The 50601-nt window shown below is 50.5% G+C and carries 44 protein-coding genes, 1 other RNA gene and 1 pseudogene; 24 read left to right on the forward strand and 22 right to left on the reverse strand.

The annotated features are described in order from the left end of the window. Positions 1-326: 326 nt before the first annotated feature. Positions 327-608: a hypothetical protein gene (locus IQ256_RS12375; protein ID WP_193855857.1), complete on the forward strand. Its 282-nt coding sequence runs from the start codon at positions 327-329 to the stop codon at positions 606-608. Between the two features lie 256 nt (positions 609-864). On the opposite strand, the gene menB is transcribed toward IQ256_RS12375, so the two are convergent. Continuing rightward, on the reverse strand, positions 865-1734 hold the full coding sequence (gene menB, locus IQ256_RS12380; protein WP_193855858.1) for a 1,4-dihydroxy-2-naphthoyl-CoA synthase: 870 nt from the start codon (positions 1732-1734) through the stop codon (positions 865-867). A gap of 180 nt (positions 1735-1914) precedes the next feature. Here menB and hemJ point away from each other — a divergent pair, with 180 nt between their 5' ends. Next, the gene (gene hemJ / locus IQ256_RS12385; RefSeq protein ID WP_193855859.1) at positions 1915-2496 is read left to right on the forward strand and encodes a protoporphyrinogen oxidase HemJ; all 582 of its coding nucleotides are present in this window, start codon (positions 1915-1917) and stop codon (positions 2494-2496) included. A gap of 260 nt (positions 2497-2756) precedes the next feature. After that, positions 2757-2915, forward strand: a complete 159-nt coding sequence (locus IQ256_RS12390; protein WP_006454757.1) for a chlorophyll a/b-binding protein — start codon at positions 2757-2759, stop codon at positions 2913-2915. A 141-nt stretch (positions 2916-3056) separates the two neighbouring features. On the opposite strand, the gene IQ256_RS12395 is transcribed toward IQ256_RS12390, so the two are convergent. Beyond that, a complete protein-coding gene (locus IQ256_RS12395; protein WP_193855860.1) occupies positions 3057-3416 on the reverse strand; it encodes a hypothetical protein in 360 nt (119 codons plus the stop codon). A 187-nt stretch (positions 3417-3603) separates the two neighbouring features. On the opposite strand from IQ256_RS12395, the gene IQ256_RS12400 reads away from it, so the two are divergent. From IQ256_RS12400 to IQ256_RS12410, 3 genes are all read left to right on the forward strand, one after another. Continuing rightward, positions 3604-4458, forward strand: coding sequence for an ABC transporter ATP-binding protein (locus IQ256_RS12400; protein ID WP_193855861.1), 855 nt, complete (start codon positions 3604-3606; stop codon positions 4456-4458). Positions 4459-4503: 45 nt separating this feature from the next. Continuing rightward, positions 4504-5250 (forward strand): SMC-Scp complex subunit ScpB, encoded by a 747-nt coding sequence (gene scpB / locus IQ256_RS12405; protein ID WP_193855862.1) that lies wholly within the window; start codon positions 4504-4506, stop codon positions 5248-5250. Between the two features lie 167 nt (positions 5251-5417). Then, on the forward strand, positions 5418-5798 hold the full coding sequence (locus IQ256_RS12410) for a DUF760 domain-containing protein (protein ID WP_193855863.1): 381 nt from the start codon (positions 5418-5420) through the stop codon (positions 5796-5798). An 18-nt stretch (positions 5799-5816) separates the two neighbouring features. On the opposite strand, the gene IQ256_RS12415 is transcribed toward IQ256_RS12410, so the two are convergent. Then, positions 5817-7076, reverse strand: a complete 1260-nt coding sequence (locus IQ256_RS12415; protein ID WP_193855864.1) for an HhoA/HhoB/HtrA family serine endopeptidase — start codon at positions 7074-7076, stop codon at positions 5817-5819. 294 nt (positions 7077-7370) lie between these two features. Here IQ256_RS12415 and IQ256_RS12420 point away from each other — a divergent pair, with 294 nt between their 5' ends. Then, positions 7371-8243, forward strand: a complete 873-nt coding sequence (locus IQ256_RS12420; RefSeq protein WP_193855865.1) for a M23 family metallopeptidase — start codon at positions 7371-7373, stop codon at positions 8241-8243. A 197-nt stretch (positions 8244-8440) separates the two neighbouring features. Beyond that, the gene (locus tag IQ256_RS12425) at positions 8441-9604 is read left to right on the forward strand and encodes a hypothetical protein (RefSeq protein ID WP_193855866.1); all 1164 of its coding nucleotides are present in this window, start codon (positions 8441-8443) and stop codon (positions 9602-9604) included. Between the two features lie 40 nt (positions 9605-9644). On the opposite strand, the gene IQ256_RS12430 is transcribed toward IQ256_RS12425, so the two are convergent. Then, positions 9645-10916 carry a CCA tRNA nucleotidyltransferase gene (locus tag IQ256_RS12430; RefSeq protein ID WP_193855867.1) on the reverse strand — a complete coding sequence of 424 codons (1272 nt, stop codon included), beginning with the start codon at positions 10914-10916 and terminating at the stop codon, positions 9645-9647. 194 nt (positions 10917-11110) lie between these two features. Between IQ256_RS12430 and IQ256_RS12435 the strand changes: the two genes are divergently transcribed. Genes IQ256_RS12435 through IQ256_RS12445 form a run of 3 tightly spaced genes read left to right on the forward strand, consistent with a single transcriptional unit; the run spans position 11111 to position 13750 of the window. After that, positions 11111-11392: a Ycf34 family protein gene (locus tag IQ256_RS12435; RefSeq protein WP_193855868.1), complete on the forward strand. Its 282-nt coding sequence runs from the start codon at positions 11111-11113 to the stop codon at positions 11390-11392. Next, the gene (locus IQ256_RS12440; RefSeq protein WP_193855869.1) at positions 11373-13481 is read left to right on the forward strand and encodes a serine/threonine-protein kinase; all 2109 of its coding nucleotides are present in this window, start codon (positions 11373-11375) and stop codon (positions 13479-13481) included. Before IQ256_RS12435 ends, IQ256_RS12440 begins: the two co-directional genes overlap by 20 nt. 56 nt (positions 13482-13537) lie before the next feature. Then, the gene (locus IQ256_RS12445) at positions 13538-13750 is read left to right on the forward strand and encodes a hypothetical protein (protein ID WP_193855870.1); all 213 of its coding nucleotides are present in this window, start codon (positions 13538-13540) and stop codon (positions 13748-13750) included. Between the two features lie 5 nt (positions 13751-13755). Here the strand turns inward: IQ256_RS12445 and murJ are convergent, their stop codons facing one another. The 4 genes from murJ to IQ256_RS12465 all read right to left on the reverse strand — a co-directional run bounded on the left by murJ (position 13756) and on the right by IQ256_RS12465 (position 19133). After that, a complete protein-coding gene (murJ, locus tag IQ256_RS12450; protein ID WP_193855871.1) occupies positions 13756-15354 on the reverse strand; it encodes a murein biosynthesis integral membrane protein MurJ in 1599 nt (532 codons plus the stop codon). A gap of 151 nt (positions 15355-15505) precedes the next feature. Further along, a complete protein-coding gene (locus tag IQ256_RS12455) occupies positions 15506-17278 on the reverse strand; it encodes an ABC transporter permease (protein WP_228024827.1) in 1773 nt (590 codons plus the stop codon). Between the two features lie 10 nt (positions 17279-17288). Continuing rightward, a complete protein-coding gene (locus tag IQ256_RS12460; RefSeq protein WP_193855872.1) occupies positions 17289-18113 on the reverse strand; it encodes a phosphonate ABC transporter ATP-binding protein in 825 nt (274 codons plus the stop codon). 45 nt (positions 18114-18158) lie between these two features. Beyond that, positions 18159-19133, reverse strand: coding sequence for a putative selenate ABC transporter substrate-binding protein (locus IQ256_RS12465; RefSeq protein WP_193855873.1), 975 nt, complete (start codon positions 19131-19133; stop codon positions 18159-18161). Positions 19134-19814: 681 nt separating this feature from the next. On the opposite strand from IQ256_RS12465, the gene IQ256_RS12470 reads away from it, so the two are divergent. Both IQ256_RS12470 and IQ256_RS12475 read left to right on the forward strand, forming a co-directional pair. Continuing rightward, positions 19815-20021 carry a DUF2811 domain-containing protein gene (locus IQ256_RS12470; RefSeq protein ID WP_193855874.1) on the forward strand — a complete coding sequence of 69 codons (207 nt, stop codon included), beginning with the start codon at positions 19815-19817 and terminating at the stop codon, positions 20019-20021. A gap of 118 nt (positions 20022-20139) precedes the next feature. Continuing rightward, positions 20140-20889, forward strand: a complete 750-nt coding sequence (locus IQ256_RS12475; RefSeq protein ID WP_193855875.1) for a PHP domain-containing protein — start codon at positions 20140-20142, stop codon at positions 20887-20889. A gap of 126 nt (positions 20890-21015) precedes the next feature. Here the strand turns inward: IQ256_RS12475 and IQ256_RS12480 are convergent, their stop codons facing one another. The 5 genes from IQ256_RS12480 to IQ256_RS12500 form a co-directional block, all read right to left on the reverse strand. Continuing rightward, positions 21016-22281, reverse strand: a complete 1266-nt coding sequence (locus tag IQ256_RS12480; protein ID WP_193855876.1) for an energy transducer TonB — start codon at positions 22279-22281, stop codon at positions 21016-21018. A 233-nt stretch (positions 22282-22514) separates the two neighbouring features. Further along, positions 22515-23273, reverse strand: coding sequence for a precorrin-2 C(20)-methyltransferase (locus IQ256_RS12485; RefSeq protein WP_193855877.1), 759 nt, complete (start codon positions 23271-23273; stop codon positions 22515-22517). Between the two features lie 2 nt (positions 23274-23275). After that, positions 23276-25324 carry a sodium:proton antiporter gene (locus IQ256_RS12490; RefSeq protein ID WP_193855878.1) on the reverse strand — a complete coding sequence of 683 codons (2049 nt, stop codon included), beginning with the start codon at positions 25322-25324 and terminating at the stop codon, positions 23276-23278. A gap of 82 nt (positions 25325-25406) precedes the next feature. Next, positions 25407-26285 (reverse strand): PD-(D/E)XK nuclease family protein, encoded by an 879-nt coding sequence (locus tag IQ256_RS12495; RefSeq protein ID WP_193855879.1) that lies wholly within the window; start codon positions 26283-26285, stop codon positions 25407-25409. An 11-nt stretch (positions 26286-26296) separates the two neighbouring features. Then, a complete protein-coding gene (locus IQ256_RS12500) occupies positions 26297-26998 on the reverse strand; it encodes a PAP/fibrillin family protein (protein ID WP_193855880.1) in 702 nt (233 codons plus the stop codon). Between the two features lie 370 nt (positions 26999-27368). Between IQ256_RS12500 and IQ256_RS12505 the strand changes: the two genes are divergently transcribed. Continuing rightward, positions 27369-27623, forward strand: coding sequence for a DUF3134 domain-containing protein (locus IQ256_RS12505; RefSeq protein ID WP_193855881.1), 255 nt, complete (start codon positions 27369-27371; stop codon positions 27621-27623). Between the two features lie 634 nt (positions 27624-28257). Next, positions 28258-29286 carry a phospho-N-acetylmuramoyl-pentapeptide-transferase gene (mraY, locus tag IQ256_RS12510; protein ID WP_228024828.1) on the forward strand — a complete coding sequence of 343 codons (1029 nt, stop codon included), beginning with the start codon at positions 28258-28260 and terminating at the stop codon, positions 29284-29286. Positions 29287-29395: 109 nt separating this feature from the next. Here mraY and ssrA read toward each other — a convergent pair. Next, positions 29396-29790: a transfer-messenger RNA gene (gene ssrA / locus IQ256_RS12515) on the reverse strand. Positions 29791-30046: 256 nt separating this feature from the next. On the opposite strand from ssrA, the gene IQ256_RS12520 reads away from it, so the two are divergent. From IQ256_RS12520 to IQ256_RS12530, 3 genes are all read left to right on the forward strand, one after another. Then, the gene (locus IQ256_RS12520; protein ID WP_193855883.1) at positions 30047-30475 is read left to right on the forward strand and encodes a hypothetical protein; all 429 of its coding nucleotides are present in this window, start codon (positions 30047-30049) and stop codon (positions 30473-30475) included. 201 nt (positions 30476-30676) lie between these two features. Next, positions 30677-31444 (forward strand): tetratricopeptide repeat protein, encoded by a 768-nt coding sequence (locus tag IQ256_RS12525; RefSeq protein WP_193855884.1) that lies wholly within the window; start codon positions 30677-30679, stop codon positions 31442-31444. A gap of 33 nt (positions 31445-31477) precedes the next feature. Further along, complete coding sequence (locus tag IQ256_RS12530) at positions 31478-32092, forward strand: Uma2 family endonuclease (RefSeq protein WP_193855885.1); 615 nt, start codon at positions 31478-31480, stop codon at positions 32090-32092. Positions 32093-32197: 105 nt separating this feature from the next. Here IQ256_RS12530 and cimA read toward each other — a convergent pair whose 3' ends face one another. The 8 genes and pseudogenes from cimA to IQ256_RS12570 form a co-directional block, all read right to left on the reverse strand. Further along, positions 32198-33853: a citramalate synthase gene (gene cimA, locus IQ256_RS12535; protein WP_193855886.1), complete on the reverse strand. Its 1656-nt coding sequence runs from the start codon at positions 33851-33853 to the stop codon at positions 32198-32200. A gap of 149 nt (positions 33854-34002) precedes the next feature. Continuing rightward, positions 34003-35079 (reverse strand): AI-2E family transporter, encoded by a 1077-nt coding sequence (locus tag IQ256_RS12540; RefSeq protein WP_193855887.1) that lies wholly within the window; start codon positions 35077-35079, stop codon positions 34003-34005. Between the two features lie 9 nt (positions 35080-35088). Further along, complete coding sequence (locus IQ256_RS12545) at positions 35089-35445, reverse strand: DUF2288 domain-containing protein (protein WP_193855888.1); 357 nt, start codon at positions 35443-35445, stop codon at positions 35089-35091. 134 nt (positions 35446-35579) lie between these two features. Continuing rightward, positions 35580-36218: a 1-acyl-sn-glycerol-3-phosphate acyltransferase gene (locus tag IQ256_RS12550; protein ID WP_193855889.1), complete on the reverse strand. Its 639-nt coding sequence runs from the start codon at positions 36216-36218 to the stop codon at positions 35580-35582. Positions 36219-36319: 101 nt separating this feature from the next. Further along, positions 36320-36859 (reverse strand): GNAT family N-acetyltransferase, encoded by a 540-nt coding sequence (locus tag IQ256_RS12555; RefSeq protein WP_228024829.1) that lies wholly within the window; start codon positions 36857-36859, stop codon positions 36320-36322. Positions 36860-36979: 120 nt separating this feature from the next. Continuing rightward, a pseudogene (locus tag IQ256_RS12560) lies at positions 36980-38629 on the reverse strand (DNA repair helicase XPB); the annotation flags it as partial. Between the two features lie 10 nt (positions 38630-38639). Continuing rightward, positions 38640-39011, reverse strand: a complete 372-nt coding sequence (locus IQ256_RS12565; RefSeq protein WP_193855892.1) for a hypothetical protein — start codon at positions 39009-39011, stop codon at positions 38640-38642. A 71-nt stretch (positions 39012-39082) separates the two neighbouring features. Then, a complete protein-coding gene (locus IQ256_RS12570; protein ID WP_193855893.1) occupies positions 39083-40921 on the reverse strand; it encodes an N-6 DNA methylase in 1839 nt (612 codons plus the stop codon). A gap of 496 nt (positions 40922-41417) precedes the next feature. Here IQ256_RS12570 and IQ256_RS12575 point away from each other — a divergent pair, with 496 nt between their 5' ends. From IQ256_RS12575 to pglX, 6 genes are all read left to right on the forward strand, one after another. After that, on the forward strand, positions 41418-42062 hold the full coding sequence (locus tag IQ256_RS12575) for a DUF1819 family protein (protein WP_228024832.1): 645 nt from the start codon (positions 41418-41420) through the stop codon (positions 42060-42062). Then, positions 42062-42673, forward strand: coding sequence for a DUF1788 domain-containing protein (locus IQ256_RS12580; protein WP_228024830.1), 612 nt, complete (start codon positions 42062-42064; stop codon positions 42671-42673). Before IQ256_RS12575 ends, IQ256_RS12580 begins: the two co-directional genes overlap by 1 nt. A 27-nt stretch (positions 42674-42700) precedes the next feature. After that, positions 42701-46258 (forward strand): BREX system P-loop protein BrxC, encoded by a 3558-nt coding sequence (gene brxC, locus IQ256_RS12585; RefSeq protein ID WP_193855895.1) that lies wholly within the window; start codon positions 42701-42703, stop codon positions 46256-46258. Beyond that, positions 46255-47340 carry an ATP/GTP-binding protein gene (locus IQ256_RS12590; protein WP_193855896.1) on the forward strand — a complete coding sequence of 362 codons (1086 nt, stop codon included), beginning with the start codon at positions 46255-46257 and terminating at the stop codon, positions 47338-47340. Before brxC ends, IQ256_RS12590 begins: the two co-directional genes overlap by 4 nt. Further along, positions 47340-47861, forward strand: coding sequence for a hypothetical protein (locus tag IQ256_RS12595; protein ID WP_193855897.1), 522 nt, complete (start codon positions 47340-47342; stop codon positions 47859-47861). The genes IQ256_RS12590 and IQ256_RS12595 overlap by 1 nt, the downstream gene beginning before the upstream one ends. Positions 47862-47864: 3 nt before the next feature. Next, a partial coding sequence (pglX, locus tag IQ256_RS12600; RefSeq protein WP_193855898.1) for a BREX-1 system adenine-specific DNA-methyltransferase PglX occupies positions 47865-50601 on the forward strand: 2737 nt, incomplete at its 3' end.

Below are 50601 nucleotides of genomic sequence, written 5' to 3' on the forward strand. Positions count from 1 at the left end.
GTGTATCTTCCACAAATTCTAAGAATAGAGGTTCTCCTATTAAGAAAGACTACAGTTCTTCTTATTAACGTGCTGTCTCTCTCACAAATGGTGACCATAAACAGATGATCCCCAAAGAGCAACCGTCCTTTGAAACGGCTGTAATCCGCATAGGCAAACATGTTTCACTTCTTAATCGAAATCTGAAGAAAATGTAAACATGAGATAAGCACTTTTCTGATTGATTCACTTTTACTGGCAACAGATTCGGGTTCTTTAATGTTAGAAAACTGCTTATTCAACTGGGTCATTATGAAGTTCTAGAATATAACTTAAGAAACTCAATTATGGCTGCTTCAAACTGTGAGATAAGTCGTTGCGGGCTGTGTCGGTTCTATGCCCATGAGGGTAGGCGCGGTGGACATTGTAGTCAGCTTAGCGTCCCTGTGAATGCGCGCTGGACCGCTTGCTGCTTCTCGGATGCACCCTTCACAGACAGCTCCCAGTCTTCATCGGGGATCGCGAAATGGATAGCGACGACTAAACGGATGAGTCAAGATCAAGTTAGCCCAGTGGTGATACCTACTAATGATTCTGAAAAGATTGCCTGCTCAGTAATTGCTAACTAGTTTAGTTAGGTGATCCCAATGCCCAGTTCTGGCCGCTTAACCTATTAGGGATCGCAACATAAAAAATTAAGCTGCTTTGAGGATTAGGATGAAACACCTATGCCTCAATAGACGGCATAGGTGTTTTTATAGCAATTCTCTTAGGGGTGCCGGGACAATATCCCCGTGGTGCCGAACATATTCTCTCGGTGTCGGATACACCCTTATATTGGCTGAGCTAGATAATGGCCGAGCTAGCTTCGATAGCAGCAGCTATTTACGGCAGCCAAGGATACTTCTTGAAATCTGGCTGTCTTTTTTCTAAGAAGGCTTGCTTTCCTTCAGCGCCTTCTTCACTAAGGTAATAGAGCAGTGTCGCATTTCCGGCCAGCTCTTGTAGACCTGCTTGGCCATCACAATCGGCGTTGAATGCCGATTTTAGGCACCGAATAGCAATTGGGCTCTTTTGAAGAATTTCTTGGGCCCATTGAATGCCTTCTTTCTCTAGCTGGTCAACTGGCACCACGGTGTTGACTAAGCCCATGTCTAAAGCCTGCTGTGCGTCGTACTGGCGACAAAGAAACCAGATTTCACGCGCCTTTTTTTGACCGACAACTCTGGCTAAATAGCTAGCACCAAATCCGCCATCAAAACTGCCAACCTTTGGACCGGTTTGGCCGAAGATGGCATTATCCGCTGCAATGCTAAGGTCGCAGATCAGATGCAGCACGTGTCCGCCACCGATGGCATACCCTGAAACCAGCGCAATGACAACCTTAGGCATAGAGCGAATCAGCCTTTGCAGATCGAGAACATTGAGCCTAGGAATGCCATCTTCTCCGACGTAGCCCGCCGCTCTACGGACGCTCTGATCGCCACCAGAACAGAAGGCGTATTTACCGTCTGTGTGTGGCCCCATACCCGTCAACAAAACGACGCCAATGGTCGTATCCTCTCTAGCGTCGCAAAAGGCATCGTACATTTCAAAAACTGTTTTAGGGCGAAAGGCATTGCGTTTGTGAGGGCGATTAATGGTGATTTTGGCTATGCCATCAGCTTTGTGATAGAGGATGTCTTCGTATGCATTGATAGGTTGCCAGTTAATAGAGTGTGAGGTTGAGGTGGGGTGGGGCGTGGATTCAGGCATAGGGCAGCGTCCGAATAAAGAGCAACGTTAAGAACCTATGAGCTAGGCGATCAAAATATAAGCTGCTAGCGGAAAATAAAGGGCACGGTACCGAAGAAAGTTTGACAGCCAGATTAAAGGGGCTATGTCTTCGTCGGTCCTTTTAATCGCGACTCTTCATAAAACAGGCAGAGATATTTGATGGCTTATTACTGGTTCAAAGCGTTTCATATCGTGGGTGTGGTGGTCTGGTTTGCGGGCTTGTTTTACCTAGTGCGCCTGTTTATCTACCATGTGGAGGCAGAAGCAGAGCCAGAACCTGCTCGTAGCATTCTAAAAAAGCAGTATGCAATCATGGAGACCCGACTGCTGAAAATTATTACGACGCCAGGTATGCTGCTGACGCTAGCAATGGCAGGCGGATTGCTGTGGCAGCGTCCAGATGTACTGCATGAGGGCTGGATGCACGCTAAACTAGGCTTTGTAGTGCTCTTGGTCGCTTACCATATGTACTGTGCGAAGCTGCGTAAACAGCTAGCGGCTGGCGAATGTAGCTGGGGACCCAAGCAGCTAAGAGCACTTAATGAAGCACCGACGCTATTGCTAGTGACCATAGTAATGCTGGTTATCTTTCAAAATAGCTTTCCGACGAACGCAACTACCTGGCTAATAGCGGGTCTGGTGCTATCGTTTGTGATCTCGATCCAGCTATATGCTCGCAAGCGCCGTCTGGACAAAGAGCGCGAAGTATCCGACCTAGCTATTTCTGAGCAGATGTCTTAAGAACACCAAAGAAAACGTCAGAAGGGGAACAGCGGTAGGGGAACATGGGAAATTTAGGAATCTTCCGAAGATAAACTTAGGGTTTCCAGCTTTTGGCACTCTTGATCTTGAAGATGTTCGCAGAAATTTCTCAAACTATATCGAAAGATACAGTCAAGATTTGTAAGGTTCGTTAACATATGTTCATGTTGCTTAAAGGTGTAGAGGTCATTGCTCTACATCTTGAGGCGGAAAAATAGCCAATTGAGGAAACTGCAATAATGGAAAATTCACCTACTACTAACGAACCCGCTAAGCTAGGCTTTACAGAGTTTGCTGAGACCTGGAACGGTCGACTAGCCATGATTGGATTCGTCTCTGCGATCGCAGTCGAATTCGCAACTGGTAAAGGCATCCTTAGCCAGCTTGGCTTGATGTAGATAGTCAGTTCATTGCATCCGAGCTGCAGTGAAGCACATATTTGATAAGAATAAGCTTAGTTTTTCTAGGTTTAGAAAAACAATAGGGGCTCGTCATTTTTGGCGAGTCCCTTTTCTATTGCCTTTTCTATTGGCAGAGACTCATGATTGGTCGTAAGGCCAAGGCAATTCTTCGGCGGCTTCTGGTTCTTCTGCATAGGCATCGGGATCTAGCCAGGTTGACATCGTTCTTAGCTCAGCAGGAATCTCGTCATCAGGCTCAAACTCTAGCTGAGTTTCTCGAAGACCTAAATAGCCGGATTCTGCAAAAGAGGTCAGCATCCGAGTCAAGGCGATCCACACCCGCTCTTCAAACTCCCATTCCTTTTGAAACGGCGCTCGATCGGCTATAGACTTGAGCGCCCAAAAGTAGCTATTTCGGACAATTGACCCTTTCTTTTTGTAAGCTGGAACGTCTTCGTTGCGTAGAAAGAGAACGCCGTTGTCTATTCTGGCTCGCATGAGGCGGTAAGTATGTAGTGAGAAAATGGAAGGTAGAGCAAGTATAGGAATCTCTTAGGATTTAGCTTTATGGTGCTTAGCTTTATAGCATTTAGCTTCATAGGGCAGAGATTGTAGCTGCCGGTGATGGTGCCGGCTCAGTGCGGATTGATATAGGCTGAAGATAAATTGATTGGATCTCAAACCGATGGTTGCGGCAGTGTCTCTGCAAAACGTTCACAAAGTCTATAACAACATATGCGTAGTCAACGATTTGTCTTTGGCGATTGAGCCAGGCGAGATCTTTGGACTTTTGGGACCCAACGGCGCGGGCAAATCAACGACCATTCGAATGTTAACAACCCTAGCGCAGCAGACTCAGGGCGATATTGTGGTAGCAGGCTACGATATCAGCCGCCAGCCCGCCCAGGTTCGTCGGCAAATTGGTGTGGTGCTGCAGCAGGTTAGCATCGATGCGGATATGACCGTTTGGGAAAATATGGAATTCCACGGGCGGATGCATCATATTCCAGCAACAAGGCGGCAGGATGAGATTCGCCGCTGGCTAGCGTATGTGGGCCTGAGCGATCGCACCAATGACAGAGCTAAAACGCTCTCTGGCGGCATGAAGCGCCGTTTACAGATTGCCAGGGCGTTGCTGCATCAGCCCAGCATCTTATTTTTAGACGAGCCGACAGTAGGATTAGATCCACAGACCAGACGACGGCTGTGGGAAATTATCCTAGAGCTAAATCGGGAGCATAAGATGACGATGCTGCTGACGACACACTATATGGAAGAGGTGGAATACTTGTGCGATCGCATCGGCATTATGGATAAAGGCGCACTGATTGAGAGCGGCACCCTAGCCGAGCTACGCCAAAAACATGGCGAAGGCATCGTCATGAAACAAACGGGGGATAGATGGGAGTACTTATTCTTTCCGACGTTGGCCGCAGCCAACCACTATCTCGATCAGCAGTCAGACAAAACAGGCATGATGACAAGGCCCGCCAACCTAGAAGACATTTTTGTAGAGCTGACCGGACGGAATCTAGACTGACCCTAATGAGTCAGCGTCAGCGCTTTAAGAGCAAAGAGGTAATTAATGTCTCAGCTAGCCAATACAATTGAGGCGATTCTGTATTTGAAGGCGCAGCCCCTAAAGATTAGCCAGATCGCAGAATTTGCTCATTGCGATCGCGAGACGGCAGAAGAAGGACTCATTGCGCTCATGAGTGAGTACGCTCATCGTGAAGGTGCCTTAGAAATTGCAGAAACTGAAGATGGCTACGCGCTACAGCTACGAGAAGTGTACAAACCTTTGGTAGATACGATTGTCCCTCTAGACATCGGTCTAGGAGCACTGCGAACCCTCTGTGCGATCGCGCTACGCGGCCCCATCGCCCAGAGTGAGCTAGTCGAGGTGCGCGGCTCGGGCGTCTATCAGCATGTCCCTGATTTGGTCGACCAAGGCTTCATCAAAAAAAGACGTCAGGCAGATGGCCGATCTTCCTGGCTGCAGGTAACTGAAAAGTTCTACCAGCACTTTGAAATTGATAAGCTGCCCCAAATTTCTACGCTGAGGCTGCCAAAGCAAAAGCCCAACCAGGAGCCCCGCCAAGCACCCCCTCAAGCGTCCCATCAAGAGGCCAGTGAAAATACCGATCAGAGCCCCAGTGAAGAAATTGGTGAGGAGATTAGTAAAGAGGCGGTTGAAAAGACCGGTGAAGACAGCGATCGCCAGGATAGTGAAAGTATCAGTCGCTCGACTTCAGAAGAACTCATAGAAGCCGGTACAGAAGAAGTCGTGGTAGAAGAGAGTGCGGTAGAAGAGGTTGTCTCAGAAACCTAAGAAGCTGTCGATGCACAGTGTTATCCGCTAAGCTATGTGTGGTCAGCCGACAAGCATAGATTTCCTTGATTCGCAGAAAGTTTTACACGTGCTGCATTTGTGGGGGAACCTACCAGTTCTAAGAGCGGTTCCTACGGCTAAGCTAAGGTCAGTTATTCCTTATCCATATGGTTTTCAATCCTGAAAGCGCGGACTTCACCAATCTCAACTCAGAAGAGGGCATGACGAATGAGCTGTTGGACTACCTCCAGCACCAGCCCCCCGAGGTCCTTAGCAGAGTGGCACAGTCTGTCAGCGGCGAAATCCGACAGATCATTTCTCACAACGTTCAAGGATTAGTCGGCGTGCTGCCCGCAGATGGGTTTAGTGTGCAAGTTAGCACCGATAGAGAAAATTTAGCGGGCCTGCTAGCCTCAGCCATGATGACAGGATATTTCCTACGCCAGATGGAGCAGCGAATGGAGCTAGAAACCAATCTGTCTAGTTCCCTAAGCTCAGATTTGGACTCAGATTTGAACCCAATAGATAAAAGCAAGGCTGAAGAGTAATTCAAGGCCGAACGGAAACTACGGCAAAATGTCAGGAAGAGCAGTTGGCTTGATACTGATATTTCGAGGCTGTCCAGCGCGAATAATGCTGACTTCTAGCTCCTTACCGATGTCGCCCTTGTCGACTTGAGATTGAACGTCGGTAATGTTCTCTACGGCATTGCCCCCAACCTTGGTAATCAAATCGCCCCGCTTTAGGCCGGCAGCTTCAGCTGGCGTGCCGGGCATGACTCGAACAATCACCACACCTTGATCGGCGCTGATAGTCACATCTATATCTTCGTTCTGGTTGATGCGATCGCGCATTTCCTCATTCAAATCCTCCATTTGAATCCCTAGATAAGGATGCTGCACCTTACCCGTTTCAAATAGCTGATCTGAGATCCGCTTAGCCGTTTCGATCGGGATCGCAAAACCTAGTCCCTGAGCGTTCGCTCGAATTGCCGTATTCATGCCAATGACTTCGCCGCTGGCATTGAGCAGCGGCCCACCAGAGTTTCCTGGATTAATCGCTGCGTCAGTTTGAATGAACTGAACTCGCTTGTTAGTAATACCGACCTGAGTACTGGAGCGATCTAAAGCGCTAATGATGCCAGCGGTGACCGTATTGTCTAAGCCGAGCGGATTACCAATTGCGATCGCCCACTGCCCTGGAGATAGATCATCTGTTGTGCCCAAAGGTGCGCTTGGTAGGTCATTTGCATCGATCTTGATCACGGCGACATCTGTCACTTGGTCAGCACCGACGACTTCTCCTGTGAATGTACGACCGTCCTTGAGCGTCACCTCTACCTTGTCAGCGCCTTCAATCACATGGGCATTGGTCATCAGCTTGCCATCAGCACTCAAAATGAAACCAGATCCAGTGCCCTGCTCCAATCGTTCTGGAAGCTGTGGATTGAGCGGGCGCTGAGATTCACCATCTTCTCCAAAAAACCGCTCAAACAGGCGGCGTTCAAAAGGGTCATTGAGGCTGCTGAGCGACCTAGAGGCGTCAATTCGCACTACGCTAGGACCGACTCTATCTACCGCGCTAGCAATGAAGTTGGCTTCGATTGGTAGCGCACTAGCAGGCAGCGTCGTGACATTTTCTTGAGCAGTTTGAATAGCAGTAGGGCTCTGCAACTGAGCGCTCTGTAGTGGATCGTTCTGCACTTGCCCGCTATTGCCGAAAACAAAATCTGCCTGTTGAATATAGGTATGCCCAGTCCAGCCTACGCCTACGCCCACCAATACCAGGATTCCGCCCAGCCCTAACTGTTTAGGAGAAATCCTCATGCTTACTGCCTTGAAACGATAGTTAATGCCAGAAATATAGAGGCATTTCCACTACTTTAGCGAGTTCTGTTGCCTTTGGGCATGACTGTGAGGCCAACGTTTTTGGTTTGTGTGTCCTGATAGAGGCGATCGCTCACTGAAAGATCAAGCCAGGCGCATTTTCCTGCAATTCCTATGCTAGGTCGTCATTGGCCTGAGCTAAGCACGGGGAACTAGAGCGGTCAGCGACTAGTCATTAGCTACCATCAGAAGAAATTGCCTGTGTTCGTTATTAATCCTTGACCGAAAATGTTTATGCGGCGTCTCCCTACTCTCTCTTTGGTTGCGATCGCGCAGCTATCTATTCTAACGTTGACTTTGCCGTTAGCCAGTGCTGCTGTGGCCGCTAGCTGTCCGGCAGCACTCTCACAGCTACAGCAGCACCAGGCCACCGCTGGCGAAACCTTAGAAACCATAGCGGCTCGCTACAACCTACGACCCGCTACGCTAGCTCGGTTTAACGGAGACTTGAACCTGTCCTCAGGCGCTGCTGTCCGCGTCGGACAGGAGATAGTCATTCCCCCCTTCGATGGTCAAGTAGTTGCTGTGACGGCTGGCAGTAGCTGGCAGACTTTAGCTGAACAATACAACAGCCGGGCAGATCTACTGTTTGAAATCAACGGCTGCGTTAGCCAAGTTCCTAGCCGAGTCTTTATCCCCGGTGCCAATAGAGGGATCAGCAGAACGGTGACGGCGGCCAACCGCGACGCGATCGCACCACAGCTACCCGGCTATCCTTTATCACAGCCTGCGGCTATTCAACTGAGCTATGGCTGGCAGCCACACCCTAGCCAAGACGAAGTTGTGTTCAATAGCGGTCTCGCGTTTGGGGTGCCTGTTCCCACTGAAGTAAAAGCGGTGGGCGCTGGGACCGTCGCTTTTGCCGGGGAAAGAGAAGGCTACGGTCAATTGCTAGTCATCAACCATGAGCAGGGTTTGCAGACGAGGTACGCCAATCTAAATGAAATTTCCGTCAGTGTAGGACAGTCTGTGTCAACAGGGACTACGGTAGGAGCAGTAGGAGCAGACCAGCCCACCTATCTGTATTTCGAGGTTCGTCGCAACTCACCTTCAGGATGGATTGCTCAAGATCCGGGTGAGTATCTGCCAGCGCTAGAACTCCGTTAACTTTGAACGCCATCAACTTCGAACTCCATTAATTTCACGGAACGGTTTTAAAGAGTTTTGATGTTATTCCAAAGAAAACTGAGGTTAAAACTAGCCAACCGTTCAATATGCCTCTACAATTCCGGTAACTTTTAGGAAAGAGGCTCTCTATAGAAACTCTTTACACGATGCCCTAGCAGCCAGAGAGATTGACAAGTATGAAGCTTCCCATAGCCAGCCTCAATAAAGTGAAGCTTCAGAGCCTCAAACCCTTTCAGGCAATTGCTGAAAAGCTCTCTTCTAGCAAGGCCCGTCTAGCTGGCACTCATCAGCTCACCCGCGCCCAGACCGAAGAAAGCGCGAAAGCAGGAAGTACAAAGGAGGGGCAGTCAGCAAAGGGCCATTCAAAGGAAAAGAACGCTTATCAAATAGCCCTAACGCTGCTGTTGGTTCGCCCCTGGGTGCTAGTGCTGGGCTTTTGGATATTCTCGATGGGGATTGGCACTCTGGCGCTCGGTGGCATGTTGAGTCCTAGAAGATTGACCAGGGCGCTACCAGAACCCACGACTAATACACCAGTAGCTAGCTCTAATCGGTCTGCTGATACTCTGAATTCAGACTCGGCTGCTCTAGCTGAAGCTGGCGATGCTGCGGCTGTAGAGAATACAGGTTCGACTGACACTAACGCAGCAAATGGTAGTCAGTTGCCTTTGGCGCTGCCGCTCGTTTTACTAGTCAGTGCCTGTGCGGTAGGCTGCTTCGTAATTTCGAGGCGGCGGGCAATGAAAATGGCCGCTGCTAGAGCGCGAGTTCGAAAAGGGTCTGGCAGTTTGAAAATTAGTACAGCCACAAGTAGTGCTAGCCCTAGCAGAGCAGGCGCTGGTAAGACCAACAGGAATAAAGCGGAGGGGAGAGTCGGTATTACAGCGGCTTCCGTGCGTCCGGTTAGAAAGGCATCCATACGCACGCTCACCAAAGCTATCCCGACCGTTAAGACAGCGGCTAAAGCGGCTAAAACATCAGCCAAAAAGCCAGCTAGTATCTCTTTCCCGAAGTTTAGTAATCTTTCTGCTACCTCTCCTTCGCAGCGGCGATCGCGTTCCAAAACTGGCCGGGCTGCTCGAGCGGCAGTTAGGTCGGCGGGGAAGAACAATCAGGTCTTAGCATCTCGGGCGACGGCGGTGCGCTCTAGCGCTCGCTCTCAACAGGCCCACTCTCAACAGGCTCGGACTCTACTGAGAAAAAATACGATCCGAGCGGCCAGTCGGCGGCAACAGCCCATGGTGAGTGTTGTACCAGCTAGCGAGTCTCATACTTTGGACTGGCGCGAGGCTAGTCTGGCGCATCAGATGGATGTACGTCCTCACCGCTCAGCGATGTGATTTTGACAGTCTGAATTTTGGGATTCTAAATTTCGGCGCTCTAAATTTTGGGATTCTGAATTTCAATCCCGTGGTTGTGCTGCTTGATCCAGGCGATCGCATCCGCTTGGGTGCTGATTTTACCTTCTGCCTGGGCCTGTTCGACGGCGGCTAGCAGCTTGCCAATCTGAGGACCAGGGGCAATGGCTAGCTGTCGCATCAGCAGCTTTCCACTGAGCAAAGGCTGAGCGTGGGCGATCGCATCTTCTGGGTCTAGAAACCGATCGATCATCGGCTTTAGCACTGACAGCTCCACACCCTGGGCCAGAGCAAGTAGCGCCACCGATAAAAAAGCATCTCCTACCCGCTTGAATAGGAAGAACTGCCCAGCTCTATCCATCGAGCCGCTACGGAGTTGTTCAATGGCAGGTGCCGCTTGAATTAGCTTTAGAACAATCTTCGCTTCAGCGCGGCTGTATTTGAGCTGAGCGAGCTCTTGCGCTGCAGAGTCAACATCTGAGCTAAGCAGACAGCTAAGCTTAGCCGCTTTGATCCAGCTACGATAGCAGCCAGGTGGAGCGGGCTGACGCCAGCCGTTTAGCCGTTTGGCATCAGCGGGATAGGCCGTTTGGAGCTGGGCGATCGCATCGTCAATCGCCCCGATCAGCTCAATGCTCTTGCAATCAAACTGGGGTAGACAAAACGCTAGCAGCCGATTGCGCCAAATAGAACTAAGCCAGGCGCTACCGGCTGAGCTGCTGAGCAAGGCATCAAGCTCGCTACGAACCCGCTCCATCGATATTTGCTGAAGCTTGGGCGCGAGCTGTCTGATAGCAGCTTGAGTATCACTTTCTAGCGTGAAACCTAGCTGCGCGGCTTGACGATAGGCTCTCATTAATCGCAAAGGGTCATCGGCTAGATTTTGGTAGCTGACCATGCGTAAGGTTTTGGCATCGAGATCGGCCTGGCCACCCAGCGGGTCAATGACGGTTTTGCTGTGTGGATGGAAGGCGATCGCATTAACCGTAAAATCGCGCCGCTGCAAGTCATCTTCGATGCGATCGCCCTGCTGCTGGGCGAAATCGACCGTCATTTGGCCGAACACGACCCTAGCGATCTGTCTGGCCTCATCCAAAACGACAAATCCTGCACCATACTGCTGCGCCAAGGCTGAAGCGGTTTCTATCGCATGATGCGGCAGCACCAAATCCAAATCCAGGTAATCAGACCGCCGCTGTAAAAGCTGGTCGCGAACGCTACCACCGACTAGATAGCTAGCATCGGGCAGCGCCTCAATAGAAAAAGGCCAGGTTTCAGGAACAAAAGGGGACATGCAAATGGACGGTAACCGCAGCGCTTGGGTGTTTGCTGATAAGTTGCTCGCTGAATATCAGCAACAAAATGGCAATCACAACAGTCCGTCATTCTATCGCCAATATCACTCCAAACCGAGAATCAGAATATCTCTAACGATCAGCTCTAAAAATCTTACGCTACAGTAAAACAAAGCGACCAGAGGGCTGGCCTATGTGTATTTGCGTTAACTGTCAGTACGTTGATAGCTGCATCACTTACCACGCGGTGGAGACCAATCACCAGCAGCCACATCTGACTGAGCTGCCCAGCTTTGAGCCGACTAATCCGACGATCAACGCCAATATCATGCTGCCAAAGGTAGAGGTAAAAGGCGAGAAGATTGTTCAAGAAAGTGAGTTTGGCTTTGAATATGACGTAGTCGGGTGTGAGAGCTTTTCTAAAGATATGGGGAAATGGGCTAGGCTACGCCCCGGTGAAGCGATTCCTACCTAGTGTTCAGACTCGTGCTCAGGCCAGTGCCCAGAGAATGATGATGGTCTACTGTCCTAATCCTGTCTGTCCAAAGCCAGAGAATCCTAGCACCGCAAATTTTTGTCAGGCATGCGGCAGTGCCTTAACGGTGAGCGATCGCTATCGTCTCAAATCGCTCTTGGGTAAGGGTGGATTTGGTCGAACTTTTTTGGCGACGCAACTGACGACCGAATCTGCTGGCGAGGGCGAGGGCCGATCACCCGATCGCCCTCCTTTATGTGTTGTCAAACAGATCTATCTTGGGGTTTCTAGCCTAGAGTCGAAGTTTGGCGCAGAGGCCCAGCGGCTACGACGGCTAGGAGAGCATCCCCAAATTCCTCGGCTGATAGAGGCGATCGCATCTACGCAAGGCTATTTTCTAGTCCAGGAATATGCGCCCGGTCAGAACTTGCAGCAGAAGATAGAAACCAAAGGGGCATGGACAGAAGATCGGGTGCGATCGCTTCTAGAATCGCTGGTGAACGTTCTGCAATACGTTCATAGCTTTCAGATTATTCATCGCGATATCAAACCCGCCAATATTGTCAGCCCTAGTATTACGAGCGATCGGAAAGTAACGCTGCCGATACTAGTCGATTTTGGGGCGGCGAGATCTATTCGCCACAGCGAGGCTAAGACTATCATCGGCAGTGCTGGCTATGCAGCGCCGGAGCAGTCGATGGGACAGGCAACCTTCGCTAGCGACGTGTATAGTTTGGGACTGACCTGCCTCTATCTGCTGACAGGACTACACCCCTTTGATCTGTACTCGGCTGTAGAAGATCGGTGGGTTTGGCAAGACTACCTACCAACGCCCGTTGAAGATCGATTCGCACAGGTGCTGAACCAGATGGTGGCGCGTTCTTTGCAGCAGCGCTACGAAAGTATGGAACAAGTTGCCCTCGACTTGCAATCTTCTCAGAACCTGCTAGTTGAGGGCTCTCAAAAAATTATTACCCACGCTAAGCGATCTGTTCCAGGACTCAAAAGCGCACTGGGTTCAGCTAGCAGCACAGCGCTCAATCGGCTGTGGTCTGCGGGCCAACAACAACTTTATAAGATAGCTACTGCAAAGACGGCCACCTCATCTACCGTGATTACTCGCGAGCAAACCTGGCGGCGGCGGCATCGGCTAGCACCAGACATTGGGCTGGTGCGATCGCTTTCTATCAGCTCAGATGGCCGAATTTTTGCCAGCGGTGGCATTGATGGTGCTGTGCGGCTATGGAAACTGCCCAGCGGCAAGCTGATACATTCTTTTACTCGTCGCTTGCTAGTCAGAACAGGCCATGCAGCGGCAGTCACAGCCCTAACCTTTCATCCCGATGGCAAGGCGCTCTACAGTGCTAGCGAAGATGGCACGATCAAAGAATGGGACAGGGCAGGGCAGTGTTTGCTCAACACAGTGCCGACTGCTGGTTGGACACCCAATGACTTGCTAGTAAGCCCGGACGGGACTCAGCTAGTCAGTTCTAACAGCGATGGCCAAATCGTAGTTTGGGATATTGAGACGCTGCTACCGGCTGAACGGTTGACTCAGCATCAAAAGCGAGTGACAGCGGTAGCGATATCCTATCGAGGTGAGCTGCTAGTGAGCGCTAGCGATGATGGCACCGTGAAGCTGTGGAAACGCCAGCAAATAGAAGGAAAATGGCAGCTTCGACTGGCTAAGAGTCTGACCGTAGTCCCGCAAAAAGAAGGGGGCGTGAGGGGGGCGATCGCGCTTGCTCTACAGACGTGTGATCAAGTATCTGGCTATCGACTGATCGTGGCAGCTTCTACCGAAGTTCTTCGGTATGACGTTAACGAGCATCTAGAAATTTCTGCGCCGATTACGCTTTATCGATCTACTTATGAAATCAAGGCGATCGCGCTGAGCCCAGATGGACATCTAGCAGTCGGCGGCGAAGAGCGTAGCTTGACCCTGTGGAATATTGAACGTGGCGACTGTGCGGCAAAGCTGGCGCATGACTGGGGCATAGAGGCGATCGCCTTTTCTCCCGATAGCCAGACACTAGTTACGGCCAGTACAGACGAAGTCATTTCTATCTGGCAGCGTAACCACAGCTAAATATGCTTTCAGGTTGCTGGGCATGCTGAGAACGTAGCTCACAGTTTGAAAGACCTATGAACAGGCTGATTACAGTTCTTGGAACGCTCGCCCTGATAGTTATCTGTTTATACGCTGGACTAGCACTGCTAGATGTTGGATTAGATATTAGTAGAGGTCTCTGGTATTGGATGCGTTACGACCTTTTGCCGGGTCTAGTTTGGGCGATTGGGCTTGGCGCTATCATCTGGGTTATCTGGGGTTTAGTCAGCCGCAACAATCGTATCTAAAAGCGTTAGCGGCCCAGCTTCTGTCGAATGCGCTGCGCTAGCAAATCGGCTTCAGGTATCTTGAGCACGATAGTCAGCAGGGCAAAGGTCACTAGCCCGACGCTGCCTGCTATACACATTTGAATCACATTTGCCAAAAAGCCTTCTGAACCAACGATGCTTGCTAACCCTCCTCGGGTAAACCAGCAGGAGACACCGCTCAGGAAACTTGCAGCCGTGATGACCGCAATGCTGCGAGCCCAGTCCGCTACTGGCAATCCATCAATTTTGCGTGCTAGCAGCACCGTCATTGCAATTAGCGAAACAATATTCACGCCGATGGTGGCCACGACCAGCCCCGGCGGTCCCATTAGATTAAACAGCACATAGTCTAAAGCTGCATTCGTCACAATATTAACCAGGCTGATATTAAACGGCGTTTGGCCATCGCCTAGTGCGTAAAACACCCGCACCATCACGTCCCGAGCCAGATAGACAAACATGCCAGCGCCATAGGCAATTAGCATTACACTCACCAGGGCAACCGCATCTTCATCAAAGGCACCGCGCTCATAAACCACGCTGACAATCGGCCTCGCCAGCGTGACAATCAGCGCACTGAGCGGCAGCATGGTCAACGCGACTAAGATCAGACTCTGACGAATACGCTGCTTGAGTTCGGGCCACTGATCAGGCAGGGTGAGACGGGAGAAGATCGGTAGAAAAGGAACTAAGACAATATTAGAAATGATGCCAAGCGGCGCTTGGATCAGTAGGTTGGCAAAGTTCAAGGAGGCTAAGGTACCTGGGACTCTAGCGGCAAAGTACAGATCGGTATAGACGTTAATTTGCAAGCTGCCAGAAGAAAAGGTCGCCGGTGCCAGCACCTTGAGCACATCGCGAACGCCTGGATCTTTAAGTTTAAATCCTAGCTTCGGTCGGCCTAGTCCAGACTTCCATAGGGCTGGAACTTGAACCAGCCATTGCAAGATAGCGCCGATCAGTGAACCTAAAGCCAGGACCATGCCGCCAATCATCAGATTGCTAGGATTGCTAATATCGCCGCCGAGAACCAGCCACAGAACGCCGAGACTGACCATCACCGCTGAACTAGAGAGCAGCGGACTAATAGACGGTAGCCAGTACTGATCGGCGGCATTGAGAGTACCAAAACCAATACCAATGAAGCCCGCAAACAGCGTAATCGGAGCCATGATCCGTAGCTGCATGACTGCGATCGCCCGGCTCTCTAACCCAATTTCTGTCGCACTAAAGCCCTGTCCGATGAAGCCGATAATCGGATCGGCGAACACAATTAGCAGCACGGTTACAGCCGTTAGCACAATCGCGATCATCGTCGTAACCGTTTCGACTAGCGGCGCAATCTCTTCTTTTTTGCGTTTGGCGACGACGCTGACAATGGCACTGTGAAACGGCCCGTTGATCCCACCGAGCAAAATCAGCAAAAACCCAGGAATCACATACGAAATGCTGTAGGCATCGGTCACTGGCCCCGTACCAAACGCAGCGGCGATCACGGTCTCTCTTAGCAGGCCAAACACCTTACTTAGCAGCGTCGCGGCGGCTACAATTCCGGCAATTCCTGCTAGCGATCGCTTACCCAAAATAATTCCTCACAAAAGCCCGTTCTAGAAGCTGCCTACTAGGACACATCCACAGCAGATCGTATTATTCCGAAAATTCTTGGACTAACCCTAAACCCGATCAGTCACATTTAATCATCGCAGGACTAGAGCAAACTCGACGAATACAAGATCAGCGCACCGCTGATCTCATCTGGGCGCTAATCGTGTCAACGATGATGGTTAAGCCGATAAAAACCAGCAGCGTCGCGGCTAGGCCGCTATAGTCAAAGCTGCTGAGCTGTTCTGTCATCAGCCTACCCAGTCCACCAACGCCCACAAGTCCGACAATCACGGTTTCGCGTAGACAGACCTCCCAACGATAGAGAATATAGGCTAGGAACCGAGCGAAATTAGCGGGCAAGATCCCATAGAATACGATGCCGCTGCCAGAAGCGCCGAGCGATCGCAGTGCCCGTAGTGGCCTATCTGGGAGATTCTCATTCACCTCTGCCATTAGCCGACCCAGAATCCCAAAGTTGTGAATCGCCAGCGCCAGCGCCCCTGGCCAAACCCCTGGATACATTCCAAAAACAATAATCAGTGCCAGTATCGGCGCAGGAATCGCCCTGGCCGCGAGCAAGATCAGCCGCGAGAGCAAAAGAACCAGATGACCACCGCCCCAGCGACTAGCCGTCCCAACACTCTGCAACAAGCCACCCGGCAAAAAGAAGTTTTGAGCTGCCGGAAAGGAAAAGAGAACGCCGCCGATTCCCGCTAGGTTAATCGCTAAAACAGACATGGCAACGGTCTGGAGCGCCAGCGGCACCAAAGAAAAAGAGAGCGCCGATAAAACCCGATCTGGTGTGACTTGGCTAGCTAAGTCGATCAAAAAGGGAGGTGATCGGCCTATTCGCGCCCAGCCGAGATCAAGGTAGGCAAAACATAAGGGAATAGAAAGCGCGATCGCCAGCCAAGAACCCCAGATAAAGAAACGATTTCGCTCGGTGGCAGCCCTTCTCTTCTGCGCGTTTGTTCTTCTCGCAATATCCATGCGACTGACAAAGCCCATCTGCCGCCTGAGTTTCGCACTCCATGTATCGACCAAGCCATTGAGTAATATCAGCGCGTAAAAGCCCGTCCAAACCTCTGCATACTGCAAAGACTGCCAGCTCAGGAAGATCTGCTCGCCCAGTCCGCCCGCGCCAATAATGCCGAGCACTGCCGCCGCCCGCAGCGAACATTCAAACCGATAGAACCCGTAAGAAATTAGATTTGGTAGCGCCTGTGGCAACTGCGCGTAGAAAAAAGCAGTCACTGGATAAACGCCGCTGTTGACCAAAGCATTCAAAGGCTCAGCCGGCGTCTCGTCGATAATTTCGGAAAAGACTTTGGCAGTGATCGCACCAAAAGGAATGGCGATCGCACACACGCCCACAATCGGGTCTAGTCCCAATACATTTAGCAGCAGCAATCCCCAGATCAGCTCATGAATTGCCCTGGGCACCGCCAAGCCGCCGCGCAGCACCATCCATATGCCTTGACCCACCGTGCCCGGCAAAAATATCCTCCACCAAAGCCGAGAGCAAGCAACCCCAAAAATCAGTCCAATGACTAAGCTGAGCGTCGTGCCACAGACCGCAAAGGCAAACGTTGCTAGCGCTGCTTTTGCCATCACCCAGAGGAAAGCAGGAGATAGCTCAGGGCGAAAGCTAGCGGATAGAAACTGATAGATCGAAGCGCATCCGCCCCAGTTCAGCTCGGGCGTGCCCGATACTCGTAACGCCCAGAGCGTGAACAAAAACCATAGGAAAAGAACAAACAGCCTTTTGAAATTGGCTTTGCTAGTAAATGGCTGGGGCGATCGCTCACCAGATGGTTTATTGCCGGACAGTTCATTACCGGGCAGTTCATTACCAAGCGGCTCACCAGAAACCTTAGAAACGTCAGTAGAAAAGTTCTTCAAGGGGGGATCGCTACACTGCGCTGTTCTCTAGGTCACTAGGCTTTAGATCAGCTTCTAGGTCATTACCTTCTAGGTTACTGGCTTCTAGGTCACTGGCTTCTAGATCATACAAAGCCGTTAGCTGCTCAGCACTTACCTGGGCACTGGGTAAGTCGAACAAAATGCGTCCCTGACGTAGACCGATAATGCGATCACAATAAGTCTGCGCTAGTACCACGTCATGCAGGCTCACCACCAGCGTTCTGTTCTTTCCTAAATGCGATAGCAGCGCCATCATATCGTGCGATCGCGCTGGATCGACGCTTGCCACCGGCTCATCAGCTAACACAATTTTGGGATCTTGTACCAGCACCCGCGCCAGAGCTACCCGCTGCTGCTGTCCGCCCGAAAGCCGATCGGTCCGTGCGTAGAGCTTATCGGCGATCCCTAGCTGAGCCAGCGCCTGTCTAGCTGCGTTCACCTGCTGAGGCCAAACCAAAGACCACAGCGCTTTCCACAGCGGCCATCGTCCCAAATGTCCAGCGTTGACGTTATGAATCACTGATAAATTCTCGATTAGCTGGTGCTGCTGATAGACGGTGCCAACCTGCCTCTGTAGCTTTCTGCGCCGAGAACCCTGTAGCTGGTTAATCGCTTTGCCAAGCACCTGCACAGAGCCCTGGCTAGGACTCATCGATCCGTTAAGCAAGCTGAGCAATGTGCTTTTGCCCGCGCCGCTCGGCCCTACAAGAGCGACTTTTTCACCGGGTGCGATCGCCAGACTCACCGCCTGCAACGCCACCACCGACCCAAACTGACAGCTAACCGATTCCAATCTCAGCGCGGCTCTAGTCATAGGCTACTGGTCATTAGCGACTAATCACTGTCTGCTGGTCATGGGCTATTGAATCTTGCCAATCTCGCGACCGACCGCTTCGATTTGTGCGTAGTTTTCGTTCTCAGTTTCGATAAACTTATCGGCTCCAAACAGATCCAAAATAGCTGCTTGGTCAGGGTCATTTTTATCCAACTTCAGCAGCGCGCTCTGAATTTCCTGGGTGAAACCCTCGCCAAATTTCTCATTAACCGCTTCACTGTTGACTACCCAGTGATAGTTGTAATAGGCCGGTGTCTCCCAAATCGCCTGAACCTTGCTCTCGTCTACTGCACCTGCAGCTAAACGATCCAACCACACCTGCTCATTGATCGCGCCTATGTCATAGGTCCCCGCTTCAACCAGCTTGATAGTGGCATCATGAGAGCCCGAGAACCCCGGTTCGCGATCAAAGTCAGACAGCTCCACACCTGATTCTGCCAAGAAGTACTGAGGCATCAGTCGGCCAGAGGTAGAGGATTCGGAGCCAAATGTGATGGTTTTACCCTTCAGTTCGACTAGCTCGGTGGGATCGGTAATCGGGGCAATGTTGCTAGTGGTGCTAGCGATGAAGATAGAATGAAATTCGGCGTCGATGTCTCTTTGGGCGATCGCCTCTGCATCCGGCACCTGAATCCTAGCTTGCACGCCTGTTAGCGCCCCAAACCAAACGAGATCGAGATCTCCCACTTTGAAAGCGGTAACGGCGGCTGCGTAGTCTGTCACGGGCTGATAGGTAACCGATACTCCTAGCTCTTCGCTCAAGTATTCAGACAAAATTCCATATAGCCGCTGCAGCTTTTCGGGGTCTTGGTCGGGGATAGCACCAACAGTCAAAGTTTGGGTCGACGCCGTGGCATCTGCCGCCTGCTCCTGCGGGCTCTGCGCTTGTGTGCCCTGCTCTTGAGTAACGCCACAGCTCCAGCCGATAGATGATAAGAGGGCGAAACTGCAAAAGGACAGCAGCAGCGAACGTCTGCGGTAGCGTCGAGAATGTGTCATCTAGCTGAAATTACCCAGTTTAGTCAGGGTAATGAGGATAGCAAGTTTTGATAGGTGCAGGCAATGAGTTTTCCCCAGGCGCGATCGCAATTCCGGGCTACAGCGGTTCTAGAAAAACTCTAAGAACCAAAGAGGGAAATTCTGCTCTGTCCATACTTCAGAACAAGCTAAGCTTCCTGATATTCATATAGTCTGATGATTTTTGAGCACAAATATACTAGCCGCAAAGCACCGCTATGTATAGGATCTGAGCGCGACAGTGTAAAGGCACTTGCCCATTCGTGCAATAGCTCAAGGCGCGAAAATTAATTAGTCAACAATTCCTGAGCGAGCGTTAGTTTTTATCTTTGCATAGAGTCTTGCGGCAGTTTTCCACCGATTTGCCAAAAGTTTTCCACAGTCTAGAGAAAGTTTTCCACAGGTTTTTACACAAAATCAGCAGGTTCAAGGTCTTCTTGGGATTACGCTCAACTTGAAGCTTTAAAATGAGAAAATACGTGAATACTATGAATTTATATAAACTAAAATGGTTGAAAGTACTGATCTCTCGTTCAGAGATAATCTTTACGAGAGACGACTGCTAATATTTTTATCATTGACAAAGCTTGATTTAGTCAGCAGAATACTTCGACAGCCTGCTTATGAAAGTGGGCAAACAACAGGCGCTACGCAGAGGTTTCTATGCAGCTAAATGTCAGTGTTTTAGCAGAAATTCCTGAGGATCTTCACAACGCTTTAAGAAGCTTTCTAGAAACTCATCCGACTTGGGATCAAGACAGAATGTACGCTGCGGCGCTGTCTTTGTTCTTGCTACAAAACGGGCAAAAGGAAGGCGATCGCACCCCTTCGAGAATTTACTTAGATACTTTGTTCGACTACGCTCGCTGAGTAAGTCAATCGACCGCAACGAGAACGACCTAAGCCAGCAGAGGGGACTGCTGGACTTCCCCATCTTTTGACAATTTGGGTATAGTAGGTTAAGCCGTATCGCAAGTGTTAGACAGCCATGTCTGCAAGTCCTGCTGATCGGGCGACTGCTAGTCAAGTAGCCCATCGGACAGCGACGCAGGATTCTTTGCTACTCAGAGAAGTATTACAGAGTATTAGTGCGCGGAGCTGCCCGAAAACATACAACTTTCATATGCATACCTACTGCTCTGACGGAAAGCTAGCGCCCGCAGAGCTCATGGAGCAGGCTCTTAAGCTCGGTCTGCGAGGTATTGCCATCACCGATCACCATACGCTCAAAGGCTATCGTCAGGCCGAAGCCTGGATGGAAGACTGGCGCTGGCACAATCCTTCTAACTGGCGAAAGCGTTCTAAGCCGGGCGTTAAGACCTTACCTAAAGTTTGGACAGGTATCGAAATTACCTCTCTTCTAGCCGACACTGACGTTCATATCCTCGGCTACGCCTTCAAACCCACAGACGAAGCGATTCGACCCTACAGCAAAGGGGCCGCACCTAAAGGCAAAGACCGTGAAGCGAGCAACGTTATCCGCGCTATTCAGTCGGCTGGTGGAATTGCTGTACTGGCTCATCCTGTGCGCTATCGCACCAACGAAGAGATTTTGATTCGCGCTGCGTTTGAGTTAGGGATCGATGGGGTCGAAACCTATTATGCTTACGATAATCCCAAGGTTTGGCGGCCTAGTCCCGGTAAAACTGAACGGGTGGCCGCGCTTGCCAAAGAATTAGATCTACTCAGCAGTTGTGGCACTGATACACATGGCAAAGTTATTACTAGACGTCTTTGAACCGCGTCTTTGAAAACCGCGTGAAAGCCGAATCTTTCTAGCTTCACCCTACTCACCTCAGCTCAACTGCTCTTGTTTGTTCGGTGTAGTAAGCAAAGTGGGGGGAGCTATAGCTGCCGTCAAAGCCTACCCATCGATATCTTCGGCTGCGTCTGGCAGTTCTTCTACGCAGCCACTTGGCTGATAGAGCACCTCTACGCTCACCTGATACTGAGTCGGCATTGCTAGCTGGCCAAAGTCACTACGCTCAACCGCATCTAGAGCCTGACGATTGAGTAAGTCATAGCCGATGCTTTTGAGGACTTTGGTCTCTTCTTGACTGCCATCAGGGTTGACGACTACGCCGATTAAGCCGTCCGCTGGTGGGTTGTCTTTGCACACTTTGAAATTAGAGTCGATGGTGATCTCAGCCTGCTGGGTGTCTATTTCGCTTTTGTTTTCAGCAGTTTCTGTCAGCCATGCCTGCAAGTTAGCATCGGCTTCTGCTTGTGATACGTCTGTCGGATCGTAAATAAACCCGGCTAGTAGACGACTAGAATCCCCCTGAGCTGGTGCCACATCGATCGAATCTGATGGCAAAACAGTAATATCTGCCGATTCAGTTAGCGTCTCATCTGGCGTCTCTGTGCCTTCGGACGCTGCAGGCGAGTCTGTGCCTTCTAATAGAGCAGCGCCCTCCGTAGACGCCTGGTTTTCGGTTGCTGCTAAGGCATCTTCGATAGAGCGGGGTGTTGTCTGTAAATCCGATGCAGAAGGCGTTCCTTCATCTGTAGACGAGTCTGGCATAGATAAGTTTGGCAGGGTTGGCTCTGCCGAGTTGCCGTCGCCGCCTGGCACAATTGATAGGTTGCCGGCTGTCACATTGGGAAGTGAGGTCGCAGGCGGTGGCAAAACAGAAACGGCGGGCCTTTGTCTGACAGATGGCGAAGGTAGGGTTCTAAACGCAGATGGATTAACAGGGGTTCTAGGCACTCTAAAAGTACGATTTGCAGTGGGTCTGCGGGTCTGCAACGTCGGCGATGGCAGCCGCCTAGCGGGTGTAGGCTTGCGCTGCAGACGACTGCGATTGGAGGTAGAAAGATCAAGGGGTAGGCCCAATCCACCGCTGAGTCCAGTAGGGCTAGGGGGCAAAACACGAGGCTGAGCAAAGGCAGGCAGACGGCTGCGCTCCGCCGGGGTGAGCTGTACGAGCGGGACAATAGTCTCTTCGGCTTCTTCTTGTTGCGCCGCTTCACTGAGGGCAGCAAAGGAAAAACTGGTCCGAGGGCCAAAGGCAAAGAAGAGAGCATGAACGCCTAGCGAAAGCAAAACGCCAGCAGCGGTGGGACTAACAAATTTCGCTGTCTGGTAGAAAGGACGAACAGCTGATTTTAGTCGAGAGGAAAAGGCCATGACTTTCGGACAGTAATTAATGTTTATCGACGGCGCGTGTTTATAAGAGGCGCGTATGTCTATAGGTGTGTTTTAGAGTGGGTCTGGTGTGTGACTACTGCATCTAGCGTAGGCGATTTGAGTAAAAAGCTGATCTTGGGTGTATGCCAATTTCGAGGAGAAAACCGCTTTTGTTGTAACTCGCTGTCGTTTGATAGCAAAGAACATCTAGATCATAGGTCAACCACACGAGGTCACTCGTTTCGCACAATCATGATCGAGAAGTAGGGAAGCTCTAGATTTGGATGGCGCTGTAAGTCAGTGTAAATAACCTGGTCGGTTTTGGTGGCATTTTGGACGACATGGCTACTCGCTAATAGCTGACGCCTAGCCAGTATTTCCCAAACCTGAGCGTAGACACTGCTGACCTTCATCAAGACAACGACTTCTGCTGAGTCTAGTGCAGTTTCTAGCTGCTGAGCATCGTAGAGCGCAGGCAAGACGGTCAATCTTTGATGTTGATAGGTGAGGGGAATGCCAAGGGCAGCAGCGGCAGCCATAGGGGAAGAGATGCCTGCGATCGCCCTTACCCTAGCGGCAGGGTGCTGCTGCTGCAAGCTCTGCGCCAAATAAGTAAACGTACTATAAAAGCTAATATCACCTTCGCAGGCAAAGGCAACATCCCCCTTTTGTAAATAGGGCCAGACCTCCTCAGCAGCCTGCTGCCAGGCAGCGCTTAGCTGTTCTAGATCTTGCACATAGGGAAAGTGCAGGGGTAGCTGCGTTTGTGCTGGAGATAGCCACGGGGCAATAATTCGCTCGGCAACCCCAGGCCGACCGCGTAGTCCGGCTGGGAATGCAACCACAGGGACCGAACGCAAACAGCTAAGTGCCTTCACTGTAATTAACTCTGGATCGCCAGGGCCAACGCCTAGTCCATAAAGTGTGCCTAATGGCGGGTCTGTAGGCGATCTTTTCGAGGGCACTGGCGGCTGACTGAGCGGGCTCCCCATCGCTAGGGTTCCTCGATCATCTTGCCAGGTTTGACCACCTTAGTGGTTTTCGGTTTGGAAGTGTCTTTAGGTTTGGATGGCGCTGGCTGAGGTCGACCAGATTTGGGCTCCTGGCTGTCTTGGCTACGGTCTAAGGCTTTTTGGTCGGCTGAGTTATCTGCTGACTTTTCAGCCCCTGCCTTCGAGTCTTCTGGGACCGGTTTAATAATCTGTCGGGAGGGTTTGCGAGCGCCGGACAGCCGCTTGAGCAGTTGAGGGGTAGGATCGTGAATCAGATAGGTGAGCTGACTGCCGACAGGCCACTCAGTTTGGCCCAGGGCGACTTCTAGCTTTTCGGCTTGTTCTATTACCAGCGGGATAACGTCACCGTCTTCGATCAGGTTATTGACCTGTTCTCTTTGGGGGGCGATCGCATCTCCAGTAAAGTCATACGTTCCCATCTGGACCGCATCGTCAGTGATGTATGTATTCCATTTCTTCACAGGCAGCCGGGGCGTTTTGACCTCTCCTCTGGTCTTATTGTTTTTAGTTTCGACAGCGCCTGCTTGAGATCGAGGCAGTACGGCAAACACTCTAGGCGGCTGAAACTCTTCTTGCGCCCGCTCTGCAATCACAGAGTTCACTTCTCCGTTGTTTGTCACCGCTAAGAAAGTACCGATAGAGCTGAGGCCAGCCTCTTCTAAAATTTCCCCATTCATCGCCGAGCCCACAAACACATCAAAGCCTTCTTCATGAGCTTTGTCACAAGCAGCTTTGTCAGTATCGATAATCACAACTGATTCGCCTCTGCCTTTGAACAAACGCCCGATCTTGAGCCCTAGCGGATTGCAGCCAACAATCACCACCCCTGTGGCGCTGCTAGAAGTTACCCCGAGCGCCTGGGCCAGACCACGCGCTGTCAGCCCCTGAGCAAAGACGGTCATGATGATTGTCAAAAACACCAGTGCCTTAATCGAATCGCCCCCATTGATGCCTCGCTCTGTCAGCAAAATGGCAAACAGAGAAGCGACAGAAGCCGAAACAATTCCGCGTGGCGAAATCCAGCTCATAAAAGCCTTCTGTCGCCAGTTGAGATCGCTGTTGAGCGTACAGGCCCAAATGTTGATCGGTCGGACAACAAACATCAGAACCAGCACCGTCAGCACCGCGCCCGACCCTAGCTCAAATACGCTGGCAATCGAGAGGTCTGCTGCCAACAAAATAAATAATACCGACACCGAAAAGATCGTTAGCTGCCCTTTGAAGCGTCTCAGCAGCCGCTCTTCTGGAATTGAAATCGCCCGAACCACGATGCCCGCTGCGACCGCTGCCATTAGCCCTGACTCGTCTTGCGCGCTTTGCGCTAGGCCATACAGCCCCCAGATCCCAGCTAGCACCACCAGATTGCGAAGCTCCTCTGAGAGGAAATCAGCCTTACGTAAGAACAGCGCCATCAGAGCACCGCCCCCACCGCCGATGATAGTACCGATGCCGAGTCGAGCTAACAGACCGCCAATCACAAACACCGGGTCAGTATCGCCGTTAAGGATAATATCTAGAACGACGACCGCCAGAATTGCGCCCACCGGATCAATCAAGACACCTTCACCCTCTAGCAGTGTGGCGATCTTGCGTTCTGCGCCGACCTGCTTCAGCAGGGGGGTGACGACGGTCGGCCCAGTCACAACGACTAGCGAAGCATACAGAAAGGCAATCGACCAAGGAAATTCTGCTAGCCAATGGGCAGCCATTCCACCACCGACTAACGTGATGAACGTACCAATCGTGATTAGATTTCGCAGACTGCCCGAAACCTTGCCAATTTCTTTGAGCTCTAGGCTCAGCCCACCTTCAAAAAGAATCAGCGCCACGCACAGGGAGACAATGACTTCTAGGCCCACGCCTAGCGTCTGCGGCGCAATCCAGCTCAGACCATCGGTTCCCAATGCGATCCCGAAGATCAGCAGCAAGATGATGCTAGGAACCTTTAAGTAGGCTGCAATGACCTGAGCAGCAATGCCTGCTAGGACGGTCAAAACGATTTGCAGCGTGATTTCGAAGGGTGCTTCCATTATCGGGATACTGCCAGATCATCAAGCATAGCGCCTTAAGTGAACCTCTGCGAGTGTATACGGTTTTGCTATATACGACACTCTACAGGGGAACTTCTGTCACGCTCTCGGCGGTAAGTTGACTGGCCGTATGGAGGAGCTGTTGGGTGGTTTGGGCTTGGGTGGCAGCCGCAAGCGGCAGGCGATCGCACCTCAGCGCAAAAGGGCAGCGATCGCACAACCCTTTAGCAATATCTACTTTCAAAAAGTTTTCTGTCAGCCGCATTTCTGTCAGCCGATCGGTCAGCAGCAGCAGATCTTGGCGCGTTTGATCGTGCTGTACGAGGTCATAGTCAAATTGATAGGAGCTTGGCTGTGTGAGTGCGGGCGCTGTGGGCACGGCCCCTGCCGAAATAGACGTGGCAACAGGCTCAGACTGACTGGGTCGAACAAACCAATAGGTCATAGAGATCTGATCGGGGGACAGGTCACTCGTTTCACACAGTACGAATTGATACAGTCTCGTTTGCCAGTCTGCCTCTAGTCGGGCCTTTGGCAGCGGCTTCTGGTGCGTTTTCCAGTCAAAAATATGTCCTTTTAGCTGGTCTTCTGACTGGCCAGAAAACACGACCAGGTCATAAACCACCGTCAGCAAATAGTTGTTGAACGCGAGCGTACGACGGTGTTCGCTCTGGCTAAACTCACTGGGCGATTGCGCTGCTGATAGAGGGTCAAAGACCTCGGGCGCTGCTTTGACTAGAGCCTCTAAGCTAGCCGCCATTTGAGTATCTGCTTGAGAAACGGCTTGAATAGGAAGATTCAGCGCCTTTTGCTGCATCAGTAAGTGAAACTGGCTACCCCACTGAGTTTGCGCTTGCTGCTCGTAGGTAGAAGGCGCAGCAAGCGCGTCGAAGAAGACATGCTGATATTTTCTCGGGCAGCTTTCAAACAGCGTCAGATGGCTTTGAGAAAGAGGAAGCATAAAGGTAGCGTCTAGGCGTCCTTAGTGAGTACGAACAGACTGCCTTGGTTGCCTCGCCCAATCCGCATATCTTTGTCTAGATAGGTGATTTCTAACCAGCCCTGCTGCCTGTCTGCGTTAATCGCGAAATCTATGCCCTTCAGGAAGCTAAATTTTTCCGTGGATTGAATCTGATCGATGTATTGAGCAGGCGATTGATAACCCAGTGTTCGCTGCAATCCAAAAATGGCCCGATTGAATTTGACATTGACACGGCGCTGAGACAGCGTCTCGATATCGGTTTTGACATCGGTTTTGACATTAGTGGCTACGGCCACCTCGGCGGCAGAGTCAGCAGAGGCGGTATCTAGAATAGACTCTTCTGCTGGCGCTGGGGCAAAATCGGCAACGACTGAAACCAGTCCTTCGCAAAAAGGCAAGCTGTTGACTTCGGCAATGTTGTAGATCCGCGAGACCTCTGGCCGAACGCACTGGTAGATATTACCTAGATCGGCAAAGGGAATGCGATCGATGCCTAGCAGCTCTTGGCTAGTGGTGTAGAGCAATCGCCAGTCACCGGCTAGCAGATCGGGGGCTGAAAGGGGATTGGGCGTTGGATTGAGGTCTTCTACGCGGGCGATAATGCTGGCAATTACCTGGCGGTCATTAGCGTTTGCCAAAATGCCTCGGTTGGTTTTTGCGATCGCATTTTTCAAATCAGTTTTGTTCAGCATGGGTTTGTCTGACCTATTTTGTCTGATCTATATCATTAGCCGGCATCTATAGTTTTCCGCACTTTGCTGACTACACCTCGAAAGGCTACAGCCCTTGTCATACAGCGCAAAGTGCCATAGCAAAGTGCGTAGGCTCTGCCTTCTCGAAGAGTATGCATCCGCGCTTTGCTATACGAAGAAATATACTTCAGTGATTGACACTATTCACCATTAGATGTAATTAATGCGGTGGTAAAGTAATTAAGCGTCTCCATACAGTCAGCTTTTACCTTTTCGATTGACCGCACTCGGCCTTTGAAAAGTCAGTAGCTGAGCTGCTATAGGCGACCCCCTTATTTATGTACTAGTCCGTTTTAGTTGACGCCGCTTAATGAGCAATTACAATCCGTCCGTTCGTCAGATCCCTCGTAAAGACACCGCTGAAGTGATCCCACTTCAAAGAGATTCCTCCATTCTAAATTGGTTGGAAGGAACCGGGCGTCTAATCCCGCGTGAGCCAGTTGACAGCATAGGCGACGAGCCTGAGCCCGAAGAGCTAGCGGATCTTATGGGTAATGAGGACAAAGACGATGACGACGATGACATCGATGACGACGAGGATGAAATGTCACTAGATGACGACTAGTCTTTCGCTCATATAGCGCTTGAATCGAGCCGTCTTTGAATGAAAACTCTTTGAATGGAAACTCTTTGAATTGAAACTAAGAGGGTTTAGAAAAAGGAAGGTTTAGAAAAAGGAAGGTTTAGAAAAAGAGCGTGTGGCCTGGGAAAAGAGGGTGGTTTTTAGTGCAATAGTCTGACTTTTTTGTGTAATGGTCTGATTTTTGCGTGTTTACCACACTAGGTTTCTAACGGACGAGCCGAGCTAATCGCTGTAGATTGTCAAGTGTCTCTTGTCTATTCCGCTTGAGGGTGTGTAGCTCCATCGGGGCTGTGCATTGGATTGGTGTAGGCTACAGGTCTTTACACAACGTAATGATACGGAGTAACGATACGAAGGTGAGCGCTCTCAACTCACCTTTGAGCAGCTTGAGCAGCTTAGGAAGCTGAACAAGAAGTCGAGCAAAAACTGAAATAGCAACGATCTATCGTGTTGGTGATAAGGCAGAGCGCAACGTCACCAACAGAGCGTCGAATTTTGGTAGGAACTGGGAAAGGTGTGTGGTAAGTGAAGGGATAGTGTTGTGGATGCAAGGTTTTCGTCGAAGTCTGTAGGGTTATCTGGGGTAAAGCTTTCGATTCTGTTAGCGGCGTGTCTTTTGGTTGCAGCGGTTGGGTTAGACCTAGCAGCGGGGCGAATAGCTGGAATAGACGCTGGGCAAGCTCAACTAACGGGGCCTTTGGTAACGGGGACAATACTCTCGGCCCTAGCTGGAGGGATCGCTCTGCCCATTTTGAAACGGCTAAAAGCGGCGCAGTTTATTAGAGAGGATGGGCCGAGCGCTCATTTAAAAAAGGCAGGCACGCCTACCATGGGCGGTATCTTTTTTATCCCGGTCGCTGTTTTGGTGGCACTGGTATGGACTGGATTTTCGCCTTTGACTGTAGCCGTTAGCCTAGTAACGCTGGCCTACGGCCTAATCGGCTGGGTCGATGACTGGCAGGTGATGCAAAAGCGCTCTAACAAAGGTATTTCTCCAAAGGCGAAGCTTATTCTGCAAATCGGGGTTGCGATCGCATTTTGCCTTTGGGCATTCACGACCCAATCCGCCCAGATCACCACTGTCGCACTTCCTTTGGGGTTAACCGTTCCCTTAGGACTGCTTTTTTGGCCACTGGCTGGTTTTGTCTTGGTGGCGGAAAGCAATGCGACCAATCTGACCGATGGTGTAGATGGTCTGATGGCTGGCGCGGGTGCGATCGCTCTTTTGGGCCTAGGCGCTCTTGTCGCCCCGACGCATCCTGATCTGACAGTCTTTTGCGCCGCGCTGAGTGGTTCTTGTTTGGGCTTTCTTGCTCACAACCGGAATCCAGCCAACGTATTCATGGGCGATACGGGGTCTTTGGCTTTGGGCGGTGCCCTAGCTGCTGTCGGCATCCTCAGTCACAACCTGTTTGGCCTGCTGATTGTGACGCTTCTGTTCGTTGCCGAGACCCTTTCCGTGCTTCTACAGGTTGGCTACTACAAAGCTACCAAAGGCCCCGATGGAAAAGGCAAGCGCCTATTTAGAATGGCACCTTTGCACCATCACTTTGAGCTATCCGGCTGGTCAGAGCTTCAGGTCGTCGGCGTCTTCTATGTAATTAGTGCCATCCTTGCCACCCTCGCGATTAGTACGCTTGGCTAGTGTTGAAGACGAGAGCCTGACACACGCATCCTAATTCACAAGAAACTCAGCTAAAAATTCAACAAAAAAGGCTCAGCCAGTGACGGCTAAGCCTTTTTCAATAGGAGCTTAATGGAGCTGACGGGAGTCGAACCCGTGTCCGCTCTAAGTAATCACGCATCGCTCATTCACAGGTATAGCCTTTCTAACCCTCAAGGCGGGAGTTTTCCATTGTCCCGGAAACAGGATGCTTCGATGAAAGTCTTAGCTGACGCACCCACCGAAGAAAGTTTGCCAGAGCGCCCGTTGGGGGTTTAGTCTTTACTGCTTAACGGGGTCACAGTTCAGACGCTCGAACCTGTAAGAGGTTGTTAGGCGGCAGCTACAAGAGCGCGCTTACGAGCAAAAGGTACGATGTTGTTTGCATGTATCTTTAAGTTTGAGCCTTGATTTACAAGAGTAGACTCACTCTTGACCTGTATCACGCTGCGACTTTCGTTAAAACGTCGAAACCGTTTCAGCCCCAGGTGGATAATTATTATAGCGCTGACAATGTATAGCTGCACACACGCAGCAGCTCTTTTTATCAGCGTTATTACCTTTCGTAAACTGAATCGGCCTGATTTTCACCTATAATATTTTCTTAAGCTTGGAAAATAACACCTTATAGTTATTTGACTTTATCAGCCCGGTCAGTAGGTCTAAAAGGCCGTCCAAATGGCTGGTCAAAAGCCGCAGGGCTCGGCAAGTTTTTTCCCGATAATAAGCAAGGTCACCCCCTATGAGCACCACAGAAGAGAACGGTAACAGCAAAAGCACCAACGCCAGCAGCCGTACTCGCAAAAAAGCTACCGCTGCTTCAGAGGCTAAGGCCGATACAGAAGGTAAGGGCGGCTTGGTCAAAGCATCCAATAGCGGCATCATGGAACTATCTGATCATACGCGCATTGTCGAATCTGATAGCCTGCCGAACCATCGTCCGATTGCGCTGAGCGAAGTAGAAGTCGTCGATTCTCTTTCTTCCGCTGGTCGTCGCCCCGTGATGTCTAACTCCTTTGAGATTGCCACCACTGAGACTTTGCCAGGTCATCGCCCGGTTGCGGTGAGTACACTAGTTGTTTCTGACATCGACTCGCTGCCGGGTCATCGCCCAATCGCCAGCAACGACATTGATGAAGACCCTGGCACGCTGATGGGTTACCTAGACTAGTAAGACTGAGCATCTACCAGAGGTAAGCAGAGATAAAAAGGGGGCATCCGCCCTCTTTTTTGTGGGTGTGACTGCTGGTCTTAAGAAAGCGATCGCCTGCGCGAATTGAAAGCTGAACGAGAGACTGCTAAAGCGCTTGGCTAGGAAGTTCAGTCTAGGGAAAGTTAGACTAGGCTAGCTGATTTGTAGGAGTTCTTGGGAATGCCGTCTGTCTTTTTTGGTTCATTCAGCCTGCTTTGGCTATTGGGCAGTGCTTTTTGGCTATGGATGCTGTATGAGTGCATCCGGTCAGGCAGACAGGGACAGCAATGGATTTGGCTGCTGATCTTCTTGAACGTGATCGGAGCAGTGATGTATTTTGTCACGCAGTGGCTGCCCGCCCATCCTGAGTTTGTTAGTAAAGTGGGGGGATCTTTTGGCTTTGTCAGTCGGCAGGATCGCGATCGCCTCTGGCAGGCTGAAGCCGATGCCAAAAACATTGGCAAGCCCACGCAGTTCATCACCCTGGGCAATCTTCTGTTCGACCAAAAGCAAACAGAAAAAGCCCTAGAAGCCTATCAGCAAGCCCTAGAACAAGCGCCTAAAAATGCGAAAGCGCTCTGGGGTGCAGCCCAAGCCGCTGGAGAACTCAAAGACTATTCAGCCGCCAAAGACTACCTAGCGCGTCTATTAGCAGTAGATCCCGAGTTTTCTTACGGCGAAGCCTCTTTGGCCTATGGAATGACGCTGTATCAAATGCAGGACACAGACGCTGCCCTAACGCACCTACAGACCCATGTCAAAAGCTGGAGCAGCCCAGAAGCCTACCTAATGCTGGCCGAAATTCAAGCCAGGCAAGAAGATACTGCCGCCGCCCGCGAGACCCTAGAAACCCTGATTATCAAAGTCAAAGGGTTCGTTCCCTTCCAGTACAGAAAAAACCAGCACTTCGTCCGCACCGCCGAGCGCAGACTAAAAGCTCTAAAATAACCTCACTCAAGCCCACAGGAACCCCAGGCAATCATGATTTCTGTAGTCGATAAAAAACCTACGTCGTTTGACGAATTTGTGGATTGGTATCCAGAGAATTCTGAAAATCGCTACGAATTGAGACGGGGAGTCGTTATCAAAATGCCAAAGCCGAAAGGAAAACACTCTCGTCTAGCGGGTGATTTGGCCTACGAGCTAGGTGCGCTCATTCGGCAGGCGCAGCAGCCTTACTTTATTCCGAAAGAATGCATCGTCAAAGTCTCAAACGATACTGGCTACGAACCAGACATTATTGTGCTAGATGAAGATGCGATCGCCCATGAACCCCGCTGGGAAAAAGGATCGATCATTACATCTGGGCAATCTATCAAGCTCGCTGTAGAAGTAGTATCGACTAACTGGCGCGACGACTACCTATTCAAACTTGCCGACTACGAAGCTTTGGGCATTCAAGAATACTGGATCGCTGACTATTTAGGGATTGGCGGTCGGCGCTATATTGGCTCACCCAAGCAACCCACCTTTACCGTTTGCACGCTCATAGAAGGTGAATACGAGCTAACCCAGTACCGCAGGAACGAAACCGTTCTCTCCAACACTTTTCCAACTTTTTCCATGACGGTCAATCAAATCTTTCAGCAGGGCTGAGCAGATCTAGACACTTGCACTTAGCATTTTGAGCTGAATGTCCGACTTGGCTCGAAGCATTGTTAAAACCGTCCCTTGCACACTTCAGCCTCGACTTTTTCTTTGTCAGGAAGATATCGAACTTATATTCAGTGCTTGAGTTTGCTGCTGTGCGATCGCCGCCCGGTACAAGCCGTACTCAATGCCAGCGGCTACCGCCTGATAAGACGCCTCTAAGATATTGACCGACACCCCTATCGTGGACCACCTTTGTCTGCCGTCGCTAGATTCTACGAGCACCCGGACTTTTGCCGCCGTACCTGCTTCGCTGTTGAGGATACGAACCTTATAGTCAGTTAGATAAAAGCTTTCTACCGCCGGGAAAAACCTTTCGAGCGCTTTATGCAACGCTTTATCTAGCGCCGAGACCGGCCCCATGCATTCAGCGACCTCTAGCACTTCTTGGCCTTTTACCGACGCTTTGATCATGGCGCGAGCCCCAATATTGCACTGCACGTCTGATTGAATCACGTTGTAATTGACTTCAAAACCGCGTAGCTGAAACATCGGCTGATGCAGACTTAGCTCTGTACGCATCAGCAGCTCAAAGCTGGCTTCAGCCGCTTCAAACTGATAGCCTTTGCCCTCTAGTTCTTTGACCCGGTCAATGATTTTGCGAGTAGTCGGATCGTCTTTTTTGAGATCAATACCGTAGCTTCTGGCTTTGGAGAGAACGGTACTGGCCCCGGATGAACTAGAAACAACAATATGGCGCGCGTTGCCAACAGCGCTCGGCTCAATATGCTCGTAGGTTTTGGGATTGCGCTCGACGGCGCTGATATGAATTCCGCCTTTGTGGGCGAAGGCGGAACGGCCAACATAGGGCGCGTGGTCGTCTGCCGCGAGATTGACGATTTCACTGACAAATCGACTGGTCTCAGCCAAAGTTTTCAACTGCTCAGCAGGCAGACAGTCGTAGTCCAGCTTGAGCTGTAGGTTGGGAATGACACTGCATAGGTCGGCGTTGCCACAGCGTTCGCCGTAGCCGTTGATCGTGCCGTGAACCATTCTGGCCCCAGCATCCACCGCAAACAGCGAGCTGGTGACGGCGCTGCCGCTATCGTTGTGAGTGTGGATGCCAACTTGGGGCAGATGGGTCAGATCGGCGTGGTGGGTAGCTAGCCAGGTTTGGACATCGCGCACAATGGTTTCGACCGTTTTGGGCAAAGTGCCACCGTTAGTATCGCAAAGAACCAGCCAGTCAGCGCCACCTAGTACAGCAGCTTCTAGCGTTTTGAGGGCATAGTCAGGATTTGCTAGATAGCCGTCAAACCAATGCTCAGCGTCGTAGATGACTCGGCGTCCGTTTGCTCGCAAGAATTCAATCGAGTCTTGAATCATCGCTAGATTTTCATCAAGGCTGACTTTGAGCGCGTCGGTCACGTGGAGATCCCAAGATTTGCCAAAGATTGTCAGCCACTGGGTGCCAGCGTTTAACAAGTTTTGCAGCGTGGGGTCTTCTGAGGGCTTTTGGTGCGATCGCCTAGTCGAGCCAAAGGCCACAATCTGCGTATTGGGTAATGGATGCTTCTTCAAGTAGTCAAAAAGCTGAGTATCGACCGCATTGGCTCCAGGCCAGCCGCCTTCGATGAAAGGAACACCAAGCTGAGCTATACGGTTGAGAATTTTGATCTTGTCCTCGAAGGTGCAGGAAATGCCGTGACGCTGGATGCCATCTCTCAGCGTTGTATCGTAGATCAGAACTTGGCGAGAGGGGTTCATAAGCACTGCCGCTTTTTGCCGCTTGAGGAGTATTCAGCCGAGGATCTGTAGGATAAAGGCTGATGTGGCTACTTGTGCTGTTTTTTTGTAAGACTTAAGAGCTTCGGGCGATATCGCCAAACAACCCCACTTGACATCACAAGAGCCAGCTATCGGTGAGTGGCGTCAGATTTGGCTGCAGAGTCAGAACTAGAGAGCGCCGCACTGCCTTTCATTTCATCAATCTCTAACAGGTTGATAATGGTGCTAGCAATTGGAATAGATAAGAAAATACCCAAGAAGCCCGCAATCCGAGCGCCAACAATTAGAGCAAAAAACATCACCACCGGATTGATGTTCAAAGAATCTTTCATAATGCGTGGCAGCAGCAGATTCTCTTCTACTTGCTGAAGCACTACGCAAATCACAACCGACTGCACGGCTAATACAAGACTTTGTGACAGTAAAAACAGTGAGATCAAACTGACACCTAGCGTCGCACCGATGCCGGGGATCAGATCGAACAGTCCAGCAATAACGGCCAACGTGGGCGCGTATGGCACACCAAGCAGTAGAAAAACAACAAACGTCGACACGCCAAAGAAGATAGAGAGCAGCAGGCGTCCCCAAAAAAAGCCTAAGAAGCTATCTTGTACAGTCTCGGTAACTCGCATCTGCTGCTCTAGCGATAGCCTTTTGATCAAGAAATGCCACAGCCGGGCACCATCGAGCAGCATAAACAAAGTCACTACGGCCACTAAAACCGAATGCAAAAAATTATTTACCAAACCTTGCAACAGATTTACACCCAAACCGAGCAGTCCGATCGCCTGGTCGCGGAACTGAGCACCTAAAGATTGCAGGTCAACGGGCAGATTCCACCGCTGAAACAATTGTTCTAAGGCTTCGAGTTGAGGTGTCAAGGTCGTTAGAAAATCGGAGAGATTGTCAATCAGTGGCTGGCTCTGAGAGAGTAGAACGAGCGTAATTGTTGTAGCGAGTCCACCAATTACGGTTAAGGCAATCACAAAAACAATTGAAACAGCCACGCCGTGCGGTAAAAATCGCCGCAGCCAGTGCACCGGATGGCTCAGCAAGAAAGCCAAGATCGCCGAAGCCGTAAAGATAACGACAACTGTTTCAAAATATTCTAAAAGTTCTACCGCCGCCCATCCACAGACAAACAACAACAAATATCGCAACAGCGAGGATGTTGTCAGGTGTTTCCATAGCGGATGATCTTCCATAGGCAGCGATTAATCAGACGACGGGGCAGACGGTGAATCAAAGAAATTAGAGTCAGCAGCTACCGACGGGGCTTTGATCAAAACGTAGGGCTGCACGATCAAAGAGGTGAAGCTTTTGTTTTCACTATTCCAAATGACAAGCTGGTCGGCGGTGGGTTTTTGAATGAGCTGTTCATTGATCCAGCGCTCGACGATCTGGGTTTGATTAGCGGCGATCGCAGCCCCAACCTCAACCAAATCGAGCTGCGAATTCACCACAATCACGGCATCGCGCTGGACATGCGGCTTTAGCAGTTCCCACGACACGGGCCCCATCGTTTCTGCGAGCTCTGTCTGCAAATCTTTTGCTCCTAACTCTTTTGACATAGAGGCTGGTTGACGGCTAGATATCACTACATTATGTGCATACACATACGCACAGGTTCCTCGCATTTTACCGTGATCGCGAGCTCGTCACCTGATTAGTTTGTTCTTTGACGGCTACCAAGCTCTGGCTAGGGCTATCTACCTAGCTCGTGTAGCGCATGGATTTCGTCTACGCAGCGCTGGGTAATCGCCTGTAGTTCGGCTTTGTCTTTGGTTAGCGGCGGTGCGATCGCCTCCCCAATTCGCACCGTCACCGACGCGGGTCGAGGCAGCGCCGACCCCTTTTGCAAAATCTTCTCCGTCCCCCACAGGCTCACAGGCAGCAGCGGCACCTGCACCTTTGCCGCAATCAGCGCCGCCCCCAGCTTGGGCTCTGGGATTCGTCCGTCCGGGGTCCGCACCCCCTGCAAAAAAATCCCCACTGCCCAGCCATTTTCTAGCTGCCGCAAGGCTTCTCGAATAGCGCTGCGATCGGCAGAGCCACGCTTGACCGGATACGCCCCGTACGCTCGAATCGCTGGCGCTAGCACGGGCACCTGAAATAGCGATTCCTTCGCCATAAAAGACACTGGTCGTCCCACACAGTTAGATAATAGCGGCGGGTCAAAGTTGCTCGCATGATTAGCCACCACAATCAGCGGCCCTCGCCTAGGCACCTTTTTGGCCCCATAGATTCGCCCGCGCAAATAGCCGTGCAGCACCGGACTTACTACCGACCACTTGAACAGGTGATACAGCGCCAAGCTGATAAAAGGTTCGCGATCTCGGGCCATAGTCGTAGGGCGTAGCGGCGCTTAGATCCTTGCACACTTTCAGAGTCATTCAGCAAAAATCTAAGTTAGCGGTTGGCCAAAATGACCTCCCAGCAGCGCTGCTACCATAGCTCTGGCTCGTTCAGCGGAGCGACACATGATATTTTTGTGTCCGGGCCTGTCAGAGCGTCCTGATTAAGAGCAATTGCCTGCCATCCAAAAGGATACTGAAGTTCGTAAGGTGGAGCATAGCTTGATGCCGCATCGGGGTTGAATCCGAACCTACCATAATATTTTGGATCACCGTAAACAAAGACAATATCTACGCCTCTTTTTGATAGCCGCTCTATGCCGCTTTCGATTAGTTTTGAACCAATCTGGCGCTTTTGATACTCAGGCTTAACGCCCAGCGGTGCAAGAATATAGCCAGTCCAGCGCTTATTATCACGCTTGCTATCAATAGTCACAGGGCTAAAAGCTATATGGCCAACGACTGCGCCGTCGGCTTCCGCAATCAAGGAGAGAGTATCGGGATGCGCTTTTTCGTCCAGAAGATTTGCTGCGAGCGTCGAGACCTTTTGCCTTTCGCCTTCAGAGAAGGCAGAGAAATGAACCTTGCGAACATCTTCAGTATCTAGACTTGTTGCTACTCGAATACGCATCATTAGCTACCAGCTAATTAGGGAGAAATTTCCTGATTGAATGTAGATGATCATAGCCTGGTAAGCCCGAAACCTTGGCTGCGATCGCAAGGCTACGCCTGCGGAATATCCCTCCAGACATCAGTCATCCCACTGCTGGATGTGATAGCGATAGCCTTGTTCTGTCAAAAAGAGCTGGCGATGCTGTGCAAACTCTTCCTCGCACGTTCGCAAGGAAACCAGCGTGTAGAACTGAGCACTATGGCCGTCTTTCTTAGGTCGAAGAATCCGACCCAAGCACTGAGCTTCTTCTTGACGAGAGCCATATTTCCCAGAGACTTGAATGAGCACGTCGGCATCAGGCAAATCTAGAGCGAAGTTGCCCACCCGTGAGAGGATCAGCCCTGACACTTTGCCGCTGCGAAAATCAGCATAAAGCTGATCTCGCTTTTTCTGGCTGATTTTGACAGTGATGAGGGGTAAATCGACTTGCTGGGCGATCGCATTCAACTGATCCAAATATTCTCCAATAATCAACACCCGGTGACCTTTCTCTTTTTTGAGCAAAGCTTGAACAACTTCCAGCTTTAAAGGATTCTCCGCCGCAATCCGAAACTGATAGCGCCGCGCTGCTGTGGCATATTCCATCTGTCTATCTTCAGTCTGCGCCACTCGAATTTCGGTGCAGTCGGCAGCTGCAATAAAGCCTTGACCTTCCAATTCCCGCCAGGGCACGTCGTACCGCTTTGGGCCAATGAGCGTAAACACATCGCCTTCGCGACCATCTTCGCGGATGAGCGTGGCAGTCAGCCCGAGGCGGCGACGGGCCTGGAGCTGTGCGGTAATGCGAAAGACAGGGGCAGGCAACAGATGAACCTCGTCGTAGATAATCAGTCCCCAGGCTTGCTGATCGAACAGTCCTAGATGGAGAAAGTCGTCGTCTTGACTAGCGCGATAGGTGAGAATTTGGTAGGTGGCTAGGGTTACCGAGCCAGTAGCCTTGTGCTGGCCGCTGTATTCAGCGATCTGTTCTTCTTTGAGGGTAGTTTTGTCCAACAGTTCTTGCTGCCATTGGCGTACGGAAGTCAGGCTGCTGGTGAGAATGAGTGTCTTCTGTTGAATCTCTGCCATTGCCGCCATACCAACCATGGTTTTACCAGCACCACAGGGCAGCACAATCACACCGCTGCCACCCTTGGCTTTTCCAGATTGATAGAACAACTCAGCCGCCGTTTTCTGATAAGAACGCAGGTGGAAAGGATCTCCAGCAACTGTTTTGGATCTCAGAGATAGTGTTAGGTCGTCCCCGGTGAGATAGCCTGCAAGATCTTCTGCTGGATAGCCTGCGACCAGTAAGGCTTGCTTGAGTAAGCCGCGATCGCCCAATTCGATGGCAAAAGTTGTTGGCGATAATCGATCGCCCAATAGCGGCCCTACCTGCTCGTGACGTTGCAACAGTTCGGCTAAAGGTTTGTCTGCCACCTGCAACACCAATTCAGAGAGTGACGTTGAATCCTTTGTTTTAGACGATTTGAGAGTGGTAAGGCCGTAGCGATCGCCCAAGGCCGCTATCTCTTGCGCCACCGACTCCGGCATGGGGTATTTGGCATTCGCCTGCAAAGCCGTCACCATCTCGGCAACCGGCATTCCAGCCGCACGCGCATTCCAAATGCTTAGCGGACTGAGGCGATAGGTGTGGATGTGCTCTGGGCTTTTGATCAGTTCGGCAAAGGGGGCAATGTCTGCTTGTGCGTCTTCTGCCTTGGGCGCATGAACATCTAGCAAGACAGTGCGATCGCTGCTACAACTTACCGCGAGACTTTTCTATAAGATGACCCTGCTCAAATGTTCCCGTTATCTGGGTGCTGTGGGCTGCATCCATCCAGCGATAGGTCGCTGTATTTTGCGAGCTGCTAATTTCGGTTCCCGGATGAACTAACAGCGCCTGTACTTCTACTAGGGCCATTCCTACTTGTATTCTGTCGTATGAGCTTGAGAGCGACGAAGACAGATGTTCTAGACTCACCTCGGTGATGTCTGCTTTTTCTATGCTCATTAGCTCACTGCCAGGCTGAAAAGTAAGAGAGCCACGAACTGCGAAACCAGTTGTCAATAAAGCGGTTGCGGTCGCTAAAGCAAGGTGAGTCTTGTATTCGTTGATCTTTATCATCATAAAAATTCCCTTTTGTAGTTATATTGCTTGCGGGTATGATTTGTTCCTAACAGGAATGGATTGAGCTGGTATTACATGGGTTCATCGAGGCCCCAATAGTGTTTACTAAGGCGAGATTGTTCTTGCGATAAAAAGTCGATTTCTTCTTGTAGCTGTACCTGTCGCTCAAAGATTTTGGTTGCTTTGAGTGACTGCGGACTTCCTAGGGGCGGTAACGCTACGGGTAAGTTTTTGAGCGATTGAAGCTGTATGAGCGGTGTAGTAGAGCCAGATACAATTTGACCTAACAGTGCTTGGCCAATACCTGATCTTAGATACATGAATAAGTAAATCGGGTCGATGATGCTCTGGTTAGCCCGTAAGATGAGACAGGATTTATTCACTAGCCACCCTGCTAGCCCTGGAGAGGGGATATGGGGTGAGGCGATCGCAACTTTCCCAGTCGTTCCTCGAATTGACATGATGATGTCGTAAGGGTGCAGGCAACACTCACGCATCATGGCTGAGTCTACGAGCTGGCCATTAATCTGAAGCGTCGCATTCGGGATCGTGAGGTAGCCAAACTCAGGGAAGTCAGAGAGTCTTACCTCTTTGGCGTCTGCCGTCGCGCTCCCTTCAGTTTTCGTCAAAGGCGCAGACTGCCGAATAAAGCTGACACAGCTACCTAACGTAACTTTTTGATAGCCAGGAGAAACCTGCTCTAATTGACTATATGCCTTTTTCAGCAAGGGTGATAGCACGAAGCGATCAACTGTCAGCTGACTGTCTTGTTCAAGAACCTGCTGAACTGGCACATTGCTAATCTGCGGATCTTCGCTGAGCGGGCTTCGCGCGATCGCCAACAGCTGATCTACGTTGGTTAGCCTGGCCTGCTGACGCTTATCTCTAGTAACGAATCGCTTTGTTGTCGCGTCGACAAAACGCACGTGGTCGGCAGTGCCTTTAGCCGTCAGCACCAAAATAGAAATTTGTGCATTAGAACGTGGGAGAAGTCCGCTAGCAAGCTCAATGACGGTTTGAACTTGCTTGTTTTTCAGCCAAGTCTGCCGCTGTTTTTGCTCGCTGCCGCGAGCGGATAGCAGGCTGCTCGGGACAATGAGTACTAATTTTTCGCGGGTTTGAGACAGGGCATAGACAGCGGCCAACAGCGATTTTGAGCTAGTTTCACGAGACAGCAGACTCAGCCACTTGCCATCAATCGTTTTCTTATCGCGGACTTTGCCGACAGGCAAAGGAGCAATGGCTTTATCGAATTTTCGCTGTTTTTGAGAAGTGCTAAGCGCGTTGCGAGCGAGCGGATTGACAAAGCCTATGCTGAAGTTAACTCCAGCCAGCTCTCGGATGAGCCAGGGAATGTTGCTTTGGTGAGGCGTTTCGAGATGGGCGTTGCCACCTGCGGCAGTAGCGAGCTGTGCGAATGAGCCGGCATAGTCATAAAAGCAGCCGACGTCGGTACCAGGAGATATATCGGCAAGACCTGTAGCTAGCTGCGCGAGTTCGCTTGGAAGCAAGTCGGCAGTCGTGGGAATCGCCGCAGACTGATACTCGCTTAGAGAGAGCCTGAAGCTATGAAGCTGGCTAGCCTGCAAAGCCGACTGCGCGATCGCAATTGATTTTTGCACTCTATCGGTAGGGACAGACTGATAGCGGATAGGCGCTGGGAAAAAGAGCACATCGCTATCGCCTACGCGTTTTGCTTCACTTAAGTGAGCCATGGCTTCTGTAAGCTGCTCTACGACAAAACGGCTGTCTAGCTTTGGTCGGGCGTAGTCGACTCTTAGCTTCTCAGGGAGTACGTCCGTCTTTTTTACCCAGAGCAGTATCTGCAAAGAGAGTTCAATAGCGGCGTTCTCAGACAAAACATCCTGAAAGCAGACTTTTACTTCATTAAAAATAGACTGGCTGTTCATATTTGAGCGGCTCTCCTTTTGGGCCATACCTATTTCTAACTGCTGTAAACGCATTTATCAATAATACATGGCATTTACTTTTGATATTTAGTGTGTCTTTGGTTTGAATGCGGCGATCTTTTTAGTCTAGTCCGCTCTTTTTAATCGTTATATTCCCTTTTTATCAGCGGCTTTTGCATTTGAGGCGGATTTTACAATGCATAAAAGAAACGGCTTGTATTATTTACTTTCTAGGTTATGCAGCTCTCTCAACGGAGCTTCTTACTTTTGTAAGCATTCTGTGTCGCGACTGCTTGAGTGGGCAGTTTGGTGTGAGTGCAATAATTTGAGCTGCGCCGTCTAGCTTTGGGCATAAGCCGCTAGAATCTGTGCAGCTCTTATGGTTGTCCGTTTTTGGCTGTGCTGATGCTGGCTCGAAGTTAGCCGGAATCTTATGAGAGGGATGCAGCGTACGTCACGATTAATCGGTATGAAAATGGCCAGTGAAAAATACAGCATGTCGTTTACAACAGGCAGCCTGTTTCACCAGGAGTCTATAACAGTGGCTGAACTTTTTCTGAAGCTTCAGGACTGGCGAGCGGTGCGAGAGGCTGTCTTGGCTGATAATCTTCTGCAGTTTAAGACAGTGAATACGCAAAAGCGGGTTTATCGAGAGATCACGTCGAGGTTGAAAACGCTGTGCGTTAGCGAAGCCCTTCCTATGGAAAATCGCGCATTGAAGCTGCTTGTACAGGGAACGGTACAAGAGCAAAAGCAAATACTGTGGCTGGCGGTGTGTCGTCGGTATCGATTTATCGCAGAGTTTGCCAGGGATGTTTTGCGAGAGCGCTATCTCAACTTCCAGCGGGTGATCGCGCACGAGGATTTTGATATTTTTTTCAATCACAAGGCCGACTGGCACGATGAGCTAGATCGAATCGCCAATGCTACGCGGGTGAAGGCACGTCAGATTCTGTTTAAGATGCTCAAAGAGGCAGACTTTTTGGCCTTTGACAATGTGATCAATCCGACGCTGTTGAGCGCTCGGCTGATAGAGGTGATCGCCTCTCAACGTAAAGACGACATTCTATTTTTTCCGGTATCTCCAGTAGATGTTCGTTTGGCTAGATCGCGCTTAACCGACCGCTATGTAGGAGCCTGATGGCTAGGAAAAAGCAGGCAGACCCAATGACGGAACGCTTTCAGCATTTGACTTCGGTGCTTTCAAGCGATCGTTTTCTCCATAAACAGGGTTTAGGGAATGAAGTTCCTTTCTTCATTTGTCCTTTTGATCCTATCGACGCTGTGGCGATGGATCGTACGCGGCAGGCACTGATCAAAAGCTTGAGTCAACAGGGCGTTGAGATCCTTGATATCAGTCTCTACGATCTTTCTATTGAGCTTTTGCAGGCAAGAGGCATATGGAATCAGCTACTAGAAATGGAGCAGACGGTTAGCAAGGATGAACTCAAAGAATTGTTACAGGGCGTTTTAGACCCGGAAGCGCATATTGTGCCTGCGATCGCGCAAAAAATGGAGGATGCGACGTTCGATGTGCTTTTTTTATCTGGAATTGGGGAGGTTTTCCCATACATCCGCTCTCACAATGTGCTCAATAATCTTCAGAGTACGGCTAAGGAGCAGCCCACGGTTTTATTCTTTCCAGGGGCCTATGAGCAGTCAGCGGAATTGGGTGCATCGCTAAATCTGTTTAAGCTTTTAGAAGATGACAAGTACTACCGCGCCTTTAATATTTACGACTACGAAATCTGAGCCCAAACACCCAACTGAAGAGAGCCTATGCAGCTAAGCACTATTTTTGAGAAGCCAGTAGATCGCCCGATTGAAGGAGTGATTAAAGCTGACGATGAAGCGAGCCTGCGGCTAGAGCTAGAAGAATATGTGCTGACCAATGAAGTAGAGCGGCGGCTGGAGTCGTTTTTGGAGGCATATAACCGCTATACCGGGGCGAATGGCGTTTGGGTATCGGGCTTTTTTGGCTCGGGCAAGTCTCACTTGCTGAAGATGCTGGCGCTGCTGCTAGAAAATCGTGAGATTGATGGCCAGCCTGCGATGGATTGGTTTTTGCCGAAGTGTGAGGGCAACCCCATGCTAAGGGGCGGGCTGCAAAAGGCGGTGTCGATTCCGGCTAAGAGCATTTTGTTCAATATCGACCAGAAGGCGGACATCATCAGCAAGACGGAGTTTGATGCGCTGCTGTCGGTGTTCGTGAAAGTATTCAACGAAATGCGCGGCTACTACGGCAAGCAGGGCTACATCGCTCGGTTTGAGCAAGATCTAGAGAGCCGAGGACAATATGGCAGCTTCAAGGCAGCGTATAAAGCCGTCGCTAATCACGAGTGGACGTTTGGCAGAGAGCAGTTTTTGCTGGAGAGATCGAATATTGCGGCGGCTTATGCTCAGGCGACAGGCGAACCTACCTCAGCAGCAGACGGAATTTTGGATCAGTATCGGCAGACGTACCGGGTGTCGATTGAGGATTTTGCGGAAGATGTGAAGGCGTATATAGAGAGTCAGGCAAAGGGATTTCGGCTGAATTTCTTTGTAGATGAGGTGGGTCAGTATATTGCCGAGCATGTGAAGCTGATGACAAATCTGCAAACGATTGCCGAGAGCCTGGCAACCAAGTGTGAGGGGCGGGCCTGGGTAATTGTGACAGCTCAAGAAGACATGGCCACAGTGATTGGCGATATGAGCCGTCAGCAGGGCAATGATTTTACGAAGATTCAGGCGCGGTTTGCCAACCGGATGAAGCTGACGAGCCAGGATGTGTCGGAGGTGATTCAGAAGCGGCTGCTAGCGAAAAAGGATGAGGCAGTAGCGCTGCTAGAGCGAACGTATCAGCAGGAGTCGAACAATTTTAAGACGCAGTTTGCGTTTGCCGATGGCTCGCAGACCTACCGAAGTTTCCAAGACGAGGCGCATTTTGTCCGGTCGTATCCGTTTATTCCGTACCAGTTTGAACTGTTTCAGTCGGCAATTCAGCAGCTGTCGCAGCACAGTGCGTTTGAAGGGAAGCACAGCTCGGTAGGTGAGCGCTCGATGCTGGGCGTGTTTCAAGAGGTAGCTGTTTGTATTGGCGAAAAACCTGTCGGGCAGCTAGCGACGTTTGACCTGATGTTTGAGGGGATTCGCTCTACGCTGAAATCGAGTATTCAAAGTTCAATTTTGCGGGCAGAGCGGAACTTGGAGCATCCTTTTGCGGTGCGGCTGCTGAAGACGCTGTTTTTGGTGAAGTACGTCAAGGAATTTAAGGGATCGGTGCGGAATTTGTGCGTGCTGATGTTCGACAGCTTTGAGCAGGATCTGTCGGCGCTGCGAGATGAGGTGCAAGAGGCGCTGAATCTGTTGGAACAGCAAACGTATATTCAGCGGAATGGTGAGCTGTATGAGTATTTGACTGATGAAGAGAAAGATATAGAAGAAGAGATTAAGGCGACTGAGATAGAAGATAAGGCGATCGCAAAAGAGCTAGAAGAACTGATTTTTGATCGGGTAATCAAGCAGCGCAAGATTCGCGATGGTGAGAGCAAGCAAGACTATAGCTACTCTCGCAAAATAGATGATGAGCTAAAGGGGCGTGAGCACGAGCTATCGATTCATGTGACAACGCCTTTTAATGAGCAGGCTGAGAATGAGCAGGTGCTGAAGATGCAGAGTATGGGTCGCAATGAGCTGCTAGTGGTGATGCCGCCAAACATCCGGTTTATTGAAGATTTGCGGATGTACAAGAAGACGCAGAAGTATCAGCAGCAAAAGGCGACGACCAGCCAGCAGGATATTACCCAGCGGATACTGGCAGATAAGGGGTTTCAAAACCAGGAGCGGTATCGAAAACTGCAAAAGCTAACGCAGACACTGCTGGGCAAGGCCAAGCTATTTGTATCGGGGAATGAGCTGAGTGATATCGGTGGAGAGGACGCGCAAAATCGAATTGTCAGCGGATTTCATGAGCTGATTAAGCGGGTGTATCCACAGCTAAGAATGCTGGGGGGCAATGTCTACACAGAGGCAGAAATTGGTAACTTCTTGGCACATTCTGAGGAGGGTCTGTTTGGCAATGATGCATTGGCACTCTCAGAACCCGAGCAGGAAGTCCTCTCTACTATTACTGCCAATAGCAGAGGTGTTGTCAGGACGACGGTGAAGTCTCTAGTAGAAAAGTTTGGCCGCAAGCCGTATGGCTGGAGCCAAGGGGCGGCGCTGTGTATGCTGGCAAAGCTGTGCGCGCGAGGGAAGGTAGAGGTGCGCTCGGATGGGCAGCTACTAGAAGAAGATGTGCTGAAGCGATCGCTCCAAAATTCTCGTGAGTATGGCAACTTGCTGCTCGATCCGCAGGTAGAGTTTACGCCTGGGCAGATTCGACAGCTCAAGAACTTTTACGAGGACTTTTTCGATCGGCCCCCGGCGGCGAGTGAGGCCAAGGCGCTGGGGAAAGAGACGAATGAAGCGTTTAAAGAACAAAAACGGAAGCTGTCTGTGCTAGTGGTGCAGTCCGGGCAGTATCCTTTTTTGAATGCGCTGACGCCTGTAATTGAACAGCTTCAGGAGATTTCGGGCAAGCCCTATACGTGGTATCTCACGGAGCTAAAGGGGCAGGCGGATGAGCTGTTGGATATGAAGGAGGATGCGATCGCCCCTATTCAACGCTTCATGAACGGCGCTCAAAGGACAATATACGACGAGGCCAAGCAGTTTGTACAAGTGCAAAAGCCCAATGCGGCTTACCTAGAAGGTGACGCGCTAGAGCAAATAAACAACATTTTGCTAGACGCGCAGTGCTTTAAGGGTGGGCAGATACAGCAGCTTAAAACCTTGTTGACGGCGACGCAGGCGGCGGTGACTGAGAAGATTGAGGCGGAGCGGAACCGGGCAACGGCTGAAGTCGCTGAGTTGAGGGCTAAGCTGAGTAATATGCCTGAGTTTTCTAACCTTCCTGCTGAGCGGCAGATCCAGCTGGTCGAGCCTTTTGATCGGCAGGTTGAGAACCTATCTCAGCAGCAGCTAATTTCGCAGATCAACGACGGACTCAGACGGTTTAGAGAGGGGCAGTATTCCCAGCAGCTTACTAAGATGTTGACCTGGACACAGGCAGCGCCAGCACCCACTGTACCGGAGCGACCGACGGACCAGACGAACGACTCCACTTACAGAGAGGACGAAGGAGAGAATCCAGTCGTAGTAGAACCCGTGCCCAGGGTAGTGTCTTCTCGTTCAGTGAAGGTGAGCTTTGATAAGGCATGGTTGGCAGATGAGGCGGATGTGGATCGCTATCTGGCTGTGATGAGGGATGCGCTACTATCTGAGATTCGCAGCGGGAAGAGGATTCAAATATGATTACGCAGCTCGAACTTACCAACTTCAGCGCGTTCGACCATTTGAAGATTGACTTCTCGAAGCGGATCAATATTCTTGTGGGCAAGAATGGCACGGGTAAGACGAAGCTGCTGAAGGCGGCGTATGCGGTGGCATCCGGGGGGCGGGTGCTGCGCGATAAACCGAAGACGACGCATGATGAGCTGCGGGCGTTTTTGAGCGATCGCTTTGTAAGACTGTTTGTCCCTTTAGATCGGCGGCTAGGGGCTCTGGTGCATACGAATCCGCAAGCGAATGGCTCTGGGGCTAGCGCAGCGGCTCAGATTCAGGCTGTGATGGGGTCGGGCGAGCGAGTGACGATGGGATTTGGGCGGGATTCGGATGCGATCGCTCTCCCTTCAGACATCAACCACCAAGGCTACCGCGCCAATCCGGTATATATTCCGACCAAAGAGATTATCTCTTTCATGGAAGGGTTCAACAGTTTATACGAACGATACAATCTCTCTTTTGATCAGACCTATCAGGATATGTATGTGCTGCTAGAGCTACCGAAGCTACGCAGAGAGAATAGGCACCCCGTAGCAACGCGGGTAATGGAGCAGATAGAAGCGTTTTGCGGCGGGCGGTTTATTTTTCATGGTGGCGGTAAGGTTACCTTCAATGCCGTTGGCGGCGCTGAGTATTCGGCGAATTCGATTGCAGAGGGCTTTCGGAAGATGGGCGTGCTGGCGCGTTTGCTGGAAACCGGATCGATTGAGCCGGGAGTGAACGGTTCGCTGTATTGGGATGAGCCAGAGTCTAATTTGAATCCGAAGCTGATGCGGTTTTTAGTCGAGACACTGTTAGATTTTTCTCGCCATGACCAGCAGATCGTGATCGCAACGCATGACTATGTGCTGCTGAAGTGGTTTGATTTGCTGATGGATAAGGCACAAGGGGATGAGATCGCATTTCATACGATGTATCGGGATGAGGAGAGCGGCAGGCTACAAGTGGAGACGGTGTATGAGTATTTGGCGGTAAGGGAGAATGCGATTTCATCCACCTATTCTGAGCTGTACGACAGTGAGATTGATCGTGCCCTGGGAGGTGCGGTCTAGTGAAGCTAGTTGAAAGAGATCTAGAGTTTGAGTTTGCGGGTGCTTTGAACGCTTTCAAATTTGACGATGGTAGGGCGCAGACAACAAGCAGCCTACAAGCAGTCGACTTTATCGTGGAGTATCCGCACTGCTACCGATTTATAGAAGTCAAAGACCCTGATGAGGCGGGTGCCGCTAACGTCAAGGCTTTTGCAGACAAGCTGAAGTCTGGAAGATTAATCCGAAGTTTGGCAGGTAAGTATCGCGATAGTTATTTCTTTCGAGCGCTGGCAGGCAAGAACACGAAAAAGATTGAATATGTTGTTTTGCTGGCAATGACTGCGTTGGACGATGCGGTGCTGTTGACCAAGCAGGCAGAACTGCATCGCTCGATCCCATTGCGTCATCAGCGCTGGGCGCAGGATGCGGCTGCAGTTTGCCTAGTGCTCAATATCAGCCAGTGGAAACGGCTGTATGGAGAGGAGTCTGTAAGGCGACTAAGCCGTATCGAGTCAGAGATGGCATCACCAGAGGAGGGCTAAGGAATGGATACTGCAACGCTCAAGAAGTTTGCACAAGCTGCGCGGCGGCAGCTGATGGCGCAGGTAAAAACGAAGCTGGGCGTGGTGCTAGCTGAGGGCAGTGCGGCGCGGCGCGAGCGCTTGGCGGTGGTGGAAAAGCTAGAGGGGCAGATCGCGCAAAAAGGAGAGGCGCAGGTGATAGATCAGGTGGCGTATACCTGGTTTAATCGGTTTTGTGCGCTGCGATATATGGATGTAAAGCGGTATACGCGGGTTGGGGTGGTGTCGGCGGCGGCGGGGCAGCTACAGCCGGAGATTTTGGCTGAGGCGAAGCTGGGGCAGGTGGATGAAAAGGTGCCTACGCCAGTAAAGCAACAGATTTTAGGATTGTTGGATGGGTCGGTGCCTAGCGTGGACGGGCAGGTAGAAGCGTATCGACTGCTGATAGTGGCGACCTGCAATGATTTTCACCGGGTGATGCCGTATTTGTTTGAGCGGATTGATGACTATACGGAGCTGTTGATGCCGGATGATTTGCTGTCACAGAGTTCTGTGCTGGCGCAGACTCGGGCGGCGATGACGGAAGATAATTGCGAGAATGTGGAGGTGATTGGCTGGCTGTATCAGTTTTACATTTCAGAGAAAAAAGATGAGGTGTTTGCGGGGCTAAAGAAGAACAAGAAGATTACGCCGGAGAATATTCCGGCGGCGACGCAGCTGTTTACGCCGCATTGGATTGTACGGTATTTGGTAGAGAATTCGCTGGGGCGGCTGTGGCTGCTGAATCGGCCTGGGAGTGGGCTGAAAGCGCAGATGGACTATTACATTGAGCCGGAGCAGGCGGAGACGGACTTTTTGCAGGTGGGGTCGCCGGAGGAGCTGAAGATTTGCGATCCGGCTTGTGGGTCGGGGCATATGCTGACGTATGCGTTTGATCTGCTGTATGCGATTTATGAGGAAGAGGGGTATGCGCCGGAGGAGATTCCGGGGAAGATTCTGACTTGTAATCTCTATGGGATTGAGATTGATCAGCGGGCGGGGGCGCTGGCGGCGTTTGCGCTGACGATGAAGGCGAGGGAGCGGCAGAGAAGGTTCTTTCGGAAGGGGGTGGGGCCGAATATTTGTGTGTTGGAGAATGTTCGGTTTGAGGAAGGGGAGTTGGATGAGTATATGGATTTTGTTGAAAGAGATCTATTTACGATATCATCCCTAGAAACAATAAAACAATTTGAAAAGGCAGATAACTTTGGTTCTTTAATTCGTCCGATGACAAGAGGTACAGAAGATATAGCTGAAAAGCTGAAAGGCAAGAATGTTGAAGGAAAGTTGTTACTTTACAAAACGCACAGAAAGGTACTAACGGCCTTAGAGCAGACAGATTACCTGAGCTCTAAATACCACGTAGTAATTGCTAACCCACCGTACATGGGTAGCAAAGGGATGAACAAGCTACTAGGAGGCTGGCTTAAGGACAATTTCCCGCATACCAAATCTGATTTGTTTGCTGCATTCATTGAGCGGAATCGCCAGCTTGTTCTCGAACATGGCTACGTTGCTATGATAACGATGCAAACCTGGATGTTCTTATCTTCTTTTAAGAAGGCCAGAATTACGCTGCTTTCTGAAGATAGTATTGTAAGCCTCATCCAGATTGGCTACAACAGTTTTCCTGAGCTAAATTCTAAGATTGCTCAAGCATGTGCTTTTGTAATAGCAAACAAGTCGGCGAATGAAACTGGTATCTTTATGAATCTGAATGATACCGCTCAGTCCGCAGATAAAAATTCCGTTTTCCTGAAGAAGAAGAATGATAGAGAATTCTTTTGTGTCTCCTCTATTGACTTTAAAGACATTCCTGGAAGTCCAGTTGCTTACTGGGTAAGCAAAAAAGTTTTAGGTACTTTTAGGTTTAAAAAGTTGGGCGATATTTCTGACGTCAAAGGCGGAATGTCTACATCTGACAACCCAAAATTTTTACGTTACTGGCCAGAGGTTTCTCTCTCTAACTCTGCATTGAACGTATCAAAGGAAGTGGCTTTGTCTTCTGAATGCCGCTGGTTTGTTTACAACAAGGGTGGTGCCTTGAGAAAATGGTTTGGAAATGGAGAATTTCTAGTTAATTGGAAAAACGATGGTGAAGATATTAAGTATGCGGTTGTTAACAATCCACAAGACCCGAATACAACTCATTGGTCTCGTCGCATATTCAACACGGACTATTTCTTTGAGGAGTGTATTACCTGGGGAGATATCAACTCAAGTCTTTTCACTGCAAGGTTTCTTTCAAAAGGTGCAATATCGGATAGTGTCGGTATAGGTGCATATCGAATTAGCGATATATCTACAGGATTTGGAGTTTTAGCTCTATTGAACTCGAAGATATTTCCCATATTTGCAGAGGTACTGTGCCCTACCCTTCACTTTAACTCAGGGCCTATGTCTAACTTGCCAATACCTAATGAGTTTCCTCCTGTTGATTTTCAGAAGCATCGGGTTGAGCGTTTAGTCAATTTAGCAACTAGAGATTGGAACTCATACGAAGTTTCTTGGGATTTTAGTCAAACTCCGCTTCTGGGATTATCTGATGAACAGAAGACGCTTAAAGATTCATATCAACTTTTAAGAGCTGATTGGCATCAACATGTTCTGGATACACAATCTCTTGAGATTGAGAACAACAAAATTTTGAGTTATAGCTATGGACTAGAGTCTGAAGTCTCTACAGAAGTTCCTCTTAAAGAAATCACTCTTACCTGTAATC

It is taken from the genome of cf. Phormidesmis sp. LEGE 11477 (assembly GCF_015207105.1).
In the GTDB taxonomy this organism is placed as follows: domain Bacteria; phylum Cyanobacteriota; class Cyanobacteriia; order Phormidesmidales; family Phormidesmidaceae; genus Phormidesmis.

Excerpts from the sequence above, each read along its gene's own strand:
- IQ256_RS12375 (WP_193855857.1), top strand. The coding sequence starts at position 327 with ATGGCTGCTTCAAACTGTGAGATAAGTCGTTGCGGGCTGTGTCGGTTC.
- menB (WP_193855858.1), bottom strand. The coding sequence starts at position 1,734 with ATGCCTGAATCCACGCCCCACCCCACCTCAACCTCACACTCTATTAAC.
- hemJ (WP_193855859.1), top strand. The coding sequence starts at position 1,915 with ATGGCTTATTACTGGTTCAAAGCGTTTCATATCGTGGGTGTGGTGGTC.
- IQ256_RS12390 (WP_006454757.1), top strand. The coding sequence starts at position 2,757 with ATGGAAAATTCACCTACTACTAACGAACCCGCTAAGCTAGGCTTTACA.
- IQ256_RS12395 (WP_193855860.1), bottom strand. The coding sequence starts at position 3,416 with ATGCGAGCCAGAATAGACAACGGCGTTCTCTTTCTACGCAACGAAGAC.
- IQ256_RS12400 (WP_193855861.1), top strand. The coding sequence starts at position 3,604 with ATGGTTGCGGCAGTGTCTCTGCAAAACGTTCACAAAGTCTATAACAAC.
- scpB (WP_193855862.1), top strand. The coding sequence starts at position 4,504 with ATGTCTCAGCTAGCCAATACAATTGAGGCGATTCTGTATTTGAAGGCG.
- IQ256_RS12410 (WP_193855863.1), top strand. The coding sequence starts at position 5,418 with ATGGTTTTCAATCCTGAAAGCGCGGACTTCACCAATCTCAACTCAGAA.
- IQ256_RS12415 (WP_193855864.1), bottom strand. The coding sequence starts at position 7,076 with ATGAGGATTTCTCCTAAACAGTTAGGGCTGGGCGGAATCCTGGTATTG.
- IQ256_RS12420 (WP_193855865.1), top strand. The coding sequence starts at position 7,371 with ATGCGGCGTCTCCCTACTCTCTCTTTGGTTGCGATCGCGCAGCTATCT.
- IQ256_RS12425 (WP_193855866.1), top strand. The coding sequence starts at position 8,441 with ATGAAGCTTCCCATAGCCAGCCTCAATAAAGTGAAGCTTCAGAGCCTC.
- IQ256_RS12430 (WP_193855867.1), bottom strand. The coding sequence starts at position 10,916 with ATGTCCCCTTTTGTTCCTGAAACCTGGCCTTTTTCTATTGAGGCGCTG.
- IQ256_RS12435 (WP_193855868.1), top strand. The coding sequence starts at position 11,111 with ATGTGTATTTGCGTTAACTGTCAGTACGTTGATAGCTGCATCACTTAC.
- IQ256_RS12445 (WP_193855870.1), top strand. The coding sequence starts at position 13,538 with ATGAACAGGCTGATTACAGTTCTTGGAACGCTCGCCCTGATAGTTATC.
- IQ256_RS12460 (WP_193855872.1), bottom strand. The coding sequence starts at position 18,113 with ATGACTAGAGCCGCGCTGAGATTGGAATCGGTTAGCTGTCAGTTTGGG.
- IQ256_RS12465 (WP_193855873.1), bottom strand. The coding sequence starts at position 19,133 with ATGACACATTCTCGACGCTACCGCAGACGTTCGCTGCTGCTGTCCTTT.
- IQ256_RS12470 (WP_193855874.1), top strand. The coding sequence starts at position 19,815 with ATGCAGCTAAATGTCAGTGTTTTAGCAGAAATTCCTGAGGATCTTCAC.
- IQ256_RS12475 (WP_193855875.1), top strand. The coding sequence starts at position 20,140 with ATGTCTGCAAGTCCTGCTGATCGGGCGACTGCTAGTCAAGTAGCCCAT.
- IQ256_RS12480 (WP_193855876.1), bottom strand. The coding sequence starts at position 22,281 with ATGGCCTTTTCCTCTCGACTAAAATCAGCTGTTCGTCCTTTCTACCAG.
- IQ256_RS12485 (WP_193855877.1), bottom strand. The coding sequence starts at position 23,273 with ATGGGGAGCCCGCTCAGTCAGCCGCCAGTGCCCTCGAAAAGATCGCCT.
- IQ256_RS12490 (WP_193855878.1), bottom strand. The coding sequence starts at position 25,324 with ATGGAAGCACCCTTCGAAATCACGCTGCAAATCGTTTTGACCGTCCTA.
- IQ256_RS12495 (WP_193855879.1), bottom strand. The coding sequence starts at position 26,285 with ATGCTTCCTCTTTCTCAAAGCCATCTGACGCTGTTTGAAAGCTGCCCG.
- IQ256_RS12500 (WP_193855880.1), bottom strand. The coding sequence starts at position 26,998 with ATGCTGAACAAAACTGATTTGAAAAATGCGATCGCAAAAACCAACCGA.
- IQ256_RS12505 (WP_193855881.1), top strand. The coding sequence starts at position 27,369 with ATGAGCAATTACAATCCGTCCGTTCGTCAGATCCCTCGTAAAGACACC.
- IQ256_RS12520 (WP_193855883.1), top strand. The coding sequence starts at position 30,047 with ATGAGCACCACAGAAGAGAACGGTAACAGCAAAAGCACCAACGCCAGC.
- IQ256_RS12525 (WP_193855884.1), top strand. The coding sequence starts at position 30,677 with ATGCCGTCTGTCTTTTTTGGTTCATTCAGCCTGCTTTGGCTATTGGGC.
- IQ256_RS12530 (WP_193855885.1), top strand. The coding sequence starts at position 31,478 with ATGATTTCTGTAGTCGATAAAAAACCTACGTCGTTTGACGAATTTGTG.
- cimA (WP_193855886.1), bottom strand. The coding sequence starts at position 33,853 with ATGAACCCCTCTCGCCAAGTTCTGATCTACGATACAACGCTGAGAGAT.
- IQ256_RS12540 (WP_193855887.1), bottom strand. The coding sequence starts at position 35,079 with ATGGAAGATCATCCGCTATGGAAACACCTGACAACATCCTCGCTGTTG.
- IQ256_RS12545 (WP_193855888.1), bottom strand. The coding sequence starts at position 35,445 with ATGTCAAAAGAGTTAGGAGCAAAAGATTTGCAGACAGAGCTCGCAGAA.
- IQ256_RS12550 (WP_193855889.1), bottom strand. The coding sequence starts at position 36,218 with ATGGCCCGAGATCGCGAACCTTTTATCAGCTTGGCGCTGTATCACCTG.
- IQ256_RS12555 (WP_228024829.1), bottom strand. The coding sequence starts at position 36,859 with ATGCGTATTCGAGTAGCAACAAGTCTAGATACTGAAGATGTTCGCAAG.
- IQ256_RS12565 (WP_193855892.1), bottom strand. The coding sequence starts at position 39,011 with ATGATGATAAAGATCAACGAATACAAGACTCACCTTGCTTTAGCGACC.
- IQ256_RS12570 (WP_193855893.1), bottom strand. The coding sequence starts at position 40,921 with ATGAACAGCCAGTCTATTTTTAATGAAGTAAAAGTCTGCTTTCAGGAT.
- IQ256_RS12575 (WP_228024832.1), top strand. The coding sequence starts at position 41,418 with ATGTCGTTTACAACAGGCAGCCTGTTTCACCAGGAGTCTATAACAGTG.
- IQ256_RS12580 (WP_228024830.1), top strand. The coding sequence starts at position 42,062 with ATGGCTAGGAAAAAGCAGGCAGACCCAATGACGGAACGCTTTCAGCAT.
- brxC (WP_193855895.1), top strand. The coding sequence starts at position 42,701 with ATGCAGCTAAGCACTATTTTTGAGAAGCCAGTAGATCGCCCGATTGAA.
- IQ256_RS12590 (WP_193855896.1), top strand. The coding sequence starts at position 46,255 with ATGATTACGCAGCTCGAACTTACCAACTTCAGCGCGTTCGACCATTTG.